The 57671-nt window shown below is 40.7% G+C and carries 50 protein-coding genes and 2 tRNA genes (2 of these 52 cut by a window edge); 32 read left to right on the plus strand and 20 right to left on the minus strand.

Annotated elements, in window-relative coordinates; genetic code table 11:
* Both MMU05_RS10420 and MMU05_RS10425 read right to left on the minus strand, forming a co-directional pair.
* On the minus strand, nt 1–273 hold the 5' end (the start) of the coding sequence (locus MMU05_RS10420; protein ID WP_241141624.1) for a sensor histidine kinase. 1083 nt of this gene lie to the left of the window's left edge; the window shows 273 of its 1356 coding nt (coding positions 1–273); the start codon lies at nt 271–273; its stop codon lies beyond the left edge, outside the window.
* Complete coding sequence (locus tag MMU05_RS10425; RefSeq protein ID WP_113922366.1) at nt 263–1651, minus strand: sigma-54-dependent transcriptional regulator; 1389 nt, start codon at nt 1649–1651, stop codon at nt 263–265. Before MMU05_RS10425 ends, MMU05_RS10420 begins: the two co-directional genes overlap by 11 nt.
* 520 nt (nt 1652–2171) lie before the next feature.
* On the opposite strand from MMU05_RS10425, the gene MMU05_RS10430 reads away from it, so the two are divergent.
* The 7 genes from MMU05_RS10430 (at nt 2172) to MMU05_RS10460 (ending at nt 13316) form a co-directional block, all read left to right on the plus strand.
* Entirely contained in the window at nt 2172–3422 is a 1251-nt protein-coding gene (locus tag MMU05_RS10430) for an efflux RND transporter periplasmic adaptor subunit (RefSeq protein WP_241141625.1), read from the plus strand.
* Nucleotides 3423–3621: 199 nt separating this feature from the next.
* The gene (locus MMU05_RS10435; RefSeq protein WP_241141626.1) at nt 3622–3975 is read left to right on the plus strand and encodes a four helix bundle protein; all 354 of its coding nucleotides are present in this window, start codon (nt 3622–3624) and stop codon (nt 3973–3975) included.
* Nucleotides 3976–4083: 108 nt separating this feature from the next.
* Nucleotides 4084–4782, plus strand: coding sequence for an ABC transporter ATP-binding protein (locus MMU05_RS10440; protein WP_241141627.1), 699 nt, complete (start codon nt 4084–4086; stop codon nt 4780–4782).
* Between the two features lie 108 nt (nt 4783–4890).
* Nucleotides 4891–7251, plus strand: a complete 2361-nt coding sequence (locus MMU05_RS10445; protein ID WP_241141628.1) for an ABC transporter permease — start codon at nt 4891–4893, stop codon at nt 7249–7251.
* 7 nt (nt 7252–7258) lie between these two features.
* Entirely contained in the window at nt 7259–9679 is a 2421-nt protein-coding gene (locus MMU05_RS10450; RefSeq protein WP_241141629.1) for an ABC transporter permease, read from the plus strand.
* Between the two features lie 633 nt (nt 9680–10312).
* Nucleotides 10313–10585 (plus strand): hypothetical protein, encoded by a 273-nt coding sequence (locus MMU05_RS10455; RefSeq protein WP_241141630.1) that lies wholly within the window; start codon nt 10313–10315, stop codon nt 10583–10585.
* A gap of 262 nt (nt 10586–10847) precedes the next feature.
* Nucleotides 10848–13316, plus strand: a complete 2469-nt coding sequence (locus tag MMU05_RS10460; RefSeq protein ID WP_241141631.1) for an ABC transporter permease — start codon at nt 10848–10850, stop codon at nt 13314–13316.
* Nucleotides 13317–13686: 370 nt separating this feature from the next.
* Here MMU05_RS10460 and MMU05_RS10465 read toward each other — a convergent pair whose 3' ends face one another.
* Nucleotides 13687–14856: an FG-GAP-like repeat-containing protein gene (locus tag MMU05_RS10465; RefSeq protein WP_241141632.1), complete on the minus strand. Its 1170-nt coding sequence runs from the start codon at nt 14854–14856 to the stop codon at nt 13687–13689.
* Nucleotides 14857–15405: 549 nt separating this feature from the next.
* On the opposite strand from MMU05_RS10465, the gene MMU05_RS10470 reads away from it, so the two are divergent.
* Nucleotides 15406–16464 carry a flavin monoamine oxidase family protein gene (locus MMU05_RS10470; RefSeq protein WP_241141633.1) on the plus strand — a complete coding sequence of 353 codons (1059 nt, stop codon included), beginning with the start codon at nt 15406–15408 and terminating at the stop codon, nt 16462–16464.
* Between the two features lie 21 nt (nt 16465–16485).
* On the opposite strand, the gene MMU05_RS10475 is transcribed toward MMU05_RS10470, so the two are convergent.
* On the minus strand, nt 16486–17118 hold the full coding sequence (locus MMU05_RS10475; RefSeq protein ID WP_241141634.1) for a hypothetical protein: 633 nt from the start codon (nt 17116–17118) through the stop codon (nt 16486–16488).
* Between the two features lie 119 nt (nt 17119–17237).
* Complete coding sequence (locus tag MMU05_RS10480; RefSeq protein WP_241141635.1) at nt 17238–17882, minus strand: SDR family NAD(P)-dependent oxidoreductase; 645 nt, start codon at nt 17880–17882, stop codon at nt 17238–17240.
* A gap of 500 nt (nt 17883–18382) precedes the next feature.
* Here MMU05_RS10480 and MMU05_RS10485 point away from each other — a divergent pair, with 500 nt between their 5' ends.
* The 12 genes from MMU05_RS10485 (at nt 18383) to MMU05_RS10540 (ending at nt 29217) form a co-directional block, all read left to right on the plus strand.
* Nucleotides 18383–18847 (plus strand): hypothetical protein, encoded by a 465-nt coding sequence (locus MMU05_RS10485; RefSeq protein ID WP_241141636.1) that lies wholly within the window; start codon nt 18383–18385, stop codon nt 18845–18847.
* Nucleotides 18848–18884: 37 nt separating this feature from the next.
* Nucleotides 18885–19853 (plus strand): NAD(P)-dependent alcohol dehydrogenase, encoded by a 969-nt coding sequence (locus MMU05_RS10490; RefSeq protein WP_241141637.1) that lies wholly within the window; start codon nt 18885–18887, stop codon nt 19851–19853.
* A 37-nt stretch (nt 19854–19890) separates the two neighbouring features.
* Nucleotides 19891–20853 carry an NAD(P)-dependent alcohol dehydrogenase gene (locus MMU05_RS10495; protein ID WP_241141638.1) on the plus strand — a complete coding sequence of 321 codons (963 nt, stop codon included), beginning with the start codon at nt 19891–19893 and terminating at the stop codon, nt 20851–20853.
* Between the two features lie 103 nt (nt 20854–20956).
* On the plus strand, nt 20957–21448 hold the full coding sequence (locus MMU05_RS10500) for a VOC family protein (protein WP_336246907.1): 492 nt from the start codon (nt 20957–20959) through the stop codon (nt 21446–21448).
* A 318-nt stretch (nt 21449–21766) separates the two neighbouring features.
* Nucleotides 21767–22078 (plus strand): hypothetical protein, encoded by a 312-nt coding sequence (locus MMU05_RS10505; RefSeq protein WP_241141639.1) that lies wholly within the window; start codon nt 21767–21769, stop codon nt 22076–22078.
* A gap of 116 nt (nt 22079–22194) precedes the next feature.
* On the plus strand, nt 22195–22350 hold the full coding sequence (locus tag MMU05_RS10510) for a lmo0937 family membrane protein (RefSeq protein WP_241141640.1): 156 nt from the start codon (nt 22195–22197) through the stop codon (nt 22348–22350).
* A 119-nt stretch (nt 22351–22469) separates the two neighbouring features.
* Entirely contained in the window at nt 22470–22703 is a 234-nt protein-coding gene (locus MMU05_RS10515) for a CsbD family protein (RefSeq protein WP_241141641.1), read from the plus strand.
* A gap of 1260 nt (nt 22704–23963) precedes the next feature.
* Nucleotides 23964–24389, plus strand: coding sequence for a hypothetical protein (locus tag MMU05_RS10520; protein ID WP_241141642.1), 426 nt, complete (start codon nt 23964–23966; stop codon nt 24387–24389).
* A gap of 57 nt (nt 24390–24446) precedes the next feature.
* The gene (locus MMU05_RS10525; RefSeq protein WP_241141643.1) at nt 24447–24680 is read left to right on the plus strand and encodes a hypothetical protein; all 234 of its coding nucleotides are present in this window, start codon (nt 24447–24449) and stop codon (nt 24678–24680) included.
* A gap of 56 nt (nt 24681–24736) precedes the next feature.
* Nucleotides 24737–25210, plus strand: a complete 474-nt coding sequence (locus MMU05_RS10530) for a hypothetical protein (RefSeq protein WP_241141644.1) — start codon at nt 24737–24739, stop codon at nt 25208–25210.
* 488 nt (nt 25211–25698) lie between these two features.
* Entirely contained in the window at nt 25699–28188 is a 2490-nt protein-coding gene (locus MMU05_RS10535; protein WP_241141645.1) for a hybrid sensor histidine kinase/response regulator, read from the plus strand.
* Between the two features lie 486 nt (nt 28189–28674).
* Nucleotides 28675–29217 (plus strand): hypothetical protein, encoded by a 543-nt coding sequence (locus MMU05_RS10540; protein WP_241141646.1) that lies wholly within the window; start codon nt 28675–28677, stop codon nt 29215–29217.
* 69 nt (nt 29218–29286) lie between these two features.
* Here the strand turns inward: MMU05_RS10540 and MMU05_RS10545 are convergent, their stop codons facing one another.
* From MMU05_RS10545 to MMU05_RS10575, 7 genes are all read right to left on the minus strand, one after another.
* Nucleotides 29287–29841 carry a hypothetical protein gene (locus MMU05_RS10545; RefSeq protein WP_241141647.1) on the minus strand — a complete coding sequence of 185 codons (555 nt, stop codon included), beginning with the start codon at nt 29839–29841 and terminating at the stop codon, nt 29287–29289.
* A gap of 190 nt (nt 29842–30031) precedes the next feature.
* A complete protein-coding gene (locus MMU05_RS10550) occupies nt 30032–31069 on the minus strand; it encodes an HAD family hydrolase (protein WP_241141648.1) in 1038 nt (345 codons plus the stop codon).
* Nucleotides 31070–31124: 55 nt separating this feature from the next.
* Nucleotides 31125–32690: an arylsulfatase gene (locus MMU05_RS10555; RefSeq protein ID WP_241141649.1), complete on the minus strand. Its 1566-nt coding sequence runs from the start codon at nt 32688–32690 to the stop codon at nt 31125–31127.
* Nucleotides 32691–32719: 29 nt separating this feature from the next.
* The gene (locus MMU05_RS10560; protein WP_241141650.1) at nt 32720–33070 is read right to left on the minus strand and encodes a helix-turn-helix domain-containing protein; all 351 of its coding nucleotides are present in this window, start codon (nt 33068–33070) and stop codon (nt 32720–32722) included.
* Between the two features lie 230 nt (nt 33071–33300).
* Nucleotides 33301–34476 carry a helix-turn-helix domain-containing protein gene (locus tag MMU05_RS10565; RefSeq protein ID WP_241141651.1) on the minus strand — a complete coding sequence of 392 codons (1176 nt, stop codon included), beginning with the start codon at nt 34474–34476 and terminating at the stop codon, nt 33301–33303.
* Between the two features lie 354 nt (nt 34477–34830).
* The gene (locus MMU05_RS10570; protein WP_241141652.1) at nt 34831–35079 is read right to left on the minus strand and encodes a hypothetical protein; all 249 of its coding nucleotides are present in this window, start codon (nt 35077–35079) and stop codon (nt 34831–34833) included.
* A gap of 392 nt (nt 35080–35471) precedes the next feature.
* The gene (locus MMU05_RS10575; protein WP_241141653.1) at nt 35472–36845 is read right to left on the minus strand and encodes a serine hydrolase domain-containing protein; all 1374 of its coding nucleotides are present in this window, start codon (nt 36843–36845) and stop codon (nt 35472–35474) included.
* A 462-nt stretch (nt 36846–37307) separates the two neighbouring features.
* Between MMU05_RS10575 and ffh the strand changes: the two genes are divergently transcribed.
* Nucleotides 37308–38645 carry a signal recognition particle protein gene (ffh, locus tag MMU05_RS10580; RefSeq protein ID WP_241141654.1) on the plus strand — a complete coding sequence of 446 codons (1338 nt, stop codon included), beginning with the start codon at nt 37308–37310 and terminating at the stop codon, nt 38643–38645.
* Nucleotides 38646–38716: 71 nt separating this feature from the next.
* On the opposite strand, the gene MMU05_RS10585 is transcribed toward ffh, so the two are convergent.
* The 6 genes from MMU05_RS10585 to MMU05_RS10610 form a co-directional block, all read right to left on the minus strand.
* Entirely contained in the window at nt 38717–39343 is a 627-nt protein-coding gene (locus MMU05_RS10585; protein ID WP_241141655.1) for a porin family protein, read from the minus strand.
* A gap of 120 nt (nt 39344–39463) precedes the next feature.
* The gene (dprA, locus tag MMU05_RS10590; protein WP_241141656.1) at nt 39464–40588 is read right to left on the minus strand and encodes a DNA-processing protein DprA; all 1125 of its coding nucleotides are present in this window, start codon (nt 40586–40588) and stop codon (nt 39464–39466) included.
* The gene (locus tag MMU05_RS10595) at nt 40572–40922 is read right to left on the minus strand and encodes a MerR family transcriptional regulator (RefSeq protein ID WP_241141657.1); all 351 of its coding nucleotides are present in this window, start codon (nt 40920–40922) and stop codon (nt 40572–40574) included. The genes dprA and MMU05_RS10595 overlap by 17 nt, the downstream gene beginning before the upstream one ends.
* Nucleotides 40923–40970: 48 nt before the next feature.
* Nucleotides 40971–41303 (minus strand): L-rhamnose mutarotase, encoded by a 333-nt coding sequence (locus MMU05_RS10600; RefSeq protein ID WP_241141658.1) that lies wholly within the window; start codon nt 41301–41303, stop codon nt 40971–40973.
* A 63-nt stretch (nt 41304–41366) separates the two neighbouring features.
* Nucleotides 41367–42896, minus strand: a complete 1530-nt coding sequence (locus MMU05_RS10605) for a flotillin family protein (protein WP_241141659.1) — start codon at nt 42894–42896, stop codon at nt 41367–41369.
* 14 nt (nt 42897–42910) lie between these two features.
* Nucleotides 42911–43477 carry a serine protease gene (locus MMU05_RS10610; RefSeq protein ID WP_241141660.1) on the minus strand — a complete coding sequence of 189 codons (567 nt, stop codon included), beginning with the start codon at nt 43475–43477 and terminating at the stop codon, nt 42911–42913.
* A 343-nt stretch (nt 43478–43820) separates the two neighbouring features.
* Between MMU05_RS10610 and MMU05_RS10615 the strand changes: the two genes are divergently transcribed.
* From MMU05_RS10615 to MMU05_RS10660, 10 genes are all read left to right on the plus strand, one after another.
* Nucleotides 43821–46949, plus strand: coding sequence for a PKD domain-containing protein (locus MMU05_RS10615; protein WP_241141661.1), 3129 nt, complete (start codon nt 43821–43823; stop codon nt 46947–46949).
* A gap of 224 nt (nt 46950–47173) precedes the next feature.
* Complete coding sequence (locus MMU05_RS10620) at nt 47174–50311, plus strand: PKD domain-containing protein (RefSeq protein ID WP_241141662.1); 3138 nt, start codon at nt 47174–47176, stop codon at nt 50309–50311.
* A gap of 97 nt (nt 50312–50408) precedes the next feature.
* Nucleotides 50409–51425 carry a UDP-glucose 4-epimerase GalE gene (gene galE / locus MMU05_RS10625; RefSeq protein ID WP_241141663.1) on the plus strand — a complete coding sequence of 339 codons (1017 nt, stop codon included), beginning with the start codon at nt 50409–50411 and terminating at the stop codon, nt 51423–51425.
* Nucleotides 51426–51564: 139 nt separating this feature from the next.
* Nucleotides 51565–51638, plus strand: a tRNA-Asp gene (locus MMU05_RS10630).
* Between the two features lie 25 nt (nt 51639–51663).
* Nucleotides 51664–51737, plus strand: a tRNA-Asp gene (locus tag MMU05_RS10635).
* 117 nt (nt 51738–51854) lie between these two features.
* Nucleotides 51855–52031, plus strand: a complete 177-nt coding sequence (locus MMU05_RS23090; protein WP_418884468.1) for a GIY-YIG nuclease family protein — start codon at nt 51855–51857, stop codon at nt 52029–52031.
* Nucleotides 52032–52281: 250 nt separating this feature from the next.
* Entirely contained in the window at nt 52282–53229 is a 948-nt protein-coding gene (locus MMU05_RS10645; protein ID WP_241141665.1) for an acetyl-CoA carboxylase carboxyltransferase subunit alpha, read from the plus strand.
* A gap of 91 nt (nt 53230–53320) precedes the next feature.
* Complete coding sequence (locus MMU05_RS10650; RefSeq protein WP_241141666.1) at nt 53321–54166, plus strand: MBL fold metallo-hydrolase; 846 nt, start codon at nt 53321–53323, stop codon at nt 54164–54166.
* On the plus strand, nt 54156–54959 hold the full coding sequence (locus tag MMU05_RS10655) for a patatin-like phospholipase family protein (protein WP_241141667.1): 804 nt from the start codon (nt 54156–54158) through the stop codon (nt 54957–54959). Before MMU05_RS10650 ends, MMU05_RS10655 begins: the two co-directional genes overlap by 11 nt.
* Nucleotides 54956–55516: a 1-acyl-sn-glycerol-3-phosphate acyltransferase gene (locus MMU05_RS10660; RefSeq protein ID WP_241141668.1), complete on the plus strand. Its 561-nt coding sequence runs from the start codon at nt 54956–54958 to the stop codon at nt 55514–55516. Before MMU05_RS10655 ends, MMU05_RS10660 begins: the two co-directional genes overlap by 4 nt.
* Here MMU05_RS10660 and MMU05_RS10665 read toward each other — a convergent pair whose 3' ends face one another.
* On the minus strand, nt 55517–56104 hold the full coding sequence (locus MMU05_RS10665; RefSeq protein WP_241141669.1) for a hypothetical protein: 588 nt from the start codon (nt 56102–56104) through the stop codon (nt 55517–55519).
* A gap of 220 nt (nt 56105–56324) precedes the next feature.
* Here MMU05_RS10665 and MMU05_RS10670 point away from each other — a divergent pair, with 220 nt between their 5' ends.
* The gene (locus MMU05_RS10670) at nt 56325–57182 is read left to right on the plus strand and encodes a bile acid:sodium symporter family protein (protein WP_241141670.1); all 858 of its coding nucleotides are present in this window, start codon (nt 56325–56327) and stop codon (nt 57180–57182) included.
* Nucleotides 57183–57198: 16 nt separating this feature from the next.
* Here MMU05_RS10670 and MMU05_RS10675 read toward each other — a convergent pair whose 3' ends face one another.
* Nucleotides 57199–57671, minus strand: the 3' portion of a protein-coding gene (locus tag MMU05_RS10675) for a pseudouridine synthase (protein ID WP_241141671.1). It continues 256 nt past the right edge of the window; 473 of the gene's 729 nt are visible here — the last part of the coding sequence; its start codon lies off the right edge, out of view — the gene reads right to left on this strand; its stop codon occupies nt 57199–57201.

Consider the following 57671-nt stretch of genomic DNA (forward strand, 5'->3'; position numbering starts at 1 on the left):
CATTTCTCTGAAGGAATTTCCAAGTTTACTGTCTTTGGTAAATGAAGATGAAAAATCTGAATACCTTATGGACTCCAAAAATCTGGTAATTTTCTTATTTGTAGTATTTCCAAATGAAATCAGGTTGAGGGCCAAAAACAAAACAATCACTGCAAATAGGATTGCCTGGACCATAGACTGGTCTTTGAAAAAAAAGAAAAGGCTCAGATAGGCAAAACCTACTATGAGCAAAACCCTGACCAAAATGCCAATGGCAAATGATTTAAAGCCCATATCTTTCCAGTCTTCTGTACAGTGATGACCTGGTCAGCCCCAACTCCTCTGCCGCTCTGGTAATGTGGCCATTGTGTTTTTGGAGGGCTTTTCTGATCAGGATTTTTTCAACATCCTCAATGTTCAAATGATCAAGACTTACCAATTCCTCTTGTTTCTCTGGAGAAAGCTGTTTTTGCATAAATAAATCCTCAGGCTGCAGAACCCCGTGGGATGTCATAATCACCGCCCGCTCGATGCTGTGTTGAAGCTCCCGGATATTTCCGGGCCAATGGTATTTTTGCATGCGTTTGATCAGGGCTTCACCGGCTTTGCGGATTTCTTTGTTGTATTTTTTGGAATAAACTTCGATGAAATGGTTGGCCAAATGTGGAATGTCTTCCAATCTCTCACGCAATGGCGGCAAGGTAATTTCGATGGTATTGATCCTATAGAGTAGATCCTGTCGGAAGGTATTTTCATACACCATGCTGTGGATCGGCATATTGGTAGCGGATATTAGCCTGATATTGACAGGCGTTGCTTTATTGGCACCTACCCTTGTCACTTCTCTGTTTTGCAATGCCGCCAAAAGCTTGGATTGGAGTGGGAGGGGAAGGTTTCCGATTTCATCCAAAAACAAAGTCCCTTTGTTGGCCTGCTCAAATCTGCCGGCCCTGTCTTCTTTGGCGTCGGTAAAGGAGCCTCTTTTGTGCCCGAAAAGCTCACTTTCAAATAATGTGGAAGTGATCGATCCCAAGTCCACACCTACAAATGCTTCCCTGTATCTTTTGGAATGCCGGTGAATGGCACGGGCAATCAATTCCTTTCCTGTTCCGTTTTCTCCCAAAATCAACACATTCGCGTCTGTACCGGCAACCCTTTCGATGGTTTCAAATACCTTCACCATTGAAGCACTTTGACCGATGATATCTTTGAATTTGCTGTCAATATCCTGATATAGCTGTTGTTGTTGGTTTTTGAGCTGGGAAATCTCCAATTTGGATTGACGCAGTTGAAGGGCTGAATTCAAAGTCGCCAACAGTTTTTCATTCTCCCAAGGTTTCAATACAAAGTCAGTAGCTCCTTCCTTGATGGCTTTGACCGCTGTATTGACATCTCCATATGCAGTAATCAATACCACCACCGCAGAAGAATCCAACTCCAAAATCCTGTCCAACCAATAGAAACCTTCCTGTCCACTGCTCACATCTTTTGTAAAATTCATGTCCAACAGGATCACGTCATATTGCTCATTGATGATAAGGACAGGAAGAAGGCCTGGATTTGTTTCTGTATCTACTTGTCCAAAATGCCTTTTCAAAAATATTTTGGCGGCTTTCAAAAGGTCCTCGTTGTCATCTACTATGAGGATTTTTCCTGGTTTGTTTTCTTTCATATTTTAAGACGTGAGATTTGAGACGTGAGATTTGAGATTTGAGACATGAGACTTTGGATTTGAGAAAGATGGTAGTAAGATTTTTCAACCAATTCGCCATCTTACGGAGGGGATTTAGAATACTGAAATTCCAACTCTTGATACAGAATCTCAACAGTATGCAACTTTTTAATCCTCCAAACTTTTCAACCTTCCAACATTAATTTTCCAACTTTCCAATTTTTCAATCTTCCAATTCTCCTAGTATCTTCCAAAACTTGTACCGAAATGATACAAACGGACAAAGTGATTTCAAAATCGGTCAATGGATGGAATTTAAGCAGTTTTTATCAAAAGAAGTAAGGGTAATTTTTTAATAATTCTACTCTAGTCATTTCATTTTTTGGTCGCTTGCGGACGTTTTTGTTCGATAAACCTCCCGGTCAAAAACGGATATGCCCTTTTTGAATGTTTTTGAGGGGTTTTGTTGATGGCATGTTAATTGGCAAACACATACCAAAAGAATAACAGAAAATTTACAATGGATAGGAAGATTGAGAAAAAGACCTGGACGCCTAAGTTTATCGGAATAATTGCTGGAGGAGCTTTATTAGTGGGATTTGTTCTGTACCAATTAATATTCGCTGATTCCAGGTCTTCAATGAATGTCAATAAGGATAGAATCACTATTGCCACGGTTATTGAAGGGGAATATACAGATTACATTCCTGTCAGTGGCACTATTGAACCGGGAGAAGTGTTTTTTCTTGATGCCATCGAAAGGGGAAATATCCAACAGATTGTAAGGGAATCAGGCGCCTTGGTGGATGTAGGCGATACTATTCTCATACTGACCAACTCCAATCTGCAATTGGATGTCATGCAGCGTGAAACTGACCTTTATTTTCAGATCAACAATCTCCGACAGACGAGATTGCTTCTTGACCAAAACGACCTCAGCCAACAGGGTCAGTTGGCAGAAATTGATTATCAGATCAACCTCCTCAAACCACAATATGAAAGGTTCAAGGAATTGCATAGTAAAAAATTGATTTCCGATAGGGAATTGGAGGAGGTAAAAGAGCAGTATGAATACAATGTAAAAAGGAAAAGATTGACATATGAATCCTACAGGAACGATTCAGTTGCCAGATCTATCCAAAAAAGACAATTGAGGGATTCCGAATCAAGAATGATGCAGTCACTCGATGGAGTAGGCCATATTTTGGATAACCTAGTCGTCAGAGCTCCTATCAAAGGGCAGCTTACCACACAACAGATCGAAGTCGGGCAATCCATCAATGCGGGTGAGCGGTATGGACAGATCGATATCTTGGACAAATTCAAGGTAAAAGTCCAAATAGATGAATTGTACCTGCCAAGAATCAGCACCGGACTGAAGGGAACATTTACATTTTCGGGAAGCAGTTATGAAATCGAAATCGATAAAATTTATCCCAATGTAACTGGAGGAAGATTTGAAGTGGATATGGTATTTACCGGTGAAGCGCCAACAGGAATCCGAAGGGGACAGACCGTCAGGATTGGATTAGAACTGGGCGAAAGCAAGCAGGCCATCCTTCTGCCAACCGGTGGATTCTATAAGGATACAGGAGGAAATTGGGTCTTTGTAGTGGACGAAGCTACTGGCCGGGCAGAGAAAAGAAACATCCGACTCAACCGCAAAAATCCTGAGCACTATGAAGTCATTGAAGGCCTCCAACCCGGCGACCGCGTCATCGTCAGTGGGTATGAGAATTTTGGAAAGAATGAGGTGTTGAATTTGAAGTAGGGGGAATTGGGCTTAACTGTCCGATGACCGATGACCGATGTTGGTTTGTCCAAATGGAAGGAGAATAGGCAAGAAGTATTGAATACTGATTGGTAAATAACATAAACGTTTAAGTTAAGTGTGCTAATATTAAGAACATGGGAATAATAGTAAATTGAAATCTTTACTCATATCCTTAAATCTAATTATTCTGGCACCTATGAAATTCAAATTTGAAAAGTTAATCATTTGGCAAAACGCCATGGATTTTGGAGAAGAAATTTTCAAAATCAGTTTAGGTTTTCCAAAGGAAGAAATCTTTAATCTTTCTTCACAAATCAAAAGAGCTTCCGATTCAATCGCTCTTAATATCGCTGAAGGATCAATTGGACAATCAAATCCTGAGTTTAAAAAATTCTTGGGATATTCAATCAGATCACTTGCTGAGGTAGTAACATGTTTGGAAAAAGCAAAAAGAAGAAAGTACATCAATGAACAAGATTTTCAAGAATTATATGACAAGGCATTCTATTTAATGAATATGTTAAACTCATTTAAATCAAAAATTCTATAGAGAATAGAAAGCTTTAATGTCAAAATTGATGCAAATCATCGGTCATCGGTCATCGGTCAAAATTTAAATAAGAAACTATCTAACAAATAAGAACACACCCTACCCCCCATGCAAAACATCATCAAAACCGTCAACCTCAGAAAACTCTACACCACAGAGGAAGTAGAAACCACCGCACTGGATGATATCCAGATCGAAATCAAGAAAGGCGAATTCGTCGCCATTATGGGTCCATCCGGATGTGGCAAATCTACTTTGCTTAACATCATCGGACTTCTGGACAACCCGGATTCAGGCCAATACTATTTCATCGAAAATGAAGTGGCCAAATTCTCTGAACGTCAGCGTTCCCAACTGAGAAAAGGAAATATCGGCTTCGTGTTCCAGAGCTTCAACCTCATCGATGAACTGACTGTATTCGAAAATGTAGAGCTTCCGCTTCTATACCTCAAAACCCCTTCTGACGAAAGAAAGCGAAGGGTGGAAGAAGTCCTCGGCCGGATGAACATCATGCACCGAAAAGACCATTTTCCGCAACAGCTTTCCGGCGGTCAGCAGCAAAGGGTAGCCATAGCCCGGGCAATTGTAGCCAAACCTTCTGTAATCCTTGCCGATGAACCAACAGGAAACCTGGATTCTGCCAACGGCGAAGAAGTAATGCGTCTTTTGGAAGAATTGAATAATGAAGGTACTACCATCGTGATGGTGACACACTCCCCACACGATGCGAACTATGCCCACCGTATTATCAACCTATTTGATGGGAAAGTTGTGACTGAAAATATTCGGGAGCAGTTCCATATTTGAAAAACTTGACGGATGTCTGATGACGGGTGACCGATGTTGGCATCCGTCATCGGTCATCGGTCTTTTTACAACTTAATTTTTTATTTAATTAACCATCCTCCAACCACTATGCTCACTAACTATCTCAAAATCGCATTAAGGAGCTTCAAAAAGCACAGATTGACATTTTTAATAAATCTGTTTGGGCTTACTTTGGGCTTGACCACGGTGATTTTGATCATGATGTGGGTCAAAGATGAAGTGAGTATCAACAGGTACCATGCGCTTGGAGATAGAATTTACACTGTGTTTACCAACCACGACAATTCCACAGGTGTAAATACTATTGAAATCACTCCTGCAGAAATGGCCGAAGCCATGGAAGCTGAACTTTCTCAAGTGGAAATGGCGGCGGCGATTTCACCCTATATCACAGGAGTTTCTTTTGACGATGGAAAAGATGTGCAGGTCGCAGATGGGTTTTTTGTCGATCAGGAATACTTGGAAATGTTCAGTATCGATTTTTTGGAAGGAGATAAATCGAAGGCTCTTTCAGACGTTAATTCGGTGGTTTTGTCAGAATCAACAGCTATCAGAATTTTCGGATTGTCAAAAAATGCCATCGGAAAAAGTTTAAAATGGTCCGTGTTTGAGTTCGGGAACGACGTCATAGTAAGAGGAGTTTATAGGGATTTTGGTTCGTTGGATATCGACAAACCTGAATTCTTGTTGTCTTTTCCTTACTTCAAAAAAATGCTTGGAGATGGAGCTCATTGGGACAATTTCAATGCAGGAACCTTTTTGTTACTGAGGGAAGGAACGGATATTGATTCCTTTAATGCCCAAATTGCCAATTTCTTAAAGGATAGGAATACAGAAAGCAATGTGACTCCTTTTGTCCAGGCTTTTGAAGACAATTACCTCTATGGGTCATTTGAAGATGGAAAAGTAGTAGGAGGAAGGATCAATTATGTCTGGATTTTTTCGGCAATTGCATTTTTCATTCTCTTGATTGCCTGTATCAATTTTATGAATCTGACTACTGCCTGGTCCATGAATAGAATCAAAGAAATAGGAGTCAAAAAGTCGATGGGTGCCAGCCGTGGCGGTTTGTTCAGCCAATTTATGGTCGAATCGATGCTGCTTACCTTCTTTGCTATGGTTCTTGCCTTGGTTTTGGCTGCGGTGTTACAGCCGTTTTTCAATCAGGTTACTCTCAAAGAACTGAGCCTCGATTTGTCGATTTCTGAAATTCTGATGTTGGTATTGATCTGGGCTTTTACAGGATTGTTGGCAGGGATATATCCTTCTGTGTATTTATCAAAGTTCAGACCTATCCAAATCCTCAAAAGTAACCTCAAAGGGAGTTTTGGGGAGCTTTTGGCAAGAAAAGGACTGGTTGTCTTCCAGTTTTCAATTTCGCTGCTTTTGATTATCGGGATATCGGTGATAGGACGTCAAATGGCTTATATCCAAAACCAAAATCTTGGCTACAACCAATCCCACCTGCTTCAGATTAATTCCTCCTCCCTTTCAGATACACAACTTGAATCGTTTTTGAATCAGGTTAAAGGAGTTCCCGGGGTCGAAAATGCCTCAAGCTTATCCCATCCCCTCGTAGGATTGATGAGCTCTACTATTGGGCTGAGTTGGGAAGGCAAAGACCCCAAGGAGCAGGTCAAATTTGAAAACATTACGGTCAACATGGATTTGATCGAGACCATGGATTTTGAAATCTTGGAAGGAAGGCCTTTCTCGAGGGATTTTGGCGATGAAAGTTCCAAGATCATCCTCAATGAAGAAGCGGTGAAGGTAATCGGCCTGGACGAACCCGTCGGTGCCACGGTCAATCTTTGGGGGAATGACATGGAAGTAATTGGAGTTTTGGAAGATTTTCATTTTGAATCCCTGAAAGAAAAGGTGAAACCTGCCTTTCTTAAATATGACAAAGCCTTTGCCCAAAAAATCATCATCAGAATCAATCCCGAAAATCAACTGGAAACCATTGCCTCAGTTTCAGGATTGTTTGAAAATCTGAATGCCCAAAAGATGGATTACAGCTTTATGGATGAAGATTTTCAGTCCTTATACCTTCAGGAGCAGCGGATTTCCAAACTAGCCAGGTATTTTGGATTTGTTGCTATTTTTCTTTCTTGTTTGGGATTGTTTGGTCTAGCAGCTTTTACGGTAGAAAACCGCAAAAAAGAAATAGGGGTACGGAAAGTGTTAGGCGCATCCATCAGTCAAATTCTAGGTATGATTGTCAAGGATTTCATGCTTTTGGTGGTGGTAGCCATATTGATTATGGTTCCTTTGGGTTGGTACCTTTCCAATGCCTGGCTTGCGGGATATGCTTACAAAACCAACCTGAGTTGGTGGATTTTTGGCGCATCGGCAATCGGACTCTTGGTCATTGCTATGGTTACGGTCAGTTTTCAGGCTTTCAAAGCAGCAGCTGCAAATCCGGTAAATTCTCTGTCATCCGAATGATATTCCTATGATAAGGAACCACTTTAAAATCGCTTGGAGGGTCCTGAATAAGAACAGGATGTATTCCATCTTGAATATTTCGGGATTGACAATCGGCATCTCAGGTTTTTTGATGATACTTTTTTATATCGTAGATGAGAAAAGCTATGACCGATTTTATTCGAATTCTGAAAATATCTACCGGATCACATCCCATTGGGGAACGAATGAGGGTTCTCAATATGCCACTGCACCTCCGCCATTAGGCCAAAGTTTAAAAGATATTTCTGAAGTAGAAGCATTCACGAGGCTATTGAAATGGAATGATTTCACAGTTCAGCCAGAAACGGGTCCCAATGCTGATCAGATTTTTAGAGAAGCTTCGGTGTTTTATGCTGAGCCAAATTTCTTTGAAGTTTTTGACTTTGAAATCCTGGCAGGAAATCCCAACGCTCTTGAAGGAGGGAAAAGTGTGATCATTACCGAAACCACAGCAAAAAGATATTTTGGAGAAATTCCGACAGATGAAGTTGTTGGAAAAAATTTACTGATAGGAAGTGGTTCCACTGACTTGATGATGGTCAGCGCTGTGATCAAAGATATTCCTTCCCAATCCCATTTTCATTTTGATATGTTGGTGCATAACATTGACATGCATCGAGAGATTTTTCTGATGGACAACTGGATGTGGTCTATTCTTCATACTTATGTCAAAATCAAAAAAGAAGATGTACCTACAGCTGAAGGAAAACTGAAGCAAGTGGTGACAGATCAAATAGTCCCGAGACTATCAGGTGAACAATCTTCAATTGATTTCTTCTTTGGCCTCCAGCCTGTCAAAGATATCCACCTCAATTCTCATTTACTTAGAGAACATGAAGCCAATAGCTACCAAAGCTATGTAAACATTTTTTCTGCTGTTGCTGTCATAGTCTTGCTTTTGGCAAGTATCAACTTTATGAATCTGTCTACTGCCAAAGGTGCCAAAAGATCCATGGAAGTGGGAGTGAGAAAAGTGATGGGATCAAAAAAATACCAGTTGGTGGGTCAATTTTTGACTGAAGCGTTTTTCCTTGTGGTGATCAGTACGGCCTTGTCTTTGATTTTGGTCGAGTTATTAAATGGAACATTCAACCAGATTAGCGGCAAGCAGATCCAGTTTAATATTTTTCAATTGTCATGGATTTGGGCAGTTGTTCCGATCCTTATCCTTTTGCTGACAATGATGGCCGGTTTTTACCCGGCATTTTACCTTTCCTCTTTCAAGCCGCTCAAGGTAATCAAGGGTGTTCAGACGCAGGGCAAAAATACTGTCGGGTTGAGGAGTGGCCTTGTGGTTTTCCAGTTCAGTATATCCCTGATTTTGATAATCTGTGCCTTGGTGGTACAGCGGCAGCTGCATTTTATCCAAAATTCCAATGTGGGATTTGACAAAGAGCAGCTGCTCATCATCCACAATGACGGCGAAATTAAAAATGAGGAAAGGGAAGATTTCAAAAGGAGGTTTGCTTCAAGTTCATCGATCCAGTCACTGAGTTTTTCGACCAGTATTCCGCTACCCGGAAATTTCCAAATGAGAAATTTCAACCTTCCCGAAGTCATTTCTGACAATGGCATGAATTGGTATGAGGCGGATCATGAATTCGTTTCTACGCTGAAGCTGGAAATCAAGGAAGGGAGAAACTTCACTGATATTTCTGGAGCTGATAAACATAAAATTTTGATCAATGAGCGTGCGGCTAAGGAATTGGGAATCAGTGGAAAAGCAATTGGACAAAAGATCATCAAAAACCGTGGAGATGAAGATGAAGCGGAATTGGAAGTGGTCGGAATTTTGAAGGATTTTAATTTTGAATCACTCCGACAAGAGATCAAGCCATTGGTGATCGAATATATGGATGATTATTTTTTGCGGGATTTTATCTCTGTCCGCTTAAATCCCGGGGATTTCGAAGCGGCGATTGCAGAACTGCAGACAACTTGGAAGCAGTTTGAACCGCGAGTTCCAATGAATTATTCTTTCCTAGATGCGGACTTTCAGGCGATTTATCAATCAGAAATGCAGATGGGCAAGCTGATGAATGCACTGACAATCATGTCCATTTTCATTGCATTCTTGGGATTGTTTGGGTTGACTGCTTATTCAGTGCAGCAGCGCGCAAAGGAAATCGGGATCAGGAAAGTCTTTGGGGCAGGTGAATCTGAAATATTTCTGCTTTTGTCTTCAAACTACGTCAAGCTCATCAGTATTTCATGTCTCATCGCAGTGCCTTCAGCCTATTTCCTGGTATCCGGCTGGTTGGATGATTTTGCCTATAAGATTTCTTTCGAACTTTGGGTTTTTGCAATTGCCAATTTGGGATGTTTTGTTTTGGCAATTGTGACTGTGGCTTTACAATCTTATAAAAGCATTGGGACCAATCCCATTAGAATATTGAAAAGTGAATAAGGAGAACTCCTAATGTTCAATATCTAAAATGAAAGCTAATCCTAGAAACTACAGCCATATTGCCTTTTTAGAAAAATGAAAACCGAGGTCGATGGATATCAGTTTTTTTTATCGGTAACAAAAATGGAAGTGAAATTTCAGTCTTTTTTTCGGTCTCTCGACGATCAGGTTTTACTCAAAGATTTTGAAATACCCATTTTTAAAATTTCGTCCGCCCATGGACAAAATTGTTCGGCATTCAGAGTTCTTTTTAGCCAAACAGCCCTTATTCATTGAATTTTAGAGGTTTTGGATTGGCATATCAATAGTTAGGGTATATATGTTTCGCGATATACATTGAAATATACTTTGTGAAATATAGTAGATATATGCTTCGCGAAATACGGTTGAAATATGCTTTGTGAAATATGTAGATATATGCTTCGCGATATACATTGAAATATGCTTCGCGACATAAATAGATATAATGCCTACGGCGAAATAATTTCCAACAACCATGGCTATTTTGGGAATTAATATCCATCAATATCAAATATCCATCAATATACATTTCAAGAATATTTCCATTTATTTCTCTGTGTTTCTACCATATTTCCATTAACCAATTTCCAATAAACCATTAACCAAAAAGATATGACCCACATCGCTATACCCATTCCCACAGGTTCTGGAAAGCAGGACATCATCATTGAGGTGACTATCAACAACCAAAAGCAATCCCTTCATTACAAAGTTGAATTGTTTTATTGGGAAGATTGTCAGAATCCGCGTGGTCATCGTGCGGATTGCATTTCAGAAATGCTCTCCAAGCACGATCCGAATTGGATGCTGTATTACATCGGAGCTCCCACTGAACAGTTTGTCCCGATAACATTTGTGGAAAAGAGGCATTCAAGGTTGAAATAGAAGACAATTGAAATATGCTTCGCGAAATAGGGTTGATATATGCTGCGCGATATAAATGGTTATAATCCTTCGGCGATATAATTTCTACAATCACGGTTATTTTAGAATATAATATCCATCAATATCCAATATCTATGAATATCTCACTGATAGCAATGAAACAAAATATTTCCATTTATTTCTATGTATTTCTACCATATATCATTGAACAATAACCAAATAACCAATAACCATATTTCCACTAACCACAAACCAATCAATCATGATTAAAAACTACTTTATAACCGCCTGGAGAAATATCAAAAGGCAAAAATCTTTTTCTGCCATCAACATTTTTGGTTTGGCGATAGGTTTGGCTTGTTGTCTGATTTTATTGGCATTTGTGAGGCAGGAATTGAGTTATGATCATTTTCACACCAATTCTGACAGGATATTCAGAGTCGCCCAAAAGGTGGAAGGAAACCAAAATTGGGCATGGACCGGTGGCGCAGTTGCCCCAATGATGGTAAAAGAATTTGACCAGGTTGAAAGTGCAGTCAGGATCCACCGTACCAGTACCTACCTCAGACCTGCCGATGGGCCAAATCAGGGAGAGAGTTTTAGGGAAGAAAAATTCACTTTTGCGGATGAAGGTTTTTTTGAGGTTTTTGATTTCCCTTTGCAAAATGGGACTACAACCGGCGTTTTGGATGATCCGTTTCAGATTTTGTTGACTGAATCCATGGCCAAAAAATACTTTGGTAAGGAGGATCCGATTGGAAAAAGTTTGATCTCGACAGGTGATTTTGAATTTGTGGTGAAAGGGGTTTTGAAAGATTTGCCCTCAAATACACACCTGGACTTTGATTTTATCACTTCTCTTAATTCTTTCAAAGCCACAGAAAGCTATCCGCTGACTGCTGAATTCGGGAGTTTCTGGTGGCCATTTTGCTATACTTATGTCAAGTTGAAAGACCCTTCCGATGTCCATTTTGTCAACAGCGGCACCATGGAAGCTTCCAAAAAAGCAAGATCAGAGGAGGAAGCCAAAAAGTACATTTCATTTTTACAACCTATCACGGACATCCATTTGGACAATTCCTATCAAAGTGAACTGAGTCCAAGTACACCCAAGTCAACTGTTTATATTTTCTTAAGCATCGGAATTTTTATATTGATTTTGGCGTGCATCAACTTTATCAATCTCTCTACTGCCCGGGCCATCAAACGGATGAAGGAAATCGGAATACGGAAAGTGACAGGTGCCAAAAAATCACAATTGGTCCTGCAGTTCTTTACGGAATCATTTCTTGTCAATGTGTTCGCAATGGTTTTGGCACTGGTTCTGGTTGAGATATTGTTGCCGGTGTTCTCCGGATTGCTCCAGCAGGAGATTCCTTTCAACCTTTTAGAAGATCGTCAAGTTTGGATGTTTCTTTTGATCACTTTGGCGGTTTCGACCTTTTTGTCGGGATTTTTTCCGGCATTGTACCTTTCAGGATTGAAGCCAAATCTGATTTTGAAGGGAACTACTTTTCAGTCCAATAAGAGTGCCTTGAGACAAAGCTTGGTCGTGCTGCAGTTTGTGATGTCAGGAATCTTGGTGTTTTGCGCCACAGTGGCCTATTTTCAACAATCTTATATGCGCAAAGCTGATTTGGGTTTTGATAGGGAAAACATCATTTCAATATCAATGGGGGAAGTATCACGATCAAATAGGGAAAGTCTCACCAACGCTTACAAGCAGTTTTCATTTGTCGAAAATGTCCTTGGATCAAGCGCCCGGCCGGGAGTAGATGCAGGTTGGGGTCCCCAAATTTCCTATGAAGGTCAAAATCCGAATGGCCAGAATTGGATCAACCAACAGTATATAGACTTCAATTATTTTGAGACCATAGGTGTGGAGATGGTTGCGGGAAGGGAATTTTCTCCTGAATTCAACGACAAAGGGGATGCTTTCAAAATGAGGGAAATTTTTCCTGCGATCCGAAATGGTGGTTTTATCATCAATGAATCACTTGCCAAGACGATGGGCCTTTCTCCTGAACAAAGTCTGGGAAAACCGATAGAAGTATTTACAGAAGAAAACGGAGAACGTTTTATGGATTTTCGTGGAAATGTGGTCGGTGTGGTCAAAGATTATCAAACCTCTGACTTGCGGTTTGCGATACAGCCAACCATTTACGCGCCTGTTCAAAACGGGATTTCTGATAACAGTTCGCATCTTTTGGTCAAAATCAACAGCGAGGATATCCCACAAGCCACAGCAGCCTTGTCTTCCAAATGGAAAGAAATCAATCCTTCAATTCCCTTTGAGTATTCGCTTTTGGAAGATAGTCTTGTCAGGCAATACGACAGGGAAAAAAGGCTGAGCAACTTGTTGGGACTTTTCGCATTGTTGACGTTGTTGATTTCAAGTTTGGGTTTGCTTGGCTTGTCCATCTTTATGGCGGAGGGAAGACGAAAGGAAATCGGAATCCGAAAAGTAATGGGTGCGAGTCCTCTTTCCATTGTCCACCAATTGACCAAAGATTTCCTAAAGCCGGTCATTGTCGCCATTGTTTTGGCTTTACCGATTGGGTATTATATCATGGGTACTTGGCTGGAACAGTTTGCAAATAAGGTACAGATGCAGATTGGGTTTTTTGTACTCACGGCTGCTGTTGCAATCCTGATTGCTTGGCTGACTATCGCTATCCAATCATGGAGAGCAGCTTCAGATAACCCGGCGGATTCACTTAAGGCGGAGTAGTAAAATGATATATACTTCGGGAAATATGGTTGATATATGCTTCGCGAAATATTGAAAACGATATATGCTTCGCGATATAAATGGATATAATGCCTGCGGCGATATTGGAAATGAAATATGCTGCGCGATATAAAGTAGATATATGCTTCGCGATGTAATTTGAAATATGCTGCGCGATATAAAATTGAAATATGCTTCGCGAAATAAAGTTGATATATGCTGCGCGATATAGATGGATATAATGCCTTCGGCGATATAATTTTCCACCATCACGGCTATTTCGGAAATTAATATCCATCAATATCCAATATCCATTAATATCTATTTTAAGAATATTTCAATTTCAGATCTACCATATATCATTTCAATTTCACCTATTCCTATTCCAATAAATCTTTAAATTATTGGTGGACCTACCGGATGCGATAATCTCGGGCTTGCCATCACCGTCAAGGTCTGCGACTTGTAGGTCTTCGGTTGCCATACCGTTTTTATCGATCCAATGGACAGCGAATTTTTCAAAGGAACCGGATTGCGGAATATAAATCCTGATTCCAAAATCGCCTTCTTTGTTTGGAATCCTCCAACCGCCCACAATCTGATGGCTTCCATTTCCAAGGAAATCGCCCCAACCCAAAGCATGACCTTCCGCCAAAGTGCTGTCCAAAGCTGTTCTAGTATGGTTTTCGGCGATAAAATCATTCATCTCATAAGCGACCACCATGTTTCCATGCATGGGTTCGACTGTTGCCAAGGCTTTTTTTCCATTTGGTAAATGTTGAAACCTGACCTCACCGACTGCGTGGTCTTTGATCAAGCGTTCAACTTGGGAATGGCTTGTCCATTTTCCCTCCTTAAATGAAAAGACTTTGACTCCCTCTCTTCCGCCTACCAAAATGGATTCTCCTGATCCATCTCCCAAGTCTGCAATGTCCATATTGTGAGTCAGGTGCAGAGAAGCGTCAATGGTTTCGGTGGTCCAGGCTTCGTTAGGGTCTTTCGGTGGTTGGTAGGCCATAACCTTCACGCCTGCACCTTGACCCATCCTATTGCCACGGCCATGAAGGGGGAGGACGATAAGTTGGTAATTGTTGTCATTGGTTTTTGCCCAGCGCATCCTGTGTGTTGTCGGTTCATGGTGAAGTTTGACAGCAGTCCATTTTTGGGTAGGATCCTCAGGCCGGATCAGGTAATGGACCGACCCGGATTTCTCAGAATCGGTGGTTTCCGATGGATTCCATTGCGCACCAACTGCGACTTCTACTTTTCCGTCCCCATTGATATCACGTGCGGCAATACAGACATTGTCATATTCAGTCAGGTTTTCGATCATCACAAACCTTTTCCAGTCTCCGTTTCTGTACCAGACAAATTGTTTTTTGTCAGCCAATAAGATATCCGGCTTGCCATCTCCGTCAACATCCCCGATGGCAAGGCCATATCCGATCGCAACCTTATCGTCGATCGTCTGCGCTTCAAATGTCGGTTGCAAACCAACTTGAGGGATTTGGAGAAAAAGAAATATCAGTATCGTCAACATAGGCTGTATTTTGGATATTAGTAAATATAAGAAAATTGGGAGAAGTAGGGAAATGGTCAGGAGGAGGAGGGATTGTTATCCTGCTTCCGTCGCCAATGTTTGTGTCTCCACAAACATTCCATAATCTTTAACCGCAATGCACGCCAAGGTTTCGCAAAGGGTGGCAAAGGATATTGATTTTTTACCTCAAAGGACGCTGAGCGCGCAGAGGAAATGGTCAGTAGGAGGAGGGATTGTTATCCTGCTTCCGTCGCCAATGTTTGTGTCTCCACAAACATTCCACAATCTTTAACCGCAATGCACGCCAAGGTTTCGCAAAGGGGGCAAAGGGTATTGATTTTTTACCTCAGAGGACGCTGAGCACACAGAGGAAATGGTCAGGAGGAGAAAAGACCCCAACTGGGTCCAACCTTAAATAGCCCCGGGATTTTAAACCTTCGGGCTTTGAAAAAAAGTCAAAGAGTAATACCTGCTGAAATACCCAAACCTTAAATCCTTTTCTCTGTTTGTTCTTTATGCTTTGGATTATCTTTATAAAAATATCAGAAAATGCGTGAAATCATCGTTATCGGAGCCGGACTGAGTGGGCTTACTGTTGCATATAACCTTCGGAAAAGAGGGATTTTTTGTAAGGTTATTGAGGCCCAAGACAGGATGGGCGGAAGGATCCAAACTGTATTCGGGAAGGCAGGCACTCCCATGGAAATGGGGGCGACTTGGTTTGGAGATGTCCATGTACATCTTTTGAAACTGCTTCAGGAATTGGAAATCGGCCATTTCAAGCAAAAGGAAGATGGAATAGCCTTGTTTGAGACCATGTCTTTTGAACCTCCTCATCGATATTACATCCCACCTTCTGAGTCTTCCTCTTACCGGGTTCAGGGTGGGACTTCTTCTGTGATCTCCGCTTTGACAAAGTTTGTAAGGGAGGAAAACATCAAGCTCAACACGCACATTCTTGAAATAAGCCGAGAAAATGACCAGCTCAGGTTGCGGGACCAAAACGGCAATGAATACCTTTGTCATCATCTTGTGGTGGCGATGCCCCCGAGAATCTTTGCACACAGCATCAAGGTCCATCCTGAATTGCCCAAGGAAGCATCCGAAATTCTTCAAAATGTGCAGACATGGATGAGTGGCTCGGTAAAATTTGCAGTGGAATATGCCGTTCCCTTTTGGAGGGCAAAGGGATTTTCAGGCAATGTTTACAGCCAATCTGGATTGGCGACCGAAATGTATGACCACACTGATTTTGAGGAGTCAAAATTTGCGCTAAAAGGATTCCTGAACGGCAGCGCATCCCATTTTAGTTTGGAAGAGAGAAAGACAAGAGTAATCCAACAACTTGTACATTACTACGGATCGGAAGCAGCAGAATTCCTCAGCTACACCGATAAAATCTGGGACGACAAATACATCAAGTCTCCCCAAGACGGGTTTTTGCTTCCCCATCAGAACAACGGCCATCCGATTTTCAATGGGTCTTTTATGGGAAGCAAGCTGTTTTTGTGTGGAGCTGAGACTGCCAAAACCTATGGAGGCTATATGGACGGGGCGGTGAGGGCTGCCAACTTGGTAACAGAAAAAATATTCAGCCAAGTCTTATGATTTGGCTGTCGCTCAATGGTCTCAGCCACCGTTCATTTTCATCTTTTCATTGTCAAATCTGTATGTGACACCATTGTCTAATTCTATCTCCAGATCAAAAGTCAACTCTATATTACTTGACGGTGCACTGATAAATTTGAGATAGAGCCGCTCATTCTTGAGAAATCGGTGCCTGTTACTTATAAAATTGGTCAGGTTATATTCTTGTTGGAAATTTTGCGTGAGGACAAATTTCTCATTGATGATGTCTCCTTCCTGCAGTGTTTCATTGGCATTTATGGTGACAGTTTTTTTGTTGATGATCCTGATGGATCTCAGTGTTTCGATTGAAAAAGATTCCGGCGGGCTGCAGGCATACGCCGTATTCAAAAAGAATGAACCCTTTTCTTGTGGTTTTGCTTCTGTCACTGGTTTCAATCCTGACACCCAAAATGCCTTATACAGGGTCTGATGAAAATAAAACCGGTTTGGATCAAAGGCGAAATTCTTGTCCGCCCTGAAAAGTGTTTCAATAGAAAAGGTGGTAATTGAAAAATCTTCTGCTTCAAATACGGGGTTACATCCGCAAGGACCGTCGCACTGTTCGACACAAGAGATCGGAACAAGACCCATAAAAAAGACAATCAGAAAACCGGCTGCAAGTTTTTTATTCATGGTTATATATTCAGGGCTTTTTATAAAAATACCTTATTCAAACCTTGAAACAAGGAAAACCCCAACAAGTTTGCAGTTTGGGGCTTTATTTTGAATTTTTTCAAAAGAGGATTAAGATTTTAATAAGTTACCTCTACCACCTTGCGGTCCTTGTTCATTTTCCAAAACTTTTCGGCGAGAATGGCAGGGGAGTGGGTCTTGCTTTCAGGATTGATCCAGCCTGAAACAGTAAGGGTTCCGACATAGATACCTTTGGCTTTTAGAGAATCACTGAGCATATAAGCAAGGCTTTGAATCCCTGCTTTTCCCAAAGAAATCGAGGCAATACTCGCATTAGGATAATTGGCAGAACCACCACCGGTAAGCAGCACCGAACCCTTGCTTTCCAACAAATCATCCATTAGGGCTTTGACCGCCTCAAGGACATTTCCGACACTGATCCTAAATCCTGTTGTCAAAGAATCGGCAGTTTCCTCCATCAGGGGAGTCATTCTTGCGTCGACGGCGTTGTAGTGAAGGATTCCAAATACAGGGAGCTTGATCTTGAGTTTTTCGATGGCTTCCAGCATTTGCCCGGTGTCTGACAGGTCTGCTTTTTCATAATTGGATACAATTCCCATTTTGTCAAGATGCAGCTGAAAACCCAATAATTTGTCGGCACTACGGCTGATCATTCCCACCTGATAACCTTCTTTTCCAAATTTTTCGGCGATGGCAAGGCTAAGACCTTGACCCATTCCGATAATTAGTATTGATTTTTGCATAGAGATAGATATTTTGTGTATAAAGTTGTTTTTAGATTGTTTGGGAAAAGATTTAAAGTTTCTGATTCATTTCAAAATATTATATTGAAAAATTATTCCCTGACTTAAAAATTAATATCATTCAGTGTGCAAATCCACCAATAAAGCTCGCATCAGTGAGTTTATTGTCCAAAGTATAATTTACCTGTTGGCCTGTAGTCGGCTGCGATCTGTTGACAGATATCGATGATAAACAAAGCTTGGAATGAATATACAGGTATCATTGCGGATAATCATATCAATCAGTATTCAAAAAGATTAAAAAGCACTTTTTGGATCAAATTGATCGCCTCATTTACCCCGATATTTTCCTGTAAAACACCGGCCTAAATTCATTATCAAAAAACAAACGTTGAAAATATCAGATTCCGAAAGATACCAAATTTGTTTTTTGTATTTGTCTTCTAATTTTCCTTTTTGAGTCCTTATATTGAGGTTTTTAAATACTAACCTTAGACCACATGGAATTAATTGAAATCACCGAGAGGCCTGAATTTGCCTCAAAAGAAAAGGTAAACAAAAAAATCACCGGTTTTACTAACCTTATCAACGAATTGAGAAAAAGGCCGCTTTCTGAAAAGGAGGTAGAAACGATCAACAATGAAATCAAAAATATCAATGCCTCCTCCGGTCCTGAAAAAGATTTCATGAAAACTTTGGCCAAATCCCAAGCCAATATATTGAAGGTGATTGAAAAGGAATCCAAGCTTGTAGTGAAAAACCACTACCGGAACCTGTGGTTGGTATTGGGGATGTCAGCATTTGGGATTCCTATCGGAGTTGCTTTTGGCATCTCCATAGGTAATCTGGGTTTATTGGGATTAGGGTTTCCTATAGGAATGGGAATGGGCGTTGCGGTTGGAACCTCTTTGGACAATAAAGCCGCAAAAGAAGGGCGTCAGCTCGATGTGGTTTTTACAGCTTAAGCAGGTAAATACAAAATGATTATCCCAAAATGACTCCATGAAAGCAGCTGTTTATTACGAATATGGTCCTCCTGAACTGATTCATTTAAAGGAAATTCCCAAACCTGTTCCCAAAGATGATGAGGTACTTGTAAGGATTCATGCCACGACAGTGAACAGAACAGATTGTGCCCTACTCCGTGCACATCCTTTTATCATGAGATTTTTCACAGGATTGACCAAGCCAAGCAATCCGATTTTAGGAACAGATTTCGCGGGAGTAGTGGAAGAAGTTGGCCGCTCTGTGACGGCATTCAGAGTCGGGGATCAGGTTTTTGGGCTCAATGATCAGGGAATGGGTTCTCAGGCCGAATATATGGTTTGTGGAAATTTCAAATTCATCAGTCACATGCCAAAAAGCGCAAGTTTCCGACAAGCTGCTGCAAGTGCTGAGGGTGCCCATTATGCCATCAATTTTATCAATAAAGTCAAATTAGAAAAAGATCAGCGGGCTTTTGTCCACGGTGCAAGCGGTGCCATCGGGTCGGCTATGGTGCAATTTTTAAAATACCATGGGCTACATGTCACTGCTACCTGCAGTCACAAAAATATGGGTTTGGTGGCTTCATTAGGTGTGGATCATATCATCGATTATGAAAAAGAAGATTTCAGAGCCATAGGGGAGACATTTGATTATGTATTTGATGCCGTGGGAAAAAGTACTTTTGGAGCATGTAAAATTTTGCTCAAACCGACCGGAACCTACATTTCCTCAGAACTTGGACCAAAAAACCAAAATCCTCTACTCGCCCTTGTTACCCCTTTGACAGGAGGAAAGCAGGTCAAATTTCCTTTTCCTTATGATATCAAAGAAAGCCTTTCATTGATAAAGAAGATGATGGAGGAAGGGAAATTTGAGCCTCTTATCGACAGGGAATATTCATTGGCAGACATAGCAAAAGCCTACGCCTATGTCGAAACAGGTCAGAAAACCGGAAATGTCATCATCAACCTTTTGTTGAAATAGTCGTTTTTTCTTTCACATCACTATTCCCTTTTTAGAAATGAAAGCCATTGTTTACTCCAAGTATGGGTCACCGGATGTCCTTCAACAGATGGAAGTTCCCAAACCAATTCCCAAAGACAATGAAGTCTTGGTAAAAGTCCATGCCACCACACTCAATAGGACAGATTGTGGATTTAGGAAACCGGATTATTTTATTATCCGCCTGTTCAATGGCTTTTTTGAACCTAAAGTAAAAATCCTCGGATCAGAATTTGCCGGAACAGTGGAAACTATCGGTTCAAAGGTCAGCACCTTCAAAGTCGGTGACGAGGTCTTTGGGTTAAGTACAGGCAAATTCGGTGCACATGCCGAGTATATCTGTGTTTCGGAATCAGGTTCTATTGCCATCAAACCCGATAATTTTTCTTTGGAGGAGGCTGCAGCGGTCTGTGATGGATTGATGCTTGCCAATGGATACCTCAAAGAACTCGATTATTCCCAACCTCAAAAAATCCTTATCTATGGTGCCTCAGGGTCAATAGGGACAGCCGGAGTGCAGTATGCGAAATACCTTGGGGCAAAGGTAACCGCTGTCTGTAATACCAAAAACGTGGAGCTTGTCCGGTCTTTGGGAGCGGATGAAGTCATTGACTACACAAAGACAGACTTTACACTTGCCGGCAATGATTTTGATTATGTATTTGATGCTGTAGGAAAAAGCTCATTTTTCAAATGCCGGAAACTCCTCAAGCCCAGGGGAGTATATGTTTCCACTGAATTTGGATACTTAGCCCAAAATCTATTCCTGACCTTGTTGACTCCGATTTTTGGAGGAAAAAGAGTCAAATTCCCAATTGCTACAGACAAAAAGGGAGACATCCTGTTTTTCAAAAAACTCATCGAATCGGGAAAATACCGGGCCGTAATCGACCGACGCTATCCCTTATCTGACATTATTGAGGCCACCAAATACGTCGAAACCGGCGAAAAGACCGGTAACGTGGTGATAAACGTGGGGTGACTAAGGCTTAGCGGGTATTTTGTCCCGTCTCCATACCATTTAAACAGGCTTTTAGCACCTCTTTTTTCTTTATCTTTATTTTGTCACTTACTATTCGTCTATCATGAAAAAGGCCACTTTCATTATTCTTGGGCTTGCTGCGGCATTCTGTTTTGGTTTTTTGGTAAAGCCACCTATGGCTGCTGGCCCTGCTGTTTCTGGTTCCAATACAAAAATGGAAGCCATGAAATTAGGCGTATTTTCAGTCAGTCTGAGTGTGAAAGACCTTCAGGCTTCCAAAGCTTTTTATGAGAATCTTGGGTTTAGGCAGTTTGGAGGGTCAATGGAACAAAACTACCTGATTATGAAAAATGAGAAAACACTGATAGGATTGTTTCAGGGGATGTTTGAAGGCAATATCCTGACCTTCAATCCCGGTTGGGACGAAAATGCAGCTGAACTTGATTCTTTCGAAGATATCAGGTCTATCCAAAAGCAATTGAAATCAAAAAGTATCCCTTTGTTAAGCGAAGCCGATGAATCTTCCTCGGGACCTGCCAGTCTGATGCTCAGGGATCCTGATGGGAATCTGATTTTATTGGACCAACACCGGTGAAAGCCAACTCCGGAGGCTAATCAATACTTTTCATCTTTTTGTAACTATTCCGACCTTCTTCTCCATCAAGCTTCCATGGTCTTGGGATATCCCGAGCGTTCTTTCCGTACTTTTTATGTAGGATTTGGGGGTGATTTTTAGTCTTTTTCACCCATTGCCCCATTATGTCAAAGTCGAAAGGGGAGGTAGTAAAAACCTAATACTGGCAGGTTATGATCGCCGGTTCTTAAAATCTGTAAATTATGACATTTTGAATAAGTATTTTATAATGGTTGAGGAAAATTATCCTGCAAAATTGCATCGTAAATAAAAATATAAATGAAAAAGATTAACATATTATTATTGGCAGCCATGACTTTTGCTTTTTTCTCCATCGGTTCTGTACAAGCTTTAGGAAATAACAAAGGAGAATCAAAGCCAAAAATGCCTGAGTCAGAAATGAAAATTCTTGTTGATAGACTTGAGGAGATCAAGGCTATGGACCGGTCAATGATGGATAAGGCAGAAAAGAAAGAATTGAAGGCTGAAGTGAGGGAAATCAATGAAGAAATAAAAAGAAATGGGGGAGGGGTTTATCTCTCGGTATTCGCACTTCTATTGGTCATTGTCCTTTTGATCCTTTTGCTATGATCTAAGGAATTACGAAACAACTGACCTGCATCGAATTAGGCGATTCAAATATACAATACTCCAATACATACTGGCATTACATCAAATTTTCATTTCACTCCAAAACAATCAAAACAATGGGAAATCTTCTTTACATCATCGCAGTCATATTGGTAATCATATGGGCGGTGGGCTTTCTGGGATACGGCAGTGGTGGCATCATCCACATCTTGTTGGTGATCGCTATCGTGGTAGTTTTGCTTAGGGTAATCCAAGGCGGCAGGGCCATTTGACATCTTCACCTAATCTAAACCTTAAAAGTGAAATCTGCTTTCTAAACCCTCATTTTAACAAATGGGATTTGGACCTAGAGATTTCACTTTTTCTTTTCCATACCTTAATCAACCGCACCATGCAAACCAAAAAACAAATCAAACCCGAATCTTATAAAGTGACCGGCGATTGGGGCAGGCAATCATCGCTTCTCATCGAACAATATCCGGAATTGACGGATGATGATCTGGAATTTGAAGAAGGGAAAGAAGATGAACTTATCCAAAGAATGGAGTTCCGGTTGAACATAAGACATGATGAGGTAGTAAACATTATCAGAAAAGGGCAATTGCAAACCATAGGATATACCTGAATCCCTTAGGTTTCTCAGAAAGTATAAATCATTTATTGTCACCGAGTTAATGTTCGCAAAAAGAGACAAGAATCTTAAAGCACCAATCGGACATAATTCACTTTATTTACAAAAAAGTATGATTTATATAACATTAAGGGTGGATTCTATAAACTGAAACCCCTCTATTTTGTGGAGATTTGTATCAACAAAAAAGGAAAAATCCAGACAGTCTCATACACTGTCAACGGTTATCAAAAGTGATTACGAGGATTGACTTTTTAATTAATTCTAAATGATTTTTAGGATTATCTATCTGCAAGTTAGATTGAGCTCTGACAAGTCTTTATTTCTTAAAAAATAAAACAGGTCAAGCAATTATTTTTCTCCGGTGGAAATTTGTTTGGGTGAATTAAATGAAACCGACACTGACAAAACAATAGATAATCTCATTTTTTTTACCTCTCCGCGAAGTGGTCGGAAATAAACTAAAATAAGTAAATTATATAAGTTTATGGAGTTTTTTTATAACAAAAAATAAACACATTGCGATATCTTTGTAATATAAAATGACAATTAGTAGGGCTTATAAATGGCAAGAATCGGCAGGTAAAACCTGCCTTTCTTTTTTTATAGACATCCTGGTTCTGAGCAATCTTATTTTCTAAGCGACTGTCATCAAACCCTGACTTTTCAAAATTTATGATGGTTTGGAAGCAGATTCAAAATATCGCTGCCGCCGGAAGTTTTCAAGTATCATTGGATAAGGAAATCAGAAAAAAAGTTTAAAGCCCCATTGACAAAAAGTACCCATTTGCCCATAAGTGATATCTATAATTATAAAGTATTAAACTATAATTGAACAGACTTAACCCGCCGTATCTTTGAAATTATAATACAACAATTAGTAGGGCTTATGAACGGCAAGAATCGGCAGGTATTTAACCTGCCTTTCTTTTTTTACCCAGTTCTGAAAAATAAGTCATAATCCTGCCCTGTGTGTGATTTCTGTAATCTTTAAGTTATATTCTATAATTCCAAATACAACACCTGCCATACCTTTGTAACAGTAAATAACAATTTACTAGGGCTTATAAATGGCAAGAATCGGCAGGTATAACCTGCCTTTCTTTTTTTTACTGATTTTTGAAAGTCGTCAAAATGCCCTCACTAATCCGGATATGTAATATCTACAAGCTTTAAGTTATATTCTATAATTTTTAAAAATGGCTTAAGCATACCTTTGATTATTAAACCAACGAAATATTTAACAACAAGATTATGAGAAGAATTACATCGATTACCGCGTTGATTATAGTGTCAGGATTGCTTGTTTTTGGTTGCCAGGATTACCCTGAGGGACCATCAGTGAGTTTAATCCCAAAAGCAGATAGGGTAGGCAACGATTGGAAAGTGGGAGAGGCTCTGGACAACGGTGCCAATGTGACAGCAGATTACTCCAGGTACGAACTTGACCTTACACCGGGCGGTGCCGCTACGCTTACAGCACAATATACTTTGTTAGGAATAGCCTATGATTTTGTGACTAATGGCACTTGGGCATTTGTCAGCGATGAGAAGAAAATCTCCTTTGACTTTGCCAATGACCAGGCTGACGGTGTGTACGAAATCCTAAAGCTAGAAACCAATGACATGTGGTTGAAAGAAGATGGCGGAACACTCGAACTGCATTTTGTCCAAAGATAAAATTCTAAACCTGACAGTTTTTATTCCTACTCCTAACCGTTAAAACTTAAACAAACTATGAAACTATCAAATTCAAACCCGACCGGAATAATCGTCAGCAGCATACTGATGGTGATCGGAGCGGGAGCCATCATCAACTTCTTTTCCAAGAAAAGAAACCAAAAGAAAGCCTCACAGGCAAGTAAGTTCTTCATGAAAAAACTGAAGGAAGAAGGCAAATCCCTTAAGAACCAAGCAAAGGACAAGCTTGGATCCTCCAGGAAGGTTTTGGACAACATGTCTAATGTTTGAGCCACGGGCAAAAACTTGGGAATGTCCCTTTTCACCGTTTACGAAATAACAAAAAAATGAAAATCATACCTGTATTAAGCAAAGTTCTGATGGGTTCAGCCTTTGTACTTTTTCTGAGCTATTGCACCAAGCCTATTGAGGAGAAACTCGATGATGCGGAAACAAAAGTTCAGGAAAAGCAATCAGAGGTCATAGAAGCCAAAGGAGAACTATATGATGTAGCCGCTGATTCTGTCGGCCAGGTAGAGGAATACCTGGTGGTAACCAAACAGAGGCTGGAGGCAAACACCAAAAACCTTGAGGAAATCAAGAGGGAGTTAAAGTCAGACAGGGCTTTTTTGACGCCTATCCTTGAGCAGGAATTGTCAGATTTGGATAAAAGAAACAAGGAACTCTTAAAGATTGCAAATGATACGTCGGCAATCAGAAGTGGTACTTGGGAAAATGTCAAAATCGAATTTAACAAAGAAATGGATGCCTTGGAGACTGCTATTACTGACTTTAGGGATAAAGGGACGAAAAAACCCTGATCTGTAAATTTTTATTGGGACTAAAAATGGGAAAGAATGTCAGGTTTTACCTGGCATTTCTTTTTTGTTAAAAACGGAAATCATTACTTTCTAGCCTTTCCATATTTGAGCAACTGCAATTGCTGCCGAAAAGAGATTTTTTTCTTGATTATAATTTCATCCTTCCACCAATCGAATAATTTCAACAAAATCAGATTTATACAACTTAAACAATCAATTGTATAAGATATCCCAAAACTATACTGGAGACCTTTGGTTGGGGTAAACTCAATATTTTGGGATTCCTTTCGGTATCTCTAGGGTTAATTGAAGCCTAAAGAAATCTAGGAAAGTTCTTCAAATCATCTTCATTTCTAAGTTGATTTAAATATTTCAGAATCCGGAAAAATAGCATAAACGCAACCCTGTTTTGACTTACGGTCAAAGGACTTCCATAGCGATGAAATCTGATGCCAATCAGGAAAAGTCAAAGAAAACAAAGATTAATCATGACATCGAATACAAAATCAGTTGAACAACTTCCCGATAAGCCTACGGAGCAAGAACAATATTTGCACCTGATCAATCTGATGCCTGAAAAAGTCACCAAAGCTGATGCTGACGGAAAGGTATTTTACTTTAACCAAAGTTGGGTAGACTTTACGGGAGAAAGTAAGGATGAATTGGTGCAGGAGGGTTGGAGCAAGTGGATTCATCCTGAGGATGTAGAGGAAACGGAAATCGGATGGATAGAGGCAGTCAAAACGGGAAATCTGTTTGAAATGGAATTCCGTGTCCGTGACCAAATGGGGGAGTACTATTGGCATATGAGTAGGGCAAGGCCGATCCGGGATAAAGGTGGTATGATAATCCAATGGATTTTCATTACAACAGTTATCCAAGACCAAAAGGAAGAAAATGAACAACTGGAGAAAGTCATAAAACGCCGCACCAAGAAGCTTGACAAAACAATCAAAGAACTAAAATCACTTAACCTTGAATTAACGGATACCAAAGAGAAATTGGAGTCCGATTATGCAAGGAGCCTGATAGAAGCGAGCCTTGATCCATTGATTACCATCAGTACAAAAGGGAAAATCACCGACATGAACGAGGCGTTGACCACCATCACGGGCAAAAGCCGGGAGCTGCTGTACAACACAGATTTTGAGGGCTACTTTACTGAACCAAAAAAAGCAAGGCAGATTTATAGGGAAGTCTTTAAAAAAGGCTTTATCAAAAATTTCCCTCTCGTCCTTATAGATGGAGAATTGGTGGATGTCTTATTCAACGGTGCTACTTACAAAGATCCGGCGGGCAAGGTCCTTGGCGCTGTGGTGGTGGCTAGAGTGGTTACTGAGCAAAAAAGGATTCAAAATGAATTGCTCATTGCAAAAGAGACTGCGGAGTCAGAAAGAAAATCCGCTGAAGCTGCGAAAATAAAAGCAGAAGAAGCCGTCAAATCCAAGGAGCAGTTCCTGTCCAACATGAGTCATGAAATCCGGACGCCTTTGAATGCCATCATTGGTTTTACTGATTTATTGCTCAAAACAGAACTTTCTGAAAAGCAGGACAAATATATGTCTGCTATCAAAACAAGTGGGAATACCCTATTGCTTTTGATCAACGATATTCTTGACCTTGCCAAAGTCAATGCAGGCCAAATGAAATTTGATAAATCTCCTTTCAAGCTAGCAAAAACTTTGGGAGATGTTTCCCTGCTCTTTGAAGAAAAGATCCTGGGAAAAGGCCTCCGTTTTGAATTGGATTTTGACCCAAAAATACCTGAAATTTTGCTAGGAGATCCCTTGAGGCTTATCCAGATCATCGTAAACCTGATGGGAAATGCGATCAAATTTACAGATAAGGGAAAAATCAAACTGTCCTTAAAATCAATCAAACAGAACAATGCTTCAGTCTGTATTGAAATAGCAGTCAAAGATACAGGAATAGGCATATCAGAAGACAGGGTTAATAATGTTTTCGAAAGTTTTCAGCAGGCTACCAGTGACATTACCAAACTTTATGGAGGCTCCGGCCTTGGGCTGACCATTGCCAAACAGCTCGTAGAAGGTCAGGGAGGAAGTATAAAAGTGACAAGCAAACTTGGAAAAGGTTCCACTTTTTCTTTTAGACTTACATTTCCAAAAACCGACCTTGCTATCCAAAAAGAGGAACACTTTCAGGAAATTGATTTGGATACAAAAAAAATCAGGGTATTGGTAGCCGAAGATGTTGTTTTGAACCAACTACTGATCAGGACGCTGCTAGAGGGGTTCGGATTTGAATGGGAAATTGCCGCTAATGGGAAAATCGCCATTGAAAAACTTGAAGCCCAACCTTTTGATATCATCCTGATGGACCTGCAGATGCCTGTGATGGATGGATATGAAGCCACAAAACATATCAGGTCTGTCATGAAATCAACCATTCCGATAATCGCCTTAACAGCTGATGTTACCACGATGGACAGGGGTAAATGCGCGGTTTTAGGGATGGACGATTACCTCGCCAAACCTTTTGATGAAAAGGATTTGTTTAATAAAATCAGAAAATTGACTGACCAAAGTCCAAAAAGGGAACAACTGACTGGTAGGAAAACACGGATTTTCAGATTGAATGACAAGAATGGCCGCCTGACTCATTTTGAATATCTGGATAGAATTACCTCTTCTGACCAGGAATTGATGCGGGAAGTGATCATGATGTATTTGGAAGAAACCCCAAAATACATCGAAGCGATCACTCATAATTTAAAAAACAAAGACTGGAAAGGAGTCCATCAGAGTGCACATAAGATCATTCCTTCATTTTCTATCGTGGGGATTGATCCGGAGTACACGGCGATAGCTTTGGATATCCAAAACTTCTCTGACGTAGAATCCAAGCACTACCGAATACCGGCATTGGTGAAGGAGTTGGAGGACTTGATATATCGGGTAACGGCCGAATTGACCGAATCAATCAACTCTTCCTTTGTCACAGCAAATGAATACTGAAAAAAACGGGATATTTTAGACGAAAGAGAAATTCCATTTTTAACCATCAATGTCTAGCCTACCGGATACTTCAACCGATTCAAGGTCAATTGAAATAAGCAGTTTGAAAAGGGAACTCCTTTAGCTTTCTCCGCTTCATTTGATTGAATCCTTTCTATTCAATCCCTTTTTTGGATTGATATGTTCCCTTGCATTTTCAGATATGGTCATAAAAAAAGCACTGCCATAAGCAGTGCCTCTTGTCCGTGAAGCCTAAAAGTACCTTTGAATAAGATGATCAAAAGTAACTTAAATTCGAATCCGTCATCTTTTTTAACCATTATCAAATAGTGGTCTTTTTGGAATTTGACTCGCAAGATTTTTAACAAAACCATAACGCAAATACTTTATATTGAAGGGGATTCTTCAAATTATTTCCATAAAATTACTTCACAATAAATTTTGGTTTCATGATTCTGGCTAACTTTGGAATAGACCATATAACTTATGAAAAAGAAAAAATATTTACCTCTCAAGGAGCTCACAGATGCTAAATTGAGATACTCACAACTTTATCTTGATGAGCTCAAAAACCCAAAAATAGCAGGTTCCGACGCTGAGAAAGCCCATCAGCAATCTTTCCTTTTTCATTTGAACGGTGTGGTTGACGCTTTTTTTGCGGAATTGAACGAAGTTTATAGCCTTGGCATACAGGAAAAGAACCTCAGTCTGGAAAAACTGAAAAACGCCAAATCTGATTCCAAAAAGCCAATCAAAGAAGCATGGAAAATCAAAAAGCTTTATGGCAAAAAGAACTGGCTTGCAGAGTTAAAATCTTTCAATCCCCACTTACCGCTGTCAGACAAAAAAGCCAAAAAAACAAAAGGCAAAGCCAAGGAAGAAACTTCCAATCTGGTAGAACAAATCAGCCAAATACCAACCAACCCTTTATTGGACAAATTTGAAGAATGGCAGTCAAAAATGAGGAAATTGGTAAGTGAACTCAGAGAATCTGCCCTCCACGCAAGTGGCAATTCACCCAAAAAATAATAGAATACTTTTACTCATTTAACTCAAAGCTCTCAGGTGTATAGGTCTGAGAGCTTTTTGTTTTTGTTGTCAAAAACCCTTGCTAAATCCCACTCCAAGCATGAATGTGTCATAGACGCTGAGCCTGAGGTCATATTGGGCGGTAACAAAAACCTCCCAATCTTTTTGCATTTCCCAGCCTCTTTCTATTCCTAACCGGAGAAGTGACAAATTTTCCTCAGCAGCGAATTCATATCCTGCACCTGCCAAAAAGGACCATCTTTCATGGGGTTTGAATACTCCCACTAAGGTCATGGTAAGTGGTCTTTCCCTTTCGAATTCTTCGTTTCCTTCAAAATCAATCACAGTAAATGATTCGGTGATGATATCCGAATGGATTCCCACAGCCCACTTTCTGCTTATCTGAAAATTATAATCCAATCCCCAAGAAGGCACTGCCATAAATTTCTTTTCCCCTTCGGATTCTCCGGAAGGGATATGTGTATGGCCCATCATCAAAGAGACTCTATGCCGGAGAAGTGCTTTTATATCCTCCTCCACCATATCCTGGCAAAAAGATATGTGGGAAAATCCTAGAATAAGCAAAGAAGTTATCAGCAGTTCTACTTTCCTTTTGTTTTTCATTTTCAATTGGAGTAAGTGATTGTTATTAATTTCTTAAAAAACCATTTTCTGACATTTTGGAATTCTGCTCAAGCCTAGATTTATAAACCTATTTTATAGCTTCAGTAATATAAGAAAAATGAACACAAGGAAAAATCAAAGAGGAAAGTCTTTTTTGAATACCAAAAGCATATTAACACCGTGATTTACCTTATGGCATATTTACCTCAAAAGGAAATATTACCTTCCAATCTGTTTGCATATTCACAATAACCCATTTGTTTTTGGGGGCGTCATCCAAAGCTTTGGAAAGATGGCCGATTGGAGAATCTTTGTCGTAAGCATATTCCCTCACCGAATCAGTGTGGTGGATAATCATTCCTAATCTTGGCCCATCTCCTTTGGAAGTATATTCCAACATAGCGTAATCCCCATCGGAATTACCGGCCGCAAAGACTGGCCTTTTACCGATGTGTTGGTGGATACCCACAGGCTTGCCTTCTTTGTCATCAATGAAATTGATTTCAGGAAGTTTGTTGATGACAGGTACACCATCTACTGATTCATATTTGGCCTTTATCGAACTTCCAATGACTTGATAAGGCGGAATTCCATAGGCTTTCTCCGCCCACACCCTCATAAAATCAATTCCTCCACCTGACACTATAAAAGTTTTATAGCCATTGGCACGAAGGTATTCCAAAAGTTCTACCATAGGTTGAAAGATCATTTGGTCAAATGCCTGACCGGTTTTAGGATGTTTATCGGTTTCAAGCCAAGCGGATACAGATTTCTCAAATTCTGAGGTAGTCATGCCCGCATGTGACGCCATAATCATTTCAACCAAAGCCTTCTCGCCTCCTTTCATCACAGCTTCCAAATCACCGGAAACAATACTTTTAAAAGGTTCTTTGGATTTCCAATCAGGATGGTTGGGAGCTTCTTTTTTGATGTAATCAATACCGTAAGCCATCTGAAAATACATCGGCTGCTCACTCCAAAGGGTCCCGTCATTGTCAAAAACTGCTATACGGTCTTCTTCAGGAATAAAATCAGGACTTCCTGTTGTGGTTGTTTTGGTAACAAAATCAATTATTTGCTGCTTGGTACCGCTTTCATTCCAAGAGGGAAGAGGATCAGGTGCTACGACAACCTCTGTGGTAGATTTTGGTCGTGGACCTGTACAACCAACTTCAAGGAGCACTAGTCCCAAAAAAACCTCTAGAATTAATTTTGATCTGAATTTCATAATTGTTTTGGCATAAAATGAAAAGCCAGTCTTTATCTGACCGGCCTTTCATTTCTCATTGATTATTTTTATTTGCCATTCCTTCAATCTGTTTCTGGACTTTTCCCAAACTCCAGTCTCCTGCAGTTTGACTTGGAGGATAATCCTTAAAGGTTGAAAGGAAATTAAATGCATAGCCCTGAATGGCAATCAGAATATATGCACGATCTATATACCAATCATAATAAGTATTGGAGCCTTCGATTGCCTTTTCAAAAGGATCTCTTCGAAGATTGATCAAATAAGGAGCTCTAAGTTCCACAAAAGGCTCTAACCATATTTGTAATTTATCTGCTCTGTTTTCCAAAAACATCGCTTTCCAGTCGCCATATCTCAAAGCTGCAATTTCCCCGGCATCATTTACATAAATAAATCCAGCCCTTGGAGATTCCTTGACCTTCCCTGTCAGGTAGTCAAGTTGGTTGACTCCATCTATGTGGTTTTTGAAAGTTTTGCCGTTCATTGTGACTCCTTTTTTAATTTTGTCAACCACATTAGGGTCTCCGCCTATGGCTGCAAAAGTCGGTAACCAATCTTCATGCGAAACAATACCGTTTAGAGTAGTACCACCCACGAATTTTCCTGGCCATTTAATAAATGCAGGCACTCTGTAAGCACCTTCCCAGCTGCTGTTTTTTTCACCATGAAATGGTGTTGTTCCTGCATCAGGCCAAGTGTTATAGTGTGGACCATTGTCTGTAGAATACATGACCACGGTATTATCAGCTATTCCCAACTCATCCAAGAGATCTAACAATTCCCCTACATGAAGGTCATGTTCAACCATTCCATCTCCATATTCATCTTGACCACTGATTCCCTTATGCTCTTCCTTGACATGAGTCCTGAAGTGCATCCTAGTTCCATTCCACCAAGTGAAGAAAGGTTTTCCTGCGGCAACCTGCTTTTTGATAAATGCTTTGGTAGCTGCAATTGACTCGTCGTCAATGGTCTCCATCCTTTTCTTGGTAAGAGGACCTGTATCTTCAAGTCTTTGACCACCTTTTCCATCTGCCCATGAATGGATAACGCCTCTCGGGCCATAAGTTTCTTTAAATGTTTTTCCATTAGCCAAAACCATATCAGTGGGATAATCTTCATTTTCAGGCTCCTCTTCTGCATTGAGGTGGTAGAGGTTTCCAAAAAACTCATCAAATCCATGCATAGTGGGCAGGTGTTCGTCCCTGTCCCCTTGGTGGTTTTTTCCAAATTGACCAGTTGCATAGCCAAGGTTTTTCATCACTGTGGCAATAGTGATGTCAGTCTTTTGCCATCCTTCTTTGGCACCGGGCATCCCAACTTTAGTCATTCCTGTTCTTACTGGAACAGTCCCACCAATAAAAGCTGCTCTACCTGCGGTACAGCTTTGTTGGGCATAATAATCTGTAAACCCAATTCCATCTTTTGCAATGCGGTCAATGTTGGGTGTTTTGTATCCCATCATGCCCCGGTTGTTGTGGCTGATGTTCCAGGTACCGATATCATCACCCCATATTACCAGGATATTGGGCTTTTTTTGTTGAGACCATGCCATACTGATACTTAGTGCCAGTAGCAGCACACTGAAGATTGTTTTTTTCATATTTGGATTTTGGTTAGTAAAAATGTAATCTACTTAATTTTATGTAATGTTTCAGAGGGTAATTCGCCAAAAAGCATTTTGTAATCCACTCCAAATTGCCCCATATGGGTGAATCCATATTTTGAGGCAATTTCTTGTATTGTCATTTCCTTGGGAGAGGAGGAAATCAGGAGGTCACGTACTTTCTTGATTTTGAAATTTTTGATATACCGCTTAGGACTTTCACCTGTTACCTTTTTGAAGGCATAGTAGTAGGTCCGGGGAGCCATGTTTTTTTCAGCAAGAATGGAACCTAGATCAACCTCCATTCCCGCCAGAGCGGTTGTCTCCATAATTGTTATCGTATCAATGATGTCGCTTTTGCGCACCTTGATCCCCATAAAATCCCCGTTTTTCAATTTTTTTGGATCTAAAATGAAATGATAGATAAATATTATCGGCAAGTTTTGGGACTGCAAATAATTTCCAAATTTAAGTTTAACTCACTTGGACAAGCATTTGGAATCAGAAATTCTTGCAAAAACTCATCGAATATTGGCAAACATTATCAAAATTTCGCCAAATATGGAATTGGAGAGTGAAAAAGGGAAAAGTGAAAAACAGGAAGAAATTAAATTTTCAAACTTCGGGTATATTCAGAAGGAGTTATTCCTGTGAATTTTTTGAAAGCAGAGGAGAAGGAATTCCTGTTGTTGAAGCCGCATTTATGTGATAAACCCTCTAAGGTGTAATTTGAATATTCCCCTTTTTGGATGAGCTCAAGGCAATATTCGACCCTTTTTTTGTTCAGCAGATCTGAAAAAGTCGAATCCAAAGACCGGGTGATGCAGGCTGAAATCTGATAATAGGGGACTTGTGTATCCCTTGCAAAATCCTGTATGGAATAGCCATGGTTGAGGTATACCTGTTTTTCATCTATCCACTTGATGATAAGGCTTCCCAATTCCCGCATTTTTGCCTCTTGATAATGGTCAGGTTTGTCTGCTTTTTGTGATTCAATGGAGCGGGGTATTTGGTCTGATACGTATTTCACTTCATTGATACCATAAAGTAGTTTTGGATAGAAATAGAGCAGAACGGCACTGAAAAACAGTAAGATGGCAGCCGATGAATGGACGAGCGTAAAAGCCAAACTGCTATCCAACCAAAAAAAAGTAAGGTAATATGGGAAAAACAAGAAAAATTGAAGCAACATAAAAGAAGCAATCCATACTTTCCAGTCTTTTTCAAACTTGGTTTGATCTCTTTTCAGGCTTTTTTGCCACCTGACCAAAATCACTATTTGTACTATCCAATAGACATTGATAAAGGCAGTTCTGAAAAATTGGTGAAATCCCTTAGGAAAAAACCGGCTTTGGTTAAATCCTGTAAACTGGTTTGGGTCTTTTATATCATCAAGAATCAGCTTGATTTTTTCTTCATTTTCCAAAAATAGGACGGGGGCAAAATCAATGCTGTAAATCAGCAGGGGAATGAAATGAAGTGCGTCATACCATTTCAGAGACCGGTTTTGGGTGACGCACTGAACATATAGGAAGGGCATTGGGACAAAAATCCAACCAAAAATATTTCCGGTTCGGTACAATTTTGGAAAATGGACCATTAACCCGGAATTGATAAGCAATACTAAAAAAATAGCGGCTGAAAGACTTAAAAAAGATAAGGCTAATGGAATATTTAATTTATTCCTTGTCGAGGAATAAATGAAAATAATGATACCTGTGATTGTGCCAACGATAACAGATGTAAAATAAATGATGTTGGCCAGGTCAAGTTTTAGAAACATATGGGAATTTAAGGAATTTGGGGAAAAAGTTTCCCTATTTCACGTTTTTTACGTAAAAAGTCACCTACCAAAACCATATCTCACCCTAATTCGGCCTAACTGGATTTCTTCATTATTCATATATTCTAATCTGTTTTTACCGCAATGGATGCGAAGGTTTTGCAAAGGGGGCAAAGGGGATAGCCTTTTTTTTTACCGCAATGGTTGCCAAGGTTTCGCAATGGTCGCCAAGAGGGCAGCCTTTTGTTTTCTTTGTATCTTTTTGGGTAAAAAATTCCCCCGCAGATACCGCAGATTGACGCAGAAGAGGTAACAGAGCTTGTCCGTTATCCTGCTTCTCCAGAAGCAGGATGTTTATACCGCAATGGTTGCCAAGGTTTCGCAATGGTCGCAAAGAGTGCAGCCTTTTGTTTTCTTTGTTTCTTTTGGGGTAAAAAATTCTCCCGCAGATACCGCAGACTGACGCTGAAAAGAAAACGGAGCTTGTCCGTTTTCCTGCTTCTCCAGAAGCCGGATGTTTATACCGCAATGGTCGCCAAGATTTCGCAAAGGGTGCAAATAGGTTCTTCTGTTTTCTTTGTTGCTATCGTGGTTAAAAAGCACTCCCGCAGATTTCGCAGATTGACGCAGAAGAGGAAACGGAGCTTGTCCGTTATCCTGCTTCTCCAGAAAGCCGGATGTTTATACCGCAATGGTCGCTAGGGTTTTGCTATGGGGGCAAAGAGTGTAGCCTTTTGTTTTCTTTGTATCTTTTGTGGTTAAAAAATTCTCCCACAGATACCGCAGATTGACGCAGAAGGGGAAACAGAGCTTGTCCGTTTTCCTGCTTCTCCAGAAGCTGGACGTTTATACCACAATGGTCGCCAAGGTTTCGCAAAGGGTGCTAATAGGAGGTTCTTCTGTTTTCTTTGTTCCTATTGTGGTTAAAAAGCACTCCCGCAGATATCGCAGAATGCGCAGACTCAGAATCGCTAACAAGTTGTTTTATTCTCTTTTCAAGGAAGTATTTCAATGACACTTGAGGCAAAATCATCCATGCTGAATTCTCCTTTTGGAGTAAAGCCAAGCCGGACAATTACCAAATCTTTTGATGGAATGACCAAAATCCATTGTCCTTCAAATCCTCCTGCATAAAAAGCATCATTGGGTAGACTTGGAAATTTCTTCTTATCAGGGCGGCTTGGATTTCCGGCATTGAGCCACCACTGTGCGCCATATTCTCCCATAGGTGCGGCAATAGCCGGAGTGGTGGCAAATTCCACCCAATCTTCCGAAAGGACCTGTTCGCTAAGCCAGTTCCCTTTACCCAACATCAGCAATCCCAATCTTGCAAAATCCCTTGCCGGTGCAAAGACAAAAGAAGAACCCACGAAGGTGCCGGAAGCGTCTTTTTCCATGACGGTATTGTGCATGCCTATTTTATAAAACAATCCTTCATAAGGTAAACGCTGATAATTTTCTTCGCCAAGTTGGTTGCGCAGGATCTTTGAAACAATGTTGGTGGTGCCGCTGGAATAGTAAAAGTATGTTCCAGGTTCGTATTTGAGCGGTTTGGAGGCAGCGATGGCTGCGGCATCGGGATTTAGAAAGAGCATTTTGGTCGCATCAGATACTCCTCCATAATCTTCTACCCAATCCAGTCCGTTGGTTGCCTGAAGCATGTTTTTGAGGTTTATGGTTTTTCTTTCATCAGACCAATCTGACAACAAACCGTTTTGATCCAAACTTAAGACACCCCTGTCAACCTGTAATCCCACCAAGATGCTGATGATGCTCTTTCCCATCGACCAACTTGTATGTTTGGTATTGATATCATGGTCATTGCCGTAACCTTCTGCCACCAATTGTCCTTTGTGCAGGACGACAATCATGTGGGTGAGGTGGGTCTTCTTGACAGAATCTTCAAATTCAATGTCAATCAAATCTTGGATCTTGCGGTATTGGGGCAGGTTTAAGATTGAATCGTTGAGCCTGTTGCCGTTTGGCCAACTCACCGTGTCTTGACTCCAATTGGGTTTTGGTACTTCATAATAAACTTGATTTCTGACTACTTCTTCATCCATTCCGGACAATAATGTGCATCCCTGACCCTCTCGGTAGATAGCTACCCTTTGGGCCAAACCAAATACACTTCCGGTTACTTTTAGACCTTCCTTGTCCACTTCAAAATTTCCAAGGCTGATCGGGAAGGCCCGCAATTCCTGGCTCTTCACTGAGTTTTCGTCCCTTTCTGCAAGGAATATACAACTGCACATGATCTTTGAACCGTAGGAACTGATCAACGGAAATGATTTCCAGGCATAATTGATTCCGTATCCTAATCCTGCAAGGAGGATCAAAAGGAAGGAATAAAGGATTTTCTTTTTCATGGAGAGGGTGGTGGGGCTATGATGGGATTGAGATGGGAATTTAACTTTTGTAAATATTAGAATGTAACTTTTATTCAAATTGAAAGGTCATATTTAATAAAAAATGTTCAGAAATTTTGTTTGTATCCGCTTTATTGCACGTAGCCAATTAAATAATGGTAGGGGAACGATCAGCGGTTCTGTGGACAGTGGACTGTCGTCCGTGGACAAGTATCCGCAACCGATAAAGTCTCCTCAATCCCAACGTGCAACATTGCGGATACTCATAAAAAATTTTAAGTGAGATTTTTCAAAGCCTAAAATCAGGTGAAATTGATGATCATGTTTATTTCCTACCAATCCAGAATTCGACAAGGAAGAGTTTTCTTAAAGCTTTTTTTCAGTTCCTTTTCCCTTAACATCGATTCCTTTCTCCCTTTCACAAATAAAATTCCTATTTTTGCCTCAAATAGATAAGTAAGCATGTTTGATAATCTTAGTTCCAAGTTAGATAGAGCTTTTAAGACCCTCAAGGGTACCGGCAAAATTACCGAAATCAACGTTGCCACTACGGTAAAGGAAATCCGTAGGGCCTTGATCGATGCCGATGTCAATTATAAAGTAGCCAAAGAAGTAACTGATACCATCAAAGAACAGGCCCTTGGCCGTGATGTATTGATTGCTGTTTCTCCGGGTCAGTTGTTGATCAAAATTACCCAAGAAGAACTGACCAAATTGATGGGTGGCTCCAAAGTGGACATCAACATCAAAGGTGATCCGGCAGTGATTTTGATCTCAGGTCTTCAAGGTTCAGGTAAGACTACCTTTTCAGGCAAATTTGCCAGTATGCTCAAAAAGCAAGGCAGACAGGTATTATTGGTCGCCTGTGATATTTACAGGCCCGCTGCGATCGACCAATTGAAAGTATTGGGAGAGCAGATAGGAGTAGAGGTCTATGCTGAACCTGAAAATAAAAATGCCCTTGAGATTGCAAGCAGGGCAATTGAATACGCAAAGAAGAATGGAAAGAAAATAGTCATAGTCGATACTGCGGGCCGTTTAGCAGTGGATGATGTGATGATGAAAGAAATCGAGGCTTTGAAAAAAGCACTCAATCCTTCAGAAACATTGTTTGTGGTCGATTCAATGACAGGTCAGGACGCGGTAAACACAGCCAAGACTTTTGATGAAAGGTTGAATTTTGACGGTGTGGTTTTGACAAAATTGGATGGTGATACCCGTGGCGGTGCTGCCATTTCGATCAGACATGTAGTCAACAAACCCATCAAATTTATCTCCACGGGGGAGAAAATGGAAAACATTGATGTCTTCCACCCTGACCGTATGGCCCAAAGGATTTTGGGTATGGGGGATGTTATTTCCTTGGTTGAACGTGCACAACAATCATTTGATGAAGATGAAGCCAAGCGGATCAATGCTAAGATCAGGAAAAACCAATTTAACTTCGATGACTTCCTTTCCCAATTGGAACAGATCAAAAAGATGGGAAATATCAAAGACTTAATGGGAATGATTCCCGGAATGGGCAAAGCCATGAACGGAATGGATATTGACGATGATTCATTCAAGCCTATTGAAGCCATCATCCGAAGTATGACACCTAAGGAAAGGGAAGACCCGGATATCATCGATGGCAACAGGAGAAAAAGAATCGCAAACGGAAGCGGTCGAACAATCACTGAAGTCAATAACTTGATGAAGCAATTCGCTGATATGAGGAAAATGATGAAGCAAATGAATAAGATGGGCGGTGCCCAAAAAGCCCTCGGAGGATTGATGCCAAAGATGGGCAGGCGATAGCAAGAAAAACTCCAAATCTTTAAGTGATTTGGAGTTTTATTTTTTTTCTCAAAAGGTAATTTAGATTTGGCTTACCTTAAAACATATCCTATTCTCAGGGCAAGATGGTTAACATTTCCTTGGTCTGCACCAGCAGCAGGTTGATTTGTTAATCCCTGACTGTAGTTTAATCCCACCTGAATAGCCCCAAAAGAATATCCTACCATGGCATTAACAGCGATAGTAAAGGGAGCTTCCTCGTTTGACCCACTTCCAAAATTATAATCAGTTGTTGTGGAATTTCCATTACTTTCCACTGTTCTTTTTCCAGAAAGTCCCATATTGAATGAAGGTCCCAGACCTGCAAAAAATCCTTTTTCTTTTCCACCGGTAAAAACAAATTGAACAGGGATTTCTAAATAGTTAATACTCATTTTGGTCATTTCAATATCACCGGTATTTAAGTTCTCAAGCTCGTCTGACCACTTTTTATTCAGGAAGTTCATTGCCGGTTGAATTACAAATTGATCTCCTAGTGGAACGTGGTACATGGCACCAAAAGTAAAACCTAATGCCCCTCCTAATTTATCGAGCCCATCCGCCGTTGGAAAAGCTTCTCCAAAAACACCTACGGGACCTGCTTGAATGCCAAACTGTCCAAAAGATTTGTGTGAATGAAATACAAATATCAAAATAGCAATTGTCATGATCTTTTTCATGTTTTCTAAAATTTGGTTTAATCAAATTTCTAAAAAAGACACCCTGCATCAAATACCCCAAAAGTAGTAATCTACTTATATGTCAATGTTAACTTGCTAAGTAATATTTAAAAGAAAATGCTAAATTAACTTATATTTTTTTCCGGGAAGAGACTTTATAAGCCCCTCAAATTCAAGATTTAAAAGATTAGATGCTAAACTAGAAATGGAAAAATTTAACAAAATGGCAATTTGATCGATTTCCAATTCTTTCTTTTCCATCAATAACTGTAAAATGGATTTTTCCTCCTCATTGTACTTGGAGAGATCAAGCATTTTCGTCTTCGTATTGGTGGCTGATAGGTTTTCTTTGGACCATGATAAGGCTTCCTCGAGGTCTTTTGGACCTGTGTAAATTGTGGCTTTCATGGACCTGATCAGGTTATTGCAACCCTCACTATAGGGGGAAAGAAGGTTTCCCGGAACCGCAAAAACTTCTTTGTTGTAGCTGAATGCAATTTCCGCGGTGATCAAGGCTCCGCCTTTTTGGGCAGCTTCCACGACAATGACAGCATCCGAAAGCCCGGAGATGATCCGGTTTCTTCTTGGAAAGTTGCTTGGATGCATCACTGTACCGGGAGGATATTCGCTGATTAATCCCCCTCCGTTTTCCATCATTTGCTCAGCTGTGCTTTTATGAAGGGCAGGATAAATCTGATCCACAGAAGATCCCAATATTCCCAATGTAGGTAGGTTATTGGATAAGGCGGTTTTATGGGCTTCAATATCTACTCCATAAGCAAGCCCACTGATGATAGTAGCATGGTAAGGACTGAGGTCCTCAATGATTTTTTTGGTGATGTTTTTACCGTATTCAGTGGCATTTCTTGTTCCCACTATCGCAACCGACCTGTTTGGATTGAGATTGACTTGTCCTTTTGTATATAATACCATGGGACAATCGTCCATCACCTTGAGCCGTGTGGGAAAGTCAGGATCTGAAAAAGTAAGTATTCGAATCCCTTTTTTTTCACAGTTGGAAATGAGTTCTGCCGCTTCCTTCAGGTAAACGTCCTTTTCTTTCCTGATTTCGGCAAGCTTCGCACTGAGACGGGGGATTTTTGAAATTTTTCCCAGGGGAAGGTCAAAAAAATCCCTAGCCGAGCCTGTATACGCCAGGATATTTCTATATAATGAAGGACCGATTTTAGGGATTAGATTAAGCGTCAGCTCAAAAATCAAATCTTCACTATTTGGATTCGACATGCATGGTGTCTCTGATTTCTATCAAAAAACGCTTGATCTGATGGAGTCTGTCCACCATGGCTGCTTTGTCAAAAACAGTTTGATGATCGCCTTTAATGACTTCCTGTGCACCTTGAAGGGTATATCCTTTGATTTTCACCAATTGATAGATATATCTGATTTTTTCGATATCATCCTTAGTAAACCTTCGGTTACCTTTTTTGTCTTTTTTGGGTTTGATGATGTCAAATTCTCCTTCCCAATAGCGAATAAGGGAAGGTGCCACTTTGAACATGCTTGCTACTTCTCCAATTGAGTAGTATTTTTTTTCGATTTCTTTTTCTTTGTACGGCACGGGCTTTAAAGCATTACTTTAACCAAAAATATGAAAAATAATTAATTTTCAAGTCTCAAATATTTTTTTCATCAATTGCCACTTTCCATTTTCCATGGAACCAGGCAATTGTTGCTGATAGGTGGACATGAGATTTTCCCATTCCTGTACTATGGGGTTATTTGCATCCAATTCAGATTTTCTTTCAAATGAAAAACTCTGATCCACCTCAATTATCATGCATAACCTACTTTCCCAACGGTATAATTCCATCGAAAGTATGCCGGCATCAGTGAAACTTTGGAGGATTTCAGGCCTTACTGATTTGTGATAACCTTCGTATTCCTCAATGAGTTGAGGGTCATTTTTTAAATCTAAGGTTAAGCAGTAGCGGCGGTTCATCTCAAGGGCTTATAAATGGCTTCCGGAAACTTTTTAAGGTAGTTTCCGGAAGCAATTGTGAAATTATTTTTCAGAATCTGTTCCTTTTTTCTTTGTTTCCTTTTCTTCTACCACCTCTTTGGCATCCTCAGCGCCTTTTAGGTAGCTGGGTAGATTCAAACCGGCCATGTTGAATAAGTCATTCAAAGGCGGAACACTTTTCATCAGGCCAGAGACAAAATTTGCTGTCGAGCCGTTTCCTCCATCACCGTTTGCCCCGGAATCCCAAACAGTGACTTTGTCTATTTTGATATTCTTCACTGCCTCTACCTGAGTTTTGACAAGTTCAGGAAGTTTTTCAATCAAAAGCAGTTGGAATGCCTTGTTGGGATCTCCGCCGGCTGCGGCGACTACCTGCCTATATCCTTCCGCCTGTTTGGTCAATATTTCATAAAGTCCTCTTGCTTCTGCGTCCATCTTGGCAAAAATTGCATCGGCCTCACCCTTTGCCTGTTCCCTTATTCTCTCGGCTTCAGCTTGGGCTTCAATAATGGCTTTTTGTTTGGCTATTTCAGAAGGAATTACCACGTTGGCAATCTGTGTTGATCTCTCTCTTTCAGATCTGGCGGTCTCGGCTTTTTGCTCTGCTAGGTATGATTCTTCCAAGGCGCGCGCTTGCTGTACTTTTTCTGCAGCAAGGGCTGTTCTTGATGCTTCGGCTTCTCTTTCTCTCCTGACAGCGTCAGATTGGGCAATGGAGATTTTCGCTTCGTTTTCTCCTTTGACAGCCAAAGCATTGGCCTCAGAAGTTTTGACCCTTGTATCTCTTTCCGCTTCTGCCTTACCGATGGACTCGTCTTTGAAGGCTTCGGCGATACTTACTTCTCTGGATTTGTGGGTGATGGCTATCTTGACATCCCGATCTCTGTGGGTTTCAGCGATCTGCACATCTCGCTCTCTGTCTGCCATAGCTTTACCGGTTTCACCTATTTTTTCCTGCTCTGCGACTGAGATTTTGGCTTCGTTTATCGCTTTTGCAGCAGCTTCCTTACCCAAAGCCTCGATATATCCTGATTCGTCTTTGATGTCAGTCACGTTGACGTTGATCAGTTTGAGACCGATTTTCTTTAATTCCGTATCAACGTTTTTCGAAATATTATCTAAAAACTTGTCTCTGTCTGAATTGATTTCTTCAATGGTCATGGTCGCAATTACCAATCTCAATTGACCAAAGAGGATATCTTTTGATAATTCCTGTATCTGGTCAGGGGTGAGGCCCAACAACCTTTCTGCGGCATTGCCCATGCTGTCTGTTTCTGTAGATATGGCAATTGTAAAACGGCAGGGAACATCCACCCTGATATTTTGGCGGCTAAGGGCATTGGTAAGATTGGCTTCAATAGAAATCGGCTTGAGGTCAAGGTATGCGAAATCCTGGATTACAGGCCAAATGAAGGCTCCACCTCCGTGAATACACTTGGCTGATGTTCCTCCTGTACGTCCATAGACCACCAGGATCTTGTCGGAGGGACACCTTTTGTACCTTGAAACCAATGCCGTGATTGAGACAAAAAATACTGCTACTGCTGCAATGAGAATGTAAATCGTTTCCATATTTGAATTGGGTGTTAAAGTTTTTCTACTACCAAAATATTATCCGAATCGATGGATTTGATTTTAACCAAAGTCCCGGATTTGAGAGTTTCAGATTCCGTGATGGCTCGAAGTTCTTTGAATGAACCCTTGATGCTAATCTGAACTTTTCCGACTCCGGATTTTTTGGCCGGAATGGTCAGATAAACTTCACCTGTTTTGCCCAAGGCTTCTTTTATTTGAAAGGTATTGTCTTCAGCAAGCTTCTTGATCTGAGAAATGATCAGAAAAAACACACTGACAAATGCCAAACCTACAAGGAGGGAAACACCAACCAATAAAGTTTTATTCTCTATGATGGAATAAAATGAAATCCCTGTCCAAGCAAATCCTAACAAAAAGTGGATCAGGTTACGGAAAGAAAAAAACTGAAAAGGCCCTTGAGCGCCTTCTAAATTACTATCGAAATCAGCTTCAAGTCCATCTGTAGCATCTGCTCCAATAAATGTCATAACGGTCTGTACCAAAAAGACCAAAGTAGACGGAATGGCCAAATACCAAAAGACCTTGAGCAAAGACTCCATTTCGCTAAAATTTTCCATAGTTGTTTGTAGGTTTATTTTACCAAACTAATTAATTTATTAATTGCCACAAACAATCCATGCGAAACTTGTTGGATTTTTTTTCCTCCATAGATTTGAACCACCTCTAACAGGTTTTTTTAGGATCATTTCAACATTTCAAATTCCTCAAGTCTTTTTTAGAATTGGACCGAATTTTTTTACTTTATCCCAACCTTATCAATAAATGTTTGATTCCTGAAATGGGAAAAGTTGAGTTTTATTTAAGAATTTTGACATGTTATAAAAAGAAAATTGCATTTCATTCAAAATTTGTTTTAATCCCCGAAAGATTATTTTATATTTTGACCTGAATTTCCGAGTCATGCGAGTAAAAAAATATTCAGTCTTTTTTTTGATGCTAGCAGTGATGCTATTGACTGGAATTTTTGATGCTCACTCTCAAGTAACTACCCTAGGCAAAGAATTTTGGTTTGGGTTTATGGAGAACAACGGAATCCCCCCCGAAGCCCCGGATCAGGGTATTGTGGTGATTACTGCCAGTGAACCTGCAGAAGGGGTTTTGGAATATGCAGGAAGGTCATACCCGTTTTCTTTAACCACAGGTCAGCAGTTTTTCCATCGGATTAATGATTTTGATATCCTTCACAGGACTTCGGGAATGATTGAGTCAAAGGGAGTGTATATCCTTTCGACAGGAAATGTTTCTGTATATGCTTTTAATGAAAGATTTAGATCCGCCGATGGGACCGTGATTTTACCCATTACCACTTTGGGAAAAGATTATTATATCACTTCTCACTATGAAGTAATGACCGCAATAGTCAATTACAATGCAAACATCAACAATGAAAGTACCCTTTTGGTGGTCGGTGTAGAGGAAAATACCAAGATCGAAATTACCCCCTCCGTATTCACTTTAACCGGAAATGCCCCTTTGGTTCCCTTTACCATTACACTCAACAGGGGTCAAAGCTACCAAATCAAAGCAAGAGGAGACCTCACCGGCACCAGGGTAAGAGTAATTGGTGAAAATGTTGAAGAATGTAAAAACTTGGCGGTCTTTGGCGGAAACAAATGGACCAGTGTCGGGGATTGCGGTCAGGCAAATGACAACCTTTTCCAGCAAGCGTATCCTGTCAATACCTGGGGAACCGAATTTTTCCATATTCCATTGGCAGGAAGAACTTCAGGTGAATTGGTAAAAGTTTTGGCCTCAGAAGATAATACTTCGGTTTTCATTGATGGCGTACTTAGAGGAAATATCAATGCCGGAAAGTTTATTACCCTTGATTTCAAAGCCAACCAATTGGCAAGCATCCGCACAGATAAACCTTCCTCAGTGACTGTTTTTGCAAAAAGTCAAGCTTGCAATGATTCCACACTGCCGCTTTTCAATGAAGGGGATCCGTTTATGATCACCTACAGCCCCAATCAGCAATTGTTGAAAACCATCACTTTTAATGCCCTTCAGCTGCCTTCTATTACTAGCCATTATGTCAATATCATAGTAAAAACAGCCTCCAAAGACCAAACAAGATTAGATGGAAGCAATGTCGGAAATCAGTTTGCGCCGATTCCGGGAAGCAGCGAATATTCTTATGCCAGGATTTCAATCTTTCAAGGTGCACATTCCTTGAGTAATCCTCAGGGCCTGATCGGTTATGTTTATGGATTTGGATTTATAGAATCGTACGGATTTGCAGTGGGGGCCAGTCTGGATAATTTAAATTTTGAAACAAAAAACAAATATGATTTTGAGGTATTGGGAGATAAAGTAGCCTGCTATAACCATGAAAGTTTGTGGGAAATCAACCCGGAGAATGAACTTTTTACTTATTTCATTTGGGATTTTGGCGATGGTTCAGATCCCGTTGTAGGCAAGGAAGTTCCGCATACCTACACTGAGACCGGTGATTATGAAATCAAAATCATAGCCGCCATCAGTGAAAATTCCTGTGATGAACAACAGGAGGTCAAATTCAATGTGTCAGTCATCAAGACCGTAGCTGAAATCAAAGGAATTGCAAAAGCTTGTCCATTGGTAGAGGAGATTACTTATGGGATCAAATCCGGAATGGATTTTTCCAAAGTAGACTGGAAAGTAGAAGGTGGGGAAATCATCGATATAGATGAAGAAAACCTCCAAGTGACGATCCGTTGGGGCGCTGCAAATCCCAATGCCAAGATTACAGCTTTGCCATTTACTTCCCAGGGATGTCCAGGCGAAGAAGTTATTTTTGGGGTTGTAATCAATCCATTAATCGATGCAGGTGCCCCTGAAGGCTTGGCTGAAATCTGTTTTGGTCCCGATCGGGTGGATGAATATGTGGTGGAATCAGAGTATTCGAATAGAGGGTACGAATGGTTTATTGAAGGAGGCGAATTTGTAAATGGTAATGAAGGAGGTAAAGTACAGGTAAAGTGGGTGAACCCTGGAATAACCGGAAAAATTTGGTATAGAGAATACAGTCTATTGGATGATTTTTGCGAGGGTACCTCACCCAAACTAGAGGTGGTAGTCAATCCTTTATTGGTTGCTGCTGCTCTTCAAAAAACCGATGTACTTTGTTTTGGAGAATCCAATGGTCAAATCCCACTTGTCGTCAACGGAGGGAGGCCACCCTATACATATCAATGGAGTCACTCCTCCACTCTAAATTCTCCTACAGCCATCAATTTAACTGCCGGAATCTATTCAGTGAAGGTCACAGACTCTTTTGGCTGTTCTATATTGATCGAAAACCTGGAAATCAGGCAGCCTGAAATCCTTGAAATCCTAAATGTATCTACTGAAGGGACGACATGCTATGGAAGACCTGACGGAAAAGCCAACTTTCAAGTTCGTGGAGGTGTTGGTCCATATTCCATTGATTATCAGTCGGCTATTATCAATGGAGGTTTGATTAGCCTCGATGGACTCGAAGGCCAACTCCAATCATATATCGTGAAAGATGCTAATGGGTGCACTATCCCTGTAACCTTTACTATAAATTCTCCTATTGCTGCAATAGCCGATGTAAGGATACAAAAAGCAAGCTGTCCGGGGCAATCAAATGGTGAGCTTTATGTCAGTGAGACCAAAGGCCTCGGGCCTTTTACCTATACATGGGAATATAATAATTCCCAAGGCTCTAGTTTGGAGGGGATTCCAAGGGGTATCTATGAAGTAAGTATCAGGGATAGTAATGGCTGCATCAGCGAAGGAAAAGGAGAGGTGGTTGAGGAAATGCCTGTTTTCAGAATGCCTACAGGTTTTATTCCTAGAGACGGTCTTTATGGTCCGGTTGCAAATTGTGAGCTACCGTTTCTTTTAAAGGTATTCAACAGATGGGGCAGTTTGGTGTATACCGGCGACTCCGGATGGGACGGAAAAGTAAATGGTGAAGATGCCCCAATAGGGTCATATTCCTACCTTGTGATCTTTGAAGTAAGTGTAAATGGCAAAATAACCATTAATGAAGACAAGGGGGTTTTCGCTTTATTGAGGTAATTCAATATCGATTTGTGACGGTTCGAAAGTTGTAACAGATTTAGGAGCAGTCTCCGAGGAGAATTAGAGTAAGCAGGAATTTTCATTTTTTTAAGTTGGTAAAAATATTTTTTGAACCTGTTTACAACAAATTGCTTTAAAAAACACTTCCATAAATATGTTTTGTGACTATACACAAAATATTATTGATAAATTCGACATCGTATAATGTATTCTAATTGAGAATGCGGTTCCAAGGTAAAGTTTCCATGTGTATTTTGGGTTTGATGCTGTTTTTCAGCGGTTTCAATCCTTTGTATGGACAATCATCCACCATTGGAAGAGAGTTTTTTTTAGGTTTCATGGAGAACAACCGTATTGTTCCCAATAGAATAGACCAGGCCTCAATCATAATTTCTGCAAGTGAAGACGCAAGTGGTATCATCCAATTTGTCAACAATTCTATTCCATTTTCCATAAAATCCGGGGAACAGTTTGTGTATGATTTTCCCCAAGAGGGTTTGGACATTATCCACCGGACCTCAGGAAAAATAGAAAACCTGGGTGTATATATCAGTGCAAATGGAAATATTGCCGTGCATGCTTTCAATTTTCGGCAAAGAAGTGCTGACGGAACTGTGGTGCTGCCGCTTTCTTCTTTGGGAAAAGATTACATGGTAACGGCACATGCCGAAAAATTTGCTGAGGGTGTAACAGGAGGAAGCAATATCAATTATGAAAGTACGCTTTTGGTTGTCGCTGTGGAAGACGATACCAACGTCGAAATCACTACCACCACAGCCACAGTCAATACGATTCCTGCAGGAGCCCCCATCAATATCAAACTCAAAAAAGGAGAGAGTTACCAAATCAAAGCCATCGGTGATTTGACAGGAACGAGGGTGAGGGTCATTGGAAGTCAGGAGGATGATTGTAAGAATATCGCAGTCTTTGGAGGAAATAAAATGACCTCTGTCGGCACTGATTGTGCAGGGACTACGGGTGACCATTTATACCAGCAAGCTTATCCGATTTTTTCTTGGGGAAAAGAATATATCCATGTTCCCCTGAAGGGCAGAACCTCAGGCGAAATGGTCAAGGTATTGGCATCAGAAAACAACACCCAGATTTTTGTAAACGGTGTTTCTAAAGGCAGTCTGAATTCCGGGAAGTTCTCCACTTTTGTTTTTGGACCCGAGGAATTGGCAAACATTACTGCCACAAAACCAATTGCTGTCACCGTTTTTTCAAAAAGTCAATGGTGCAATATCCAAAACGGACCACTTGCAAGCAACGGCGACCCGACGATGATTACACTTAGCCCCAATCCGCAGTTGATCAAAAGTGTGGCATTTTCTGCAGTGAAAGTGGTAGGTATCATCAACCATTATGTAAACATCATTGCAAAAACAGGTACCGAAGGCGGGACGGTTTTGGATGGAGTAAATGTCGGAAATCAGTTTTCACCCGTACCGGGAAATGTAGGATATGTCTTTGCCCAAGTAGAGATATCGGAAGGAGTGCACACCATGACCAATCCGGACGGCGTGATCGCTTATGTCTACGGCTCGGGATTTATAGAATCTTATGGCTATTCCGCAGGTGCAAGCCTTTCCAACCTGAATTTCGAAACTGAGGTGAAATATGATTTTGAGGTAGAAGGGGATAAGGTTGCCTGTTTGGGTGAAACAGGTATATGGAAAATCATTCCTACAAACCCAAAATTCGAGATTTTTGAATGGACCTTTGGAGACGGAACAGACATGCAGGAAGGGCAGGAAGTCGATCATTTGTTTGAAGAACCGGGTATTTATCAAATCAAAATATTAGCCTTTACCGGTGACCGTGCCTGTGACCAGATTGAAGAGGCATTTTTTGACGTAGAAGTGGTCGAATCGTCCGGGGATATATCAGGTGCCGACAACGTATGTCCTTTGATCGATGAAGCGGTTTATGAATTTGTGAATTTCCAAAATACTGGAAAGGTAATTTGGGAAGTCACAGGTGGTGAAATTATCGACTCGGATAATTATTCTGCAAAAATCCGATGGGGTGAATTTGATCCGAATGCAAAGGTGATTGCAATTCCTCTGACAGATCAGGGATGTCTTGGCAAACCTGTTGAAATGGGGATTTTAATCAATCCTGCCATTGAACCTGAGCTTCCTGAGGGAAGAAGTCAGGTTTGTTTTGGTGAAAGCGAGAATTTCAAGTACAAAGTAAAAAACCTGATTCCTGACCGAAAATACCAATGGTTTGTCACCGGTGGCACCATCATTTCAGGTGAAAATGCTACCGAAGTTACAGTAGAATGGCAGGGAGTTGGCTCGCAGGGAGAGATCTGGTTTGAGGAATACAGTGAAATCAATACTTCCTGTGGCGGGGAATCCAAAAGACTCAAAGTCAAAGTTAATCCGCCGATGGAAGCCAATTTGATTGCTTTCACTGAAGAAATTTGTGCAGGTTCCAATTTAGGCAGAATTGAAATCCTTGCAGTTGGGGGAACAGGGGACTTTAAATTCGAATGGTCACATGACCCCTTACTGAATGGACGTTTGGCAGAAGGATTGGGAATAGGTACATATTCTGTTTTGGTAAAAGACTCGGGTGGTTGCGAAATTTTCTTTGAGAACCTTGAAATTTCATCTTCCGAAGCATTTGAATTGATCGAAACTCCTACTATCACAAATGCGAGTTGTTTTGACTTGGCAGATGGAAAAGTGGATTTTGAGCTTCAAGGGGGAACAAAGCCATACAGGGTAGAAGGATTTGATTTTGTAGCCACTGAAAATCAATTGGAGGTTTTTGGACTTCCAAGAGGGGAACACCGCTTGGTGGTTAAAGATGTTATTGGTTGTGAATTTATTTTGGAGGTGACCATCGATTCTCCTCCGGCTATTTCGGTTGACTTTCAGATTCAAAAGTTTGCTTGTTCAGGATTGGCAAACGGGTCACTTTTGGCCATTCCCCAAGGTGGAGTTGCACCGTTTTTGTTTCTTTGGGATTGGGAAAACAGTACCGCTCAGGTTATCATTGATATTCCTTCAGGAGAATATGGGTTAACTGTAGAAGATGCCAACGGCTGCCAAAAGAATGTTTTTGGGAAAATGGAGGAAGGTGTTCCCATTCTGAGGATGCCGACAGGATTTATACCCAAGGATGGCCTTTTTCAGGGTGTCAGCAATTGTGGCCTTCAATTTAACCTGTGGGTATACGACAAATGGGGAAGTTTAGTATATGCAGGAGAAAAAGGATGGGATGGAAAAATCGGAGATCAAGATGCTGTTATCGGTACCTATACCTACATGATAGAGTATTTTTTCAATATTGAAGGGGAAAAACAAACCCTGCAGCAGCGTGGGTCTTTCACTTTGTTGAAGTAGAATTGAGAAGGCTTTTTAGATTTATTGTTGGCAGTATCCTGAGATTAATTAATTTTAGATTTCAAATCATTTTTAAATCATCCTTTATAATTACATCATGAAAAAAATTTTAATCACCGGCGGTGCCGGATACATAGGTTCCCATACAGCAGTTGCACTTGTCAATTCAGGTTATGAACCTATCATCGTTGACAACTTTTACAACTCAGAAAAGTCGGCTTTGGAAGGAATCAAGTCGATACTAGGCAGAGAAGTAAAATATTATGAAGTCGATTGCCTTGACAAGACCGGCATGGAAAAAGTCTTTCAAGAAAATGAATTTTCTGGAGTGATCCATTTTGCTGCCTACAAAGCGGTTGGGGAAAGCACAAGATTGCCTTTGAAATATTATTCCAACAACATTGATTCACTGATTATTCTTTTGGAATTGATGTCAAAATACAAGGTCAAAGACCTCGTTTTCTCCTCATCATGCACCGTTTACGGCCAACCAAAAGTATTGCCGGTCACAGAAGCCACTCCGAGACAGGATGCAGAGAGTCCCTATGGCAACACCAAAAAGATTTGCGAAGATATCCTGAGGGATTTCATATTGAGTGGTGCTGCGTCAAGGATTGTTGCACTGCGTTATTTCAATCCGGTTGGAGCGCATCCAAGTTCGGCGATAGGGGAGTTGCCTATCGGTGTTCCTGCCAACCTGATTCCATTTGTCACCCAAACGGCCGCAGGCATCAGGGAGAAAATTACCGTCTTCGGTAATGATTATGACACTCCTGACGGTACCTGTGTCAGGGATTATATCCATGTAATGGACTTGGCGGATGCGCATGTCAAAGCTTTGAAATACCTGTCTGAGCAAAAAGATAATTTTTACGACATCTTCAATGTCGGAACCGGTAACGGCAATACGGTTTTGGAAGTCATTCAGACTTTTGAAAAAGTAAGCGGTCAAAAATTGAATTATGAGATTGGCCCAAGACGAACCGGCGATATCGAAAAAGTATGGGCCAATACCGACAAAATCAACAAGATTTTGGGTTGGGAAGCCAAGTATACTTTGGAAGATTCGATGAGAGATTCATGGAATTGGCAGGTTAAATTGGGGAAGAAATAAAAAATCACTACTGATTTTAAAATTTATATGTTTGAAATAGAATCGGATAGGTAATGATTGGGCAATTTTTCAAAATCATTTTTTGCAAAAAAGCTTCAAATAATTACCTTTGCCACACTCTAAACGAAGAGTATTAAAAGGAGTGGTAGTTCAGCTGGTTAGAATGCCTGCCTGTCACGCAGGAGGTCGCGGGTTCGAGTCCCGTCCATTCCGCATAAAATCTTATTTAATCTAACTTGGAGTGGTAGTTCAGCTGGTTAGAATGCCTGCCTGTCACGCAGGAGGTCGCGGGTTCGAGTCCCGTCCATTCCGCAAAAGCCTCAGATGATATCTGGGGCTTTTTGTATTTATAGAATATTTCGTTTACATCCTGAAATCAAATTCAGACTAATTTTTTATGTTGGGTACTCTTAAGATCCTTTTAAGAGATTGTCAAAACATAATTCTACTCACAAAGGATTAACTTGTAGTATGCAACCTTGGGAATTCGTATATATGGAAAAATACCCAACAAAATCAGAAGCCATAAAAAGAGAAAACTTCATAAAAGGGCAAAAAAGCAGTCATTTCATAATAAGGTTTTTATCAGGTAGTTCAGCTGGTTAGAATGCTTGTCCCGATTATCGGGAAGGTCGCGGGTTCGAGTCCTCCCGATTATCGGGACAGGCTGTCCATTCCGCAAAAGCCTCAGATAATATCTGGGGCTTTTTGTATTTATATCAAATCCTGTTTATAGAAAATTTGCAATGGTTCTCCTTTGAATCTTGGGATCAAACCACAAACAATGATCTTCAAATACAAATAATTTTTCTTCGCAATAATCTTTTTATCTTTGCCACAGTCAAAAAAACCAATTATGCTATTAGAATTCGAAAAACCGATTGCTGATTTGGAGTCCAAACTTCAGGAAATGAAGGATTTGGCCAAAGGAAGGAATATAAATTTGACTCCTGATATACAGTCATTGGAAGATAAAATTCAGACTTTGAAAAAAGAAACTTTCCAAAACCTGACCAGGTGGCAGCGGGTTCAGCTCTCCCGTCATGCTGACCGTCCATATTCGTTGGATTATATCTATGAGATTACCAACGATTTTATAGAATTGCACGGCGACCGGACTGTGAAGGACGACAAAGCGATGATCGGTGGTTTGGGAGATATTGATGGCAGGACGGTGATGTTTATCGGTCAGCAGAAAGGCCGCAATACCAAGCAGCGTCAAGAACGTAATTTTGGTATGGCCAATCCGGAAGGATACAGAAAAGCCCTCAGGCTGATGAAAATGGCCGAAAAATTTAGAAAGCCTATCGTCACATTGATTGACACTCCCGGAGCGTTTCCGGGCCTTGAAGCAGAAGAAAGAGGTCAGGGAGAAGCCATTGCAAGAAACCTCAAAGAGATGTTTATGCTCAAAGTACCAGTCATCTGCATCATCATCGGTGAAGGTGCCTCAGGTGGCGCATTGGGTATTGCGATAGGAGACAAAGTATATATGCTGGAAAATACCTGGTATTCTGTCATTTCTCCTGAATCATGCTCTTCCATTCTGTGGAGAAGTTGGGATTACAAGGAACAAGCCGCGGAAGCATTAAAGCTGACAGCACCTGATATGAAAAACAATGGCCTGATCGATGGTATCATCGCCGAACCGCTAGGCGGAGCACACAAAGACATGCAAACCATGGCAAAAACCATCAAAGCGACGATTATCGAAGCATTAAAGGAATTGGATAAAATTAAACCCGAAAAGCGGATTGATCAGAGAATTGAAAAATTCTGTGCAATGGGGGTTGTTGAAGAATAGTATCTAATTTGAATCCCACAAAAAAGCTGAACTTCTCTTCCATAGGAGGACAGTTCTCTGTTTTTTGTGGGATTTTTATATCCTCTGAGTTATGAAATTACATGTCATCAATACCGGATTTTTCAAACTTGACGGAGGGGCAATGTTTGGCGTTGTTCCAAAATCCCTTTGGTCCAAAACCAATCCGGCAGATGAAAATAACCTTTGTTCTTGGGCGATGCGCTGTCTTTTGGTAGAGGCGGGAAATAGGCTTGTATTGATAGATAATGGCATAGGGGACAAGCAGGACGCTAGATTTTTCTCCCATTATTACCTCCATGGTACTGACAGCTTGGAGAAATCCATCCGTTCCACAGGATTTGACTTTGCGGACATTACCGATAATTTCCTGACACATTTGCATTTTGACCATTGTGGAGGCGGGGTGAGGTATCATCAAGCTGATCCAAACCGTGTTGAAATGACTTTTCCCAAAGCGACCTATTGGACCAATGAAGATCATTGGAATTGGGCAATCCATCCCAATGCGAGGGAAAAGGCTTCTTTTCTAAAAGAAAACCTGCTTCCCATGCAGGAAAGCGGACAATTGGAATTTCTTGATTTGGAAAAAAAGGAATTGTTTGAAGGATTTTCTTTTATGACCGCAGACGGCCATACTGACAAGCAGATGCTTCCCAAAATCCAATACAAAGGCAGGACTGTTATCTTTGTGTCGGACTTGCTTCCTTCTGTGGGTCATATTCCCTTGCCCTATGTCATGGGATATGATACAAGGCCTTTGTTGACTTTGGAAGAGAAAAGAGTTTTTTTGGAGGAGGCTGCCAAAAACGAATATATCCTTTTCCTCGAGCATGACCCCGTTCATGAATGTTGCACTGTGAAAATGACTGAAAAAGGCGTAAAATTAGACCAAACATTCTCTCTCGATGAACTCTGAAAAAAAAATAGGAATTGCACTATCGGGTGGGGGAGTCCGCGGGGTTGCGCATTTGGGTGTGTTGAAGGGACTCAACGAACACAATATATTTCCCAATAGGGTTAGCGGTACCAGCGCAGGTGCTATTGCAGGGGCGTTGTACTGTGCAGGAAATTCTCCTGATGAAATTTTTGAAATCATTGTCAAAACGAATTATTTCAAATTTCTAAGACCTGCGATCAGCTGGACGGGGATTTTGAAAATGGATTCTGTGGAAGAATTGTATCTCAAATACCTTCCTGACAATGATTTTGCGAAGCTAAAAATACCACTGACCGTGGCGGCTACAGACATCAAAAGGGCAAGGGTTGTATATTTTTCCGAAGGTCAACTTATCAAACCGCTGATGGCATCTTCCTGTATACCGGGGATGTTTGATCCCATTGAAATTGGCAAAAACCATTATGTTGACGGTGGTGTGCTGAATAACCTTCCCGTGGAGCCCCTAGATGGAGTTTGTGATGCGATTATTGGTGTCAACTGTAACTGTCTTCAAGTAGAACATAATGTCAAAAATATCAAGAGCCTGATAGAAAGATCGGTCATCATGTCGATGAATTACAATGTCTACAGCCGTAAAAATAAATGTGATTACTTCATTGAACCACCTGGGCTAGCCCGATATGGGGTTTTTGATATCAAAAAAGCTAAAGAAATCTTCGATGCCGGATATCAGACTGCCATTGAGTACATAGCTGAGAATGAAACTATTTTGGAGTTGAGTCAAAAAAAGAAAAAATCTGTAAAAGCATGATGAAGTTTTTGTCAAGAATAGTTTTTTGGATAAGTGGCTGGAAACTGAATATCGGATGGCCTAAAGACCTCAAAAAGGCTGTGCTGATAGCAATACCACATACCAGTAACTGGGATCTGTTATACGCCCGTGCTGCCTTTTTTCTCATGGATATTCCTGTGAAGTTTACCATCAAAAAAGAAGTGATGGTCGGACCTTTGGGTTGGTTGATCAAAGCCTTGGGAGGAATAGCCATCGATAGGAAGCGGGTTCCGGGAGGAAGAAAGCAAACCTACACTGAGGCAATGACCACGATGCTTAAAGAATCCGAAGAACTTGTAATCATGGTCACTCCCGAAGGAACAAGAAGCTATGCGCCAAAGTGGAAATCAGGTTTTTATCACATTGCATTGGGAGCCAATGTTCCGATTGTGATTGGTTATCTCGATTACAAAAAGAAAGAAGCCGGGATCGGGCCCGTAATTTATCCAAATGGGAATATGGATGAACAGATTGAAGAAATGAAAGTGTTTGGAAGAACTGTGACCCCAAAATATCCAGAAAAAGGAATCCGATAGTTATTCAACTGTCAGGGTAATGTCATCAAAATATATTTTTCCTGTAGTCCTTGACCCCATCGAAAGGTAGACCACAATGTTGTCAACCTCTTCAGGAGTACTTGGAAGTGTAAGCCTGAGTTGAGTCCAATCAAAAGTTCCGGAAACGCCTATTTGGTTTAGGGTGGTCACATACCTGCCAAAGGTACTACCATTACTGTCTTCCACAGGAAATGCCCTGATAGAAATGAAAACATTGCTTTCAGGCCCTTTCAAGGCAATATCTTCACCTTTTAAAAATGCTCTTAAAACCAATTTTCTTCCCTTTTTGGGCATTGGGCCGTTGTAGGTTTGTCTCCAGGTAGCGGAGTTTGTATTAAGGCTGTCGCTGTTTTCTATAAAAAGAGACTTGCTTGCAGATCTGAAAATTTCAGTACTTGTTCCAAGTGTAAATCCCGGCTCAGTTACCGGCATCCATGGAGATACCGATCCGTCAGGGGAAGCGAGATCCGGATTTTTTAAAAGTTGTGTATTGACGGGCAAGCCATCATCCTCCGTGCAGCTGATAAAAAGGGCAAAAATGGGTATGAGAAGGGATATTCTTTTCATGAGGAATTATGGTTTCCAAAATTAGGAACGAACATTGAATCCTAATGTTTTGAAGAAGAATAATTTTGATTTTTTGTTTTACATGAAAATTATCCAAACTCCATTCCAGCGGAAAAACCCTTAGAAGGAGGAATTTTTGTGATGTGATTCTCCAAATCAATTTTAAATCCCTATATTTTTTACAAAAATCCCAAGCCTCCACATTTAACCCAAATTCACCATGCAGGACAGTATTATCACCGCCGTATTTTTACCTTTGGCTTTGGCCTTTATCATGCTTGGGATGGGTTTATCCCTCACTTTAAAAGATTTTAAAAATATTTTTGTTTACCCAAAAGCGATGATTTTGGGATTAACCAACCAACTGATTCTTTTGCCGATTTTTGGTTTTGCCCTGATTCAGTTATTTGGTTTGACAGGTGCTTTGGCTGTAGGAGTGATGATTTTGGCAGCATGTCCAGGCGGTGCCACCTCCAATTTGATAAGCCACCTGTCCAAAGGAGATACTGCACTTTCCATCAGTCTGACCGCGGTGAGTTCATTGGTCACGATTGTGAGCATCCCACTTATTGTAAACTTTGCTATTTCCCATTTTGGGGAGGAGGGAAGCATCACTTTGCCGGTTATGGAGACCATCATACAGATCGCCGGCGTCACAGTCGTGCCGGTTTCTATCGGAATGTTTCTCCATAAAAAATTTCCCAAACTTTCTCAAAAAGCTGACAGACCTGTTCGAATTGCCTCAGCAGTTTTCTTTGCACTTATCCTGATTGCCGCCATATTGAAGGAAAGGGCGAATCTGGTAGATTTTTTTATTCAGTCTGGGCAAATTACCTTGATGCTGAACCTATTGACCTTGACTGTGGGATTCTTTTTGGCCAGGGTTTTTCTTTTGTCCAAAAAACAAGCCATTACCATCGCCATCGAATCAGGTATCCAAAATGGGACTTTGGGAATCATGATAGCAGCGACTTTGCTCAAAAATTCTGAAATGACCATTCCTGTAGCCATTTACAGCTTGATCATGTTTATGACTGCTACGGTGATTATTCTGTTGACAAACAGGAAATCAGCCTGAGGTTTAATTGGGCCAATCAGGAATTACTTTCATTTTGTGGGACAGTAAGCCCCAATTTCTCACAGATGTCAGTGAAATAGTCCGGCAAATCAGCTTCTAGCTTAATCGTTTCTTTGGTCATTGGATGGACAAATTCAAACTGCCAGGCATGGAGGAGAAGGTTTTCCATTCCAAAAGTATCCCTGAAAAAATGGTTTTGCCTGTTGTCCCCATGGGTGCTGTCGCCGATTACGTAGTGCCTGTCATGAGCCAAGTGCCTCCTGATTTGATGCATCCGGCCGGTATGGGGATAAACCTTCAGGAGTGAATAACGGCTTGTAGGATATCTTGAAGTGGATGCAATCGGGATTTCATTCTGTGAAAGGGTCCAATATTCCGATTTGGCTTCCTGCAAGTCACCAATAAGCTTTTTCTTCAAAGGATGTTCTATAATCCCATGATTTTCAGTCATATATCCCCTGACTACTGTAAGATAAAATTTCTTAACAT

The organism is Cognataquiflexum rubidum, from assembly GCF_022538115.1.
Taxonomy (GTDB): domain Bacteria; phylum Bacteroidota; class Bacteroidia; order Cytophagales; family Cyclobacteriaceae; genus Cognataquiflexum; species Cognataquiflexum rubidum.

Bases quoted from the DNA above. Each gene is read 5' to 3' on its own strand.
- MMU05_RS10425 (WP_113922366.1), bottom strand. From the start codon at position 1,651: ATGAAAGAAAACAAACCAGGAAAAATCCTCATAGTAGATGACAACGAG.
- MMU05_RS10430 (WP_241141625.1), top strand. From the start codon at position 2,172: ATGGATAGGAAGATTGAGAAAAAGACCTGGACGCCTAAGTTTATCGGA.
- MMU05_RS10435 (WP_241141626.1), top strand. From the start codon at position 3,622: ATGAAATTCAAATTTGAAAAGTTAATCATTTGGCAAAACGCCATGGAT.
- MMU05_RS10440 (WP_241141627.1), top strand. From the start codon at position 4,084: ATGCAAAACATCATCAAAACCGTCAACCTCAGAAAACTCTACACCACA.
- MMU05_RS10445 (WP_241141628.1), top strand. From the start codon at position 4,891: ATGCTCACTAACTATCTCAAAATCGCATTAAGGAGCTTCAAAAAGCAC.
- MMU05_RS10450 (WP_241141629.1), top strand. From the start codon at position 7,259: ATGATAAGGAACCACTTTAAAATCGCTTGGAGGGTCCTGAATAAGAAC.
- MMU05_RS10455 (WP_241141630.1), top strand. From the start codon at position 10,313: ATGACCCACATCGCTATACCCATTCCCACAGGTTCTGGAAAGCAGGAC.
- MMU05_RS10460 (WP_241141631.1), top strand. From the start codon at position 10,848: ATGATTAAAAACTACTTTATAACCGCCTGGAGAAATATCAAAAGGCAA.
- MMU05_RS10465 (WP_241141632.1), bottom strand. From the start codon at position 14,856: ATGTTGACGATACTGATATTTCTTTTTCTCCAAATCCCTCAAGTTGGT.
- MMU05_RS10470 (WP_241141633.1), top strand. From the start codon at position 15,406: ATGCGTGAAATCATCGTTATCGGAGCCGGACTGAGTGGGCTTACTGTT.
- MMU05_RS10475 (WP_241141634.1), bottom strand. From the start codon at position 17,118: ATGAATAAAAAACTTGCAGCCGGTTTTCTGATTGTCTTTTTTATGGGT.
- MMU05_RS10480 (WP_241141635.1), bottom strand. From the start codon at position 17,882: ATGCAAAAATCAATACTAATTATCGGAATGGGTCAAGGTCTTAGCCTT.
- MMU05_RS10485 (WP_241141636.1), top strand. From the start codon at position 18,383: ATGGAATTAATTGAAATCACCGAGAGGCCTGAATTTGCCTCAAAAGAA.
- MMU05_RS10490 (WP_241141637.1), top strand. From the start codon at position 18,885: ATGAAAGCAGCTGTTTATTACGAATATGGTCCTCCTGAACTGATTCAT.
- MMU05_RS10495 (WP_241141638.1), top strand. From the start codon at position 19,891: ATGAAAGCCATTGTTTACTCCAAGTATGGGTCACCGGATGTCCTTCAA.
- MMU05_RS10500 (WP_336246907.1), top strand. From the start codon at position 20,957: ATGAAAAAGGCCACTTTCATTATTCTTGGGCTTGCTGCGGCATTCTGT.
- MMU05_RS10505 (WP_241141639.1), top strand. From the start codon at position 21,767: ATGAAAAAGATTAACATATTATTATTGGCAGCCATGACTTTTGCTTTT.
- MMU05_RS10510 (WP_241141640.1), top strand. From the start codon at position 22,195: ATGGGAAATCTTCTTTACATCATCGCAGTCATATTGGTAATCATATGG.
- MMU05_RS10515 (WP_241141641.1), top strand. From the start codon at position 22,470: ATGCAAACCAAAAAACAAATCAAACCCGAATCTTATAAAGTGACCGGC.
- MMU05_RS10520 (WP_241141642.1), top strand. From the start codon at position 23,964: ATGAGAAGAATTACATCGATTACCGCGTTGATTATAGTGTCAGGATTG.
- MMU05_RS10525 (WP_241141643.1), top strand. From the start codon at position 24,447: ATGAAACTATCAAATTCAAACCCGACCGGAATAATCGTCAGCAGCATA.
- MMU05_RS10530 (WP_241141644.1), top strand. From the start codon at position 24,737: ATGAAAATCATACCTGTATTAAGCAAAGTTCTGATGGGTTCAGCCTTT.
- MMU05_RS10535 (WP_241141645.1), top strand. From the start codon at position 25,699: ATGACATCGAATACAAAATCAGTTGAACAACTTCCCGATAAGCCTACG.
- MMU05_RS10540 (WP_241141646.1), top strand. From the start codon at position 28,675: ATGAAAAAGAAAAAATATTTACCTCTCAAGGAGCTCACAGATGCTAAA.
- MMU05_RS10545 (WP_241141647.1), bottom strand. From the start codon at position 29,841: ATGAAAAACAAAAGGAAAGTAGAACTGCTGATAACTTCTTTGCTTATT.
- MMU05_RS10550 (WP_241141648.1), bottom strand. From the start codon at position 31,069: ATGAAATTCAGATCAAAATTAATTCTAGAGGTTTTTTTGGGACTAGTG.
- MMU05_RS10555 (WP_241141649.1), bottom strand. From the start codon at position 32,690: ATGAAAAAAACAATCTTCAGTGTGCTGCTACTGGCACTAAGTATCAGT.
- MMU05_RS10560 (WP_241141650.1), bottom strand. From the start codon at position 33,070: ATGGGGATCAAGGTGCGCAAAAGCGACATCATTGATACGATAACAATT.
- MMU05_RS10565 (WP_241141651.1), bottom strand. From the start codon at position 34,476: ATGTTTCTAAAACTTGACCTGGCCAACATCATTTATTTTACATCTGTT.
- MMU05_RS10575 (WP_241141653.1), bottom strand. From the start codon at position 36,845: ATGAAAAAGAAAATCCTTTATTCCTTCCTTTTGATCCTCCTTGCAGGA.
- ffh (WP_241141654.1), top strand. From the start codon at position 37,308: ATGTTTGATAATCTTAGTTCCAAGTTAGATAGAGCTTTTAAGACCCTC.
- MMU05_RS10585 (WP_241141655.1), bottom strand. From the start codon at position 39,343: ATGAAAAAGATCATGACAATTGCTATTTTGATATTTGTATTTCATTCA.
- dprA (WP_241141656.1), bottom strand. From the start codon at position 40,588: ATGTCGAATCCAAATAGTGAAGATTTGATTTTTGAGCTGACGCTTAAT.
- MMU05_RS10600 (WP_241141658.1), bottom strand. From the start codon at position 41,303: ATGAACCGCCGCTACTGCTTAACCTTAGATTTAAAAAATGACCCTCAA.
- MMU05_RS10605 (WP_241141659.1), bottom strand. From the start codon at position 42,896: ATGGAAACGATTTACATTCTCATTGCAGCAGTAGCAGTATTTTTTGTC.
- MMU05_RS10610 (WP_241141660.1), bottom strand. From the start codon at position 43,477: ATGGAAAATTTTAGCGAAATGGAGTCTTTGCTCAAGGTCTTTTGGTAT.
- MMU05_RS10615 (WP_241141661.1), top strand. From the start codon at position 43,821: ATGCGAGTAAAAAAATATTCAGTCTTTTTTTTGATGCTAGCAGTGATG.
- MMU05_RS10620 (WP_241141662.1), top strand. From the start codon at position 47,174: ATGCGGTTCCAAGGTAAAGTTTCCATGTGTATTTTGGGTTTGATGCTG.
- galE (WP_241141663.1), top strand. From the start codon at position 50,409: ATGAAAAAAATTTTAATCACCGGCGGTGCCGGATACATAGGTTCCCAT.
- MMU05_RS10645 (WP_241141665.1), top strand. From the start codon at position 52,282: ATGCTATTAGAATTCGAAAAACCGATTGCTGATTTGGAGTCCAAACTT.
- MMU05_RS10650 (WP_241141666.1), top strand. From the start codon at position 53,321: ATGAAATTACATGTCATCAATACCGGATTTTTCAAACTTGACGGAGGG.
- MMU05_RS10655 (WP_241141667.1), top strand. From the start codon at position 54,156: ATGAACTCTGAAAAAAAAATAGGAATTGCACTATCGGGTGGGGGAGTC.
- MMU05_RS10660 (WP_241141668.1), top strand. From the start codon at position 54,956: ATGATGAAGTTTTTGTCAAGAATAGTTTTTTGGATAAGTGGCTGGAAA.
- MMU05_RS10665 (WP_241141669.1), bottom strand. From the start codon at position 56,104: ATGAAAAGAATATCCCTTCTCATACCCATTTTTGCCCTTTTTATCAGC.
- MMU05_RS10670 (WP_241141670.1), top strand. From the start codon at position 56,325: ATGCAGGACAGTATTATCACCGCCGTATTTTTACCTTTGGCTTTGGCC.